The 57,671-nt window shown below is 55.6% G+C and carries 58 protein-coding genes and 2 tRNA genes (1 of these 60 cut by a window edge); 44 read left to right on the forward strand and 16 right to left on the reverse strand.

What is annotated here, in order from left to right:
- Nucleotides 1-99 precede the first annotated feature (99 nt).
- From QW772_06745 to QW772_06760, 4 genes are all read left to right on the forward strand, one after another.
- Entirely contained in the window at nucleotides 100-1,458 is a 1,359-nt protein-coding gene (locus QW772_06745) for a serine hydrolase (protein ID MEM0038604.1), read from the forward strand.
- A 104-nt stretch (nucleotides 1,459-1,562) separates the two neighbouring features.
- Nucleotides 1,563-3,458 carry an aldehyde ferredoxin oxidoreductase family protein gene (locus tag QW772_06750; GenBank protein MEM0038605.1) on the forward strand — a complete coding sequence of 632 codons (1,896 nt, stop codon included), beginning with the start codon at nucleotides 1,563-1,565 and terminating at the stop codon, nucleotides 3,456-3,458.
- 4 nt (nucleotides 3,459-3,462) lie between these two features.
- Nucleotides 3,463-3,753, forward strand: coding sequence for a hypothetical protein (locus tag QW772_06755; protein ID MEM0038606.1), 291 nt, complete (start codon nucleotides 3,463-3,465; stop codon nucleotides 3,751-3,753).
- 116 nt (nucleotides 3,754-3,869) lie between these two features.
- On the forward strand, nucleotides 3,870-4,517 hold the full coding sequence (locus tag QW772_06760) for an orotidine 5'-phosphate decarboxylase / HUMPS family protein (GenBank protein MEM0038607.1): 648 nt from the start codon (nucleotides 3,870-3,872) through the stop codon (nucleotides 4,515-4,517).
- A 312-nt stretch (nucleotides 4,518-4,829) separates the two neighbouring features.
- Here the strand turns inward: QW772_06760 and QW772_06765 are convergent, their stop codons facing one another.
- The gene (locus QW772_06765; protein MEM0038608.1) at nucleotides 4,830-5,672 is read right to left on the reverse strand and encodes a serine hydrolase; all 843 of its coding nucleotides are present in this window, start codon (nucleotides 5,670-5,672) and stop codon (nucleotides 4,830-4,832) included.
- Between the two features lie 48 nt (nucleotides 5,673-5,720).
- On the opposite strand from QW772_06765, the gene QW772_06770 reads away from it, so the two are divergent.
- Complete coding sequence (locus QW772_06770) at nucleotides 5,721-6,572, forward strand: DUF3100 domain-containing protein (protein MEM0038609.1); 852 nt, start codon at nucleotides 5,721-5,723, stop codon at nucleotides 6,570-6,572.
- A complete protein-coding gene (locus QW772_06775; GenBank protein MEM0038610.1) occupies nucleotides 6,569-7,042 on the forward strand; it encodes a hypothetical protein in 474 nt (157 codons plus the stop codon). Before QW772_06770 ends, QW772_06775 begins: the two co-directional genes overlap by 4 nt.
- Before the next feature lie 54 nt (nucleotides 7,043-7,096).
- Here the strand turns inward: QW772_06775 and QW772_06780 are convergent, their stop codons facing one another.
- Together QW772_06780 and QW772_06785 are read right to left on the reverse strand one after the other, a co-directional pair.
- Nucleotides 7,097-8,401: an amidohydrolase gene (locus tag QW772_06780; GenBank protein ID MEM0038611.1), complete on the reverse strand. Its 1,305-nt coding sequence runs from the start codon at nucleotides 8,399-8,401 to the stop codon at nucleotides 7,097-7,099.
- Between the two features lie 63 nt (nucleotides 8,402-8,464).
- Nucleotides 8,465-8,597 (reverse strand) — tRNA-Asp (locus QW772_06785).
- Nucleotides 8,598-8,720: 123 nt separating this feature from the next.
- On the opposite strand from QW772_06785, the gene QW772_06790 reads away from it, so the two are divergent.
- From QW772_06790 to QW772_06845, 12 genes are all read left to right on the forward strand, one after another.
- A complete protein-coding gene (locus tag QW772_06790; protein ID MEM0038612.1) occupies nucleotides 8,721-9,125 on the forward strand; it encodes a translation initiation factor IF-5A in 405 nt (134 codons plus the stop codon).
- Nucleotides 9,125-10,474, forward strand: coding sequence for a signal recognition particle protein Srp54 (locus QW772_06795; GenBank protein ID MEM0038613.1), 1,350 nt, complete (start codon nucleotides 9,125-9,127; stop codon nucleotides 10,472-10,474). The genes QW772_06790 and QW772_06795 overlap by 1 nt, the downstream gene beginning before the upstream one ends.
- Nucleotides 10,455-11,753, forward strand: a complete 1,299-nt coding sequence (locus QW772_06800) for a tRNA pseudouridine(54/55) synthase Pus10 (GenBank protein ID MEM0038614.1) — start codon at nucleotides 10,455-10,457, stop codon at nucleotides 11,751-11,753. Before QW772_06795 ends, QW772_06800 begins: the two co-directional genes overlap by 20 nt.
- Before the next feature lie 140 nt (nucleotides 11,754-11,893).
- Complete coding sequence (locus tag QW772_06805) at nucleotides 11,894-13,315, forward strand: hypothetical protein (GenBank protein ID MEM0038615.1); 1,422 nt, start codon at nucleotides 11,894-11,896, stop codon at nucleotides 13,313-13,315.
- Nucleotides 13,316-13,319: 4 nt separating this feature from the next.
- Entirely contained in the window at nucleotides 13,320-14,222 is a 903-nt protein-coding gene (gene prs, locus QW772_06810) for a ribose-phosphate diphosphokinase (protein ID MEM0038616.1), read from the forward strand.
- 49 nt (nucleotides 14,223-14,271) lie between these two features.
- Nucleotides 14,272-15,282, forward strand: a complete 1,011-nt coding sequence (locus tag QW772_06815; GenBank protein MEM0038617.1) for a hypothetical protein — start codon at nucleotides 14,272-14,274, stop codon at nucleotides 15,280-15,282.
- Nucleotides 15,279-16,142, forward strand: a complete 864-nt coding sequence (locus QW772_06820) for a ribonuclease Z (protein ID MEM0038618.1) — start codon at nucleotides 15,279-15,281, stop codon at nucleotides 16,140-16,142. The genes QW772_06815 and QW772_06820 overlap by 4 nt, the downstream gene beginning before the upstream one ends.
- 201 nt (nucleotides 16,143-16,343) lie before the next feature.
- Nucleotides 16,344-16,544 (forward strand): hypothetical protein, encoded by a 201-nt coding sequence (locus tag QW772_06825; protein MEM0038619.1) that lies wholly within the window; start codon nucleotides 16,344-16,346, stop codon nucleotides 16,542-16,544.
- 174 nt (nucleotides 16,545-16,718) lie between these two features.
- Complete coding sequence (locus tag QW772_06830; GenBank protein MEM0038620.1) at nucleotides 16,719-17,450, forward strand: DUF5058 family protein; 732 nt, start codon at nucleotides 16,719-16,721, stop codon at nucleotides 17,448-17,450.
- Between the two features lie 2 nt (nucleotides 17,451-17,452).
- Nucleotides 17,453-18,142 (forward strand): hypothetical protein, encoded by a 690-nt coding sequence (locus QW772_06835; protein ID MEM0038621.1) that lies wholly within the window; start codon nucleotides 17,453-17,455, stop codon nucleotides 18,140-18,142.
- Entirely contained in the window at nucleotides 18,142-19,584 is a 1,443-nt protein-coding gene (locus QW772_06840) for a M20 family metallopeptidase (protein ID MEM0038622.1), read from the forward strand. The genes QW772_06835 and QW772_06840 overlap by 1 nt, the downstream gene beginning before the upstream one ends.
- Before the next feature lie 116 nt (nucleotides 19,585-19,700).
- Complete coding sequence (locus QW772_06845) at nucleotides 19,701-20,444, forward strand: hypothetical protein (GenBank protein MEM0038623.1); 744 nt, start codon at nucleotides 19,701-19,703, stop codon at nucleotides 20,442-20,444.
- A 121-nt stretch (nucleotides 20,445-20,565) separates the two neighbouring features.
- On the opposite strand, the gene QW772_06850 is transcribed toward QW772_06845, so the two are convergent.
- Nucleotides 20,566-21,768, reverse strand: coding sequence for a membrane dipeptidase (locus tag QW772_06850; protein MEM0038624.1), 1,203 nt, complete (start codon nucleotides 21,766-21,768; stop codon nucleotides 20,566-20,568).
- Between the two features lie 243 nt (nucleotides 21,769-22,011).
- On the opposite strand from QW772_06850, the gene QW772_06855 reads away from it, so the two are divergent.
- From QW772_06855 to tgtA, 6 genes are all read left to right on the forward strand, one after another.
- On the forward strand, nucleotides 22,012-22,578 hold the full coding sequence (locus QW772_06855) for an adenylate kinase family protein (protein ID MEM0038625.1): 567 nt from the start codon (nucleotides 22,012-22,014) through the stop codon (nucleotides 22,576-22,578).
- Nucleotides 22,579-22,638: 60 nt separating this feature from the next.
- Complete coding sequence (locus QW772_06860) at nucleotides 22,639-23,061, forward strand: DNA-directed RNA polymerase subunit G (GenBank protein ID MEM0038626.1); 423 nt, start codon at nucleotides 22,639-22,641, stop codon at nucleotides 23,059-23,061.
- 55 nt (nucleotides 23,062-23,116) lie between these two features.
- Entirely contained in the window at nucleotides 23,117-23,653 is a 537-nt protein-coding gene (locus QW772_06865; GenBank protein MEM0038627.1) for an AAA family ATPase, read from the forward strand.
- Nucleotides 23,653-24,087, forward strand: coding sequence for an RNA-binding domain-containing protein (locus tag QW772_06870; protein MEM0038628.1), 435 nt, complete (start codon nucleotides 23,653-23,655; stop codon nucleotides 24,085-24,087). The genes QW772_06865 and QW772_06870 overlap by 1 nt, the downstream gene beginning before the upstream one ends.
- Before the next feature lie 99 nt (nucleotides 24,088-24,186).
- Nucleotides 24,187-24,657: an Lsm family RNA-binding protein gene (locus QW772_06875; protein ID MEM0038629.1), complete on the forward strand. Its 471-nt coding sequence runs from the start codon at nucleotides 24,187-24,189 to the stop codon at nucleotides 24,655-24,657.
- 47 nt (nucleotides 24,658-24,704) lie between these two features.
- On the forward strand, nucleotides 24,705-26,264 hold the full coding sequence (tgtA, locus tag QW772_06880) for a tRNA guanosine(15) transglycosylase TgtA (protein ID MEM0038630.1): 1,560 nt from the start codon (nucleotides 24,705-24,707) through the stop codon (nucleotides 26,262-26,264).
- An 18-nt stretch (nucleotides 26,265-26,282) separates the two neighbouring features.
- On the opposite strand, the gene QW772_06885 is transcribed toward tgtA, so the two are convergent.
- The 4 genes from QW772_06885 to thsB all read right to left on the reverse strand — a co-directional run bounded on the left by QW772_06885 (nucleotide 26,283) and on the right by thsB (nucleotide 30,498).
- A complete protein-coding gene (locus tag QW772_06885) occupies nucleotides 26,283-27,011 on the reverse strand; it encodes a PAC2 family protein (protein MEM0038631.1) in 729 nt (242 codons plus the stop codon).
- Nucleotides 27,008-27,505: a PUA domain-containing protein gene (locus QW772_06890; GenBank protein ID MEM0038632.1), complete on the reverse strand. Its 498-nt coding sequence runs from the start codon at nucleotides 27,503-27,505 to the stop codon at nucleotides 27,008-27,010. The genes QW772_06885 and QW772_06890 overlap by 4 nt, the downstream gene beginning before the upstream one ends.
- 2 nt (nucleotides 27,506-27,507) lie before the next feature.
- Nucleotides 27,508-28,698 carry a proteasome-activating nucleotidase gene (locus QW772_06895; protein MEM0038633.1) on the reverse strand — a complete coding sequence of 397 codons (1,191 nt, stop codon included), beginning with the start codon at nucleotides 28,696-28,698 and terminating at the stop codon, nucleotides 27,508-27,510.
- A 144-nt stretch (nucleotides 28,699-28,842) separates the two neighbouring features.
- Nucleotides 28,843-30,498, reverse strand: a complete 1,656-nt coding sequence (gene thsB, locus QW772_06900) for a thermosome subunit beta (protein MEM0038634.1) — start codon at nucleotides 30,496-30,498, stop codon at nucleotides 28,843-28,845.
- 113 nt (nucleotides 30,499-30,611) lie between these two features.
- On the opposite strand from thsB, the gene QW772_06905 reads away from it, so the two are divergent.
- From QW772_06905 to cgi121, 3 genes are read left to right on the forward strand one after another with little or no spacing between them, the layout of a single operon-like run.
- Nucleotides 30,612-30,857, forward strand: coding sequence for a 30S ribosomal protein S17e (locus tag QW772_06905; protein MEM0038635.1), 246 nt, complete (start codon nucleotides 30,612-30,614; stop codon nucleotides 30,855-30,857).
- Nucleotides 30,854-31,135, forward strand: coding sequence for a MoaD/ThiS family protein (locus QW772_06910; GenBank protein ID MEM0038636.1), 282 nt, complete (start codon nucleotides 30,854-30,856; stop codon nucleotides 31,133-31,135). Before QW772_06905 ends, QW772_06910 begins: the two co-directional genes overlap by 4 nt.
- 31 nt (nucleotides 31,136-31,166) lie before the next feature.
- A complete protein-coding gene (gene cgi121, locus QW772_06915; GenBank protein MEM0038637.1) occupies nucleotides 31,167-31,742 on the forward strand; it encodes a KEOPS complex subunit Cgi121 in 576 nt (191 codons plus the stop codon).
- Nucleotides 31,743-32,332: 590 nt separating this feature from the next.
- On the opposite strand, the gene QW772_06920 is transcribed toward cgi121, so the two are convergent.
- On the reverse strand, nucleotides 32,333-32,581 hold the full coding sequence (locus QW772_06920; GenBank protein ID MEM0038638.1) for an LSM domain-containing protein: 249 nt from the start codon (nucleotides 32,579-32,581) through the stop codon (nucleotides 32,333-32,335).
- A gap of 174 nt (nucleotides 32,582-32,755) precedes the next feature.
- Here QW772_06920 and QW772_06925 point away from each other — a divergent pair, with 174 nt between their 5' ends.
- The gene (locus QW772_06925) at nucleotides 32,756-33,013 is read left to right on the forward strand and encodes a DNA-binding protein (protein MEM0038639.1); all 258 of its coding nucleotides are present in this window, start codon (nucleotides 32,756-32,758) and stop codon (nucleotides 33,011-33,013) included.
- On the opposite strand, the gene QW772_06930 is transcribed toward QW772_06925, so the two are convergent.
- Nucleotides 33,010-34,833, reverse strand: a complete 1,824-nt coding sequence (locus QW772_06930) for a ribosome biogenesis/translation initiation ATPase RLI (GenBank protein MEM0038640.1) — start codon at nucleotides 34,831-34,833, stop codon at nucleotides 33,010-33,012. The genes QW772_06925 and QW772_06930 overlap by 4 nt on opposite strands.
- 293 nt (nucleotides 34,834-35,126) lie before the next feature.
- On the opposite strand from QW772_06930, the gene QW772_06935 reads away from it, so the two are divergent.
- Nucleotides 35,127-35,408, forward strand: coding sequence for a DNA-directed RNA polymerase subunit M (locus QW772_06935; GenBank protein ID MEM0038641.1), 282 nt, complete (start codon nucleotides 35,127-35,129; stop codon nucleotides 35,406-35,408).
- Between the two features lie 219 nt (nucleotides 35,409-35,627).
- Complete coding sequence (locus tag QW772_06940) at nucleotides 35,628-36,800, forward strand: hypothetical protein (protein MEM0038642.1); 1,173 nt, start codon at nucleotides 35,628-35,630, stop codon at nucleotides 36,798-36,800.
- A gap of 28 nt (nucleotides 36,801-36,828) precedes the next feature.
- Here QW772_06940 and QW772_06945 read toward each other — a convergent pair whose 3' ends face one another.
- Entirely contained in the window at nucleotides 36,829-37,704 is an 876-nt protein-coding gene (locus QW772_06945) for a cation diffusion facilitator family transporter (GenBank protein MEM0038643.1), read from the reverse strand.
- A gap of 58 nt (nucleotides 37,705-37,762) precedes the next feature.
- Here QW772_06945 and QW772_06950 point away from each other — a divergent pair.
- Nucleotides 37,763-37,839, forward strand: a tRNA-Ala gene (locus QW772_06950).
- Between the two features lie 246 nt (nucleotides 37,840-38,085).
- Here QW772_06950 and QW772_06955 read toward each other — a convergent pair.
- Entirely contained in the window at nucleotides 38,086-39,891 is a 1,806-nt protein-coding gene (locus tag QW772_06955; GenBank protein MEM0038644.1) for a DUF87 domain-containing protein, read from the reverse strand.
- Nucleotides 39,892-39,946: 55 nt separating this feature from the next.
- Here QW772_06955 and QW772_06960 point away from each other — a divergent pair, with 55 nt between their 5' ends.
- From QW772_06960 to QW772_06980, 5 genes are read left to right on the forward strand one after another with little or no spacing between them, the layout of a single operon-like run.
- Nucleotides 39,947-40,321, forward strand: a complete 375-nt coding sequence (locus tag QW772_06960) for a hypothetical protein (GenBank protein MEM0038645.1) — start codon at nucleotides 39,947-39,949, stop codon at nucleotides 40,319-40,321.
- On the forward strand, nucleotides 40,305-41,723 hold the full coding sequence (locus tag QW772_06965) for a hypothetical protein (GenBank protein ID MEM0038646.1): 1,419 nt from the start codon (nucleotides 40,305-40,307) through the stop codon (nucleotides 41,721-41,723). The genes QW772_06960 and QW772_06965 overlap by 17 nt, the downstream gene beginning before the upstream one ends.
- A 17-nt stretch (nucleotides 41,724-41,740) precedes the next feature.
- Complete coding sequence (locus QW772_06970; GenBank protein ID MEM0038647.1) at nucleotides 41,741-42,103, forward strand: hypothetical protein; 363 nt, start codon at nucleotides 41,741-41,743, stop codon at nucleotides 42,101-42,103.
- Nucleotides 42,090-44,120: a hypothetical protein gene (locus QW772_06975; GenBank protein ID MEM0038648.1), complete on the forward strand. Its 2,031-nt coding sequence runs from the start codon at nucleotides 42,090-42,092 to the stop codon at nucleotides 44,118-44,120. The genes QW772_06970 and QW772_06975 overlap by 14 nt, the downstream gene beginning before the upstream one ends.
- Before the next feature lie 2 nt (nucleotides 44,121-44,122).
- Complete coding sequence (locus QW772_06980) at nucleotides 44,123-45,952, forward strand: hypothetical protein (GenBank protein ID MEM0038649.1); 1,830 nt, start codon at nucleotides 44,123-44,125, stop codon at nucleotides 45,950-45,952.
- Here QW772_06980 and QW772_06985 read toward each other — a convergent pair.
- Both QW772_06985 and QW772_06990 read right to left on the reverse strand, forming a co-directional pair.
- On the reverse strand, nucleotides 45,949-46,170 hold the full coding sequence (locus tag QW772_06985) for a hypothetical protein (protein ID MEM0038650.1): 222 nt from the start codon (nucleotides 46,168-46,170) through the stop codon (nucleotides 45,949-45,951). The two genes, QW772_06980 and QW772_06985, sit on opposite strands and share 4 nt — an antisense overlap.
- A 50-nt stretch (nucleotides 46,171-46,220) precedes the next feature.
- Complete coding sequence (locus QW772_06990) at nucleotides 46,221-46,565, reverse strand: hypothetical protein (GenBank protein MEM0038651.1); 345 nt, start codon at nucleotides 46,563-46,565, stop codon at nucleotides 46,221-46,223.
- A gap of 52 nt (nucleotides 46,566-46,617) precedes the next feature.
- On the opposite strand from QW772_06990, the gene QW772_06995 reads away from it, so the two are divergent.
- The 4 genes from QW772_06995 (at nucleotide 46,618) to QW772_07010 (ending at nucleotide 50,446) form a co-directional block, all read left to right on the forward strand.
- A complete protein-coding gene (locus QW772_06995) occupies nucleotides 46,618-48,012 on the forward strand; it encodes a type II/IV secretion system ATPase subunit (protein ID MEM0038652.1) in 1,395 nt (464 codons plus the stop codon).
- The gene (locus QW772_07000) at nucleotides 47,996-49,459 is read left to right on the forward strand and encodes a hypothetical protein (GenBank protein MEM0038653.1); all 1,464 of its coding nucleotides are present in this window, start codon (nucleotides 47,996-47,998) and stop codon (nucleotides 49,457-49,459) included. Before QW772_06995 ends, QW772_07000 begins: the two co-directional genes overlap by 17 nt.
- 44 nt (nucleotides 49,460-49,503) lie before the next feature.
- On the forward strand, nucleotides 49,504-49,983 hold the full coding sequence (locus QW772_07005) for a hypothetical protein (GenBank protein ID MEM0038654.1): 480 nt from the start codon (nucleotides 49,504-49,506) through the stop codon (nucleotides 49,981-49,983).
- 91 nt (nucleotides 49,984-50,074) lie between these two features.
- Nucleotides 50,075-50,446, forward strand: coding sequence for a DUF6054 family protein (locus QW772_07010; GenBank protein MEM0038655.1), 372 nt, complete (start codon nucleotides 50,075-50,077; stop codon nucleotides 50,444-50,446).
- Between the two features lie 32 nt (nucleotides 50,447-50,478).
- Here the strand turns inward: QW772_07010 and QW772_07015 are convergent, their stop codons facing one another.
- Nucleotides 50,479-51,165 (reverse strand): phospholipase D-like domain-containing protein, encoded by a 687-nt coding sequence (locus QW772_07015; GenBank protein MEM0038656.1) that lies wholly within the window; start codon nucleotides 51,163-51,165, stop codon nucleotides 50,479-50,481.
- Nucleotides 51,166-51,270: 105 nt separating this feature from the next.
- On the opposite strand from QW772_07015, the gene QW772_07020 reads away from it, so the two are divergent.
- The 3 genes from QW772_07020 to QW772_07030 all read left to right on the forward strand — a co-directional run bounded on the left by QW772_07020 (nucleotide 51,271) and on the right by QW772_07030 (nucleotide 56,601).
- Complete coding sequence (locus QW772_07020; GenBank protein MEM0038657.1) at nucleotides 51,271-53,865, forward strand: ATP-binding protein; 2,595 nt, start codon at nucleotides 51,271-51,273, stop codon at nucleotides 53,863-53,865.
- Nucleotides 53,866-54,278: 413 nt separating this feature from the next.
- Entirely contained in the window at nucleotides 54,279-54,527 is a 249-nt protein-coding gene (locus QW772_07025; GenBank protein ID MEM0038658.1) for a hypothetical protein, read from the forward strand.
- A gap of 1 nt (nucleotide 54,528) precedes the next feature.
- On the forward strand, nucleotides 54,529-56,601 hold the full coding sequence (locus tag QW772_07030; GenBank protein ID MEM0038659.1) for a hypothetical protein: 2,073 nt from the start codon (nucleotides 54,529-54,531) through the stop codon (nucleotides 56,599-56,601).
- A 7-nt stretch (nucleotides 56,602-56,608) separates the two neighbouring features.
- Here the strand turns inward: QW772_07030 and QW772_07035 are convergent, their stop codons facing one another.
- Complete coding sequence (locus QW772_07035; protein MEM0038660.1) at nucleotides 56,609-57,124, reverse strand: hypothetical protein; 516 nt, start codon at nucleotides 57,122-57,124, stop codon at nucleotides 56,609-56,611.
- 117 nt (nucleotides 57,125-57,241) lie between these two features.
- Between QW772_07035 and QW772_07040 the strand changes: the two genes are divergently transcribed.
- On the forward strand, nucleotides 57,242-57,671 hold the 5' portion of the coding sequence (locus QW772_07040; GenBank protein ID MEM0038661.1) for a hypothetical protein. It continues 218 nt past the right edge of the window; the window shows 430 of its 648 coding nt (coding positions 1-430); its start codon is at nucleotides 57,242-57,244; its stop codon lies off the right edge, out of view.

Genomic DNA, 57,671 nt, shown 5'->3' on the forward strand with positions numbered 1-57,671 from the left:
TGCCACCACGCGCGGGAGCTCAGTTTCAACGACCTCCTCAGGGAGGTGAGCGACTTTTTAACTGTGTCGTAGTTAAGAGTATCTGTTGTGGTGAGCTACGTGGGTCTTGACTCACTTGAGGGCTTCATTCAAGACCGGATGATTAAGTATAGGTTCCCAGGAGTCTCAATAGCCCTACTCAAGGAGGGTGAGGTAGTCCATGCAAGGGGTTTAGGCTTCAGGGACCTCACCACCTCACTTCCTGCAACGCCCAGCACTAACTACCACGTAGGGTCGGTGACTAAAGCATTCACTTCAGCGGCGATCATGCAGCTAGTTGAGAGAGGCCTCGTAAGTCTTGAGGACCCCGTCAATAAATACGTCAGCGTAGTCAAGTCCGACGAGATAAGAGTACATCACCTACTCACACACACGTCCGGAATACCCGCATTAGGGTACGCTGAGGCGCTGATAGACAGCTACTACGGCTTAGGGAGTGAGTGGCTCCCCACCGCTAAGCCGGACGACGTCCTGACGTTCATGGCTGGTTATCAGGACTGGTTTAACCACAAGCCTGGTGAGAGGTGGTTCTACCTTAATGAGGGCTACGTCATACTGGGTAAGATAATTGAGAAGGTCAGCGGGCAGAGTTATGAGAGTTACGTGAAGCTCAACGTGTTGGAGAGGCTGGGAATGATGAAGAGCTACTTCACGCGTGACGAGTACGTGAGGGATGAAGACAAGGCCACGCCGTACATAGTTGATAAGGAGGGCAAGCATGCGAGGGTTGAGCCGTTGTTCGGCGTCTCGGCTGACGGCGGGCTCTTCAGCAACGTCCTAGATCTGCTGAAGTTCGTTTCAATGCTGATTGACAGGGGTTCCTACATGGGTGTTGAGATACTCAGCAAGGAGTCCGTCGAGCTCATGGAGAAACCCCACGTTAGGTTGCCGTATGACTCCTACGTGGCTGATTCATACGGTCTCGGTTTGACGATACGCAGTAACTTCCTAGGTCGTAGGCTGATCGGCCATGGCGGTTCCGTACTGGTGCACACGGCCTACATAGGCTACGTACCTGAGAGTAGGGTGGGGGTAGCGGTGCTGGCTAACATGAGCGGCTACCCGCTGTCACTCATAGGGGCGTACGCACTAACGTGCGTGATGGGCATGGATCCTGCGAAGGAGCTACCGTACGTGGCCGTGGAGAGGGTATACGATAAGCTGGTAGGGTCGTACAAGGGATACAAGGGCACGATAAGGTTACGCGTTAGGAGATTAGGGGGCATCCTGGCAATAGAGAACGAGGGCGCCCGTACCTCAGAGCTAACACCGCTAGTGCCTGATGGTGTCGCAGAAGATCACGCCCTATTCATGGTGTACACGCTCGCCGGCAGGGTTCCTGTGGAGTTCTTCATAGAAGATTCCGGAAGGGTTCGAATGACCTACGAGAGATACGAACTGATTAGAGCAGGTGATTAAACACACCACGGACCACTAGACCCCTCAATTGGGCACCGGCGGCATGACCTAAACTTTTTAGGCTAGGTCACCGTAATCTATTTGTACTTAAGCGGTGATTTCAAATGGTTAAGGGGATTTCAGGCAGGATTGCCTTAGTGGACCTGAGCAACGGGTCAGTGAAGTTCATGAACACCTCCGCAGAGCATGTGGAGCGCTTCGTCGGCGGCGCTGGCTACGGCACGTGGCTCCTCTTCAAGTCCTTCGCAGAGCACGTCACGGAGAGGTCGTTCCCTGAACCGCTATCACCTGAGAACCCTCTGATAATGATGACCGGACCTCTGACGGGCCTTACGGCGTTCAGCTTTAAGACGGCGGTGGTCTCCAGATCCCCCCTAACTAGAGGGTTGGGTAAAAGCATCTTCTCCGGCTCTTGGGGGGCCACCCTCAAGAAGGCAGGTCTAGACGGCGTGGTGGTGAAGGGGGCTGCTGAGAGGCCTGCCCACATAGTCATCGACGACGGCCACGTGGACGTTAAGGACGCCTCAAACCTCTGGGGTAGAGACGTCATGGAGACGGTCGCCGCTGTGAGGAGTGAGTTGGGGGAGGGATTCAGAACCATAACCATAGGGCCTGCTGGCGAGAGGCTCGTCAAGATAGCGTCTATAGTAAGCAGTGAGAGGAGGGTTGCCGGAAGAACCGGTATGGGGGCCGTCATGGGCAGCAAGAAGCTCAAGGCTATATCGGTTAGAGGCTCCGGAACGGTGGAGGTCCATAACCCGGAGGAGTTGGTGGAGTTAAATAAGAAGTGGCTCCTCAGAGGTGTGGAGACGGCTAGGGGGAAGGCACTCCGCGAATACGGGACCGTCGGCGGCGTGAGCACCTTCGTCGTGACGGGCAACCTACCCATGAGGCACTGGACTCTGGGCTTCTGGGATAAGGCTGACAACATAAGTGGGAAGACCTACATGGAGAAGCACAGGCTCGGGGCCGGCAGGAAGGCCTGCGGTGAGGGGGTCATGTGTAGCATCCTCTGCGAGAGGGCGATAACGTACGACGACCCGAGGTTCGGCAGCTACGCTGGGAAGGGACCTGAGTATGAGACTGCAGCAATGCTGGGCTCCAACCTTCTGGTGGAAGATCCGGTCGCGTTGGCCGAGATGAACAACCTCTGCGATAGGCTCGGGCTCGACACCATATCAACCGGTGAAGTCCTGGCATGGCTGACTGAAGCACGTGAAAAGGGGTTGGTGGGCGATGAGTTGGTGGAGGGCATGAGGATTGAGTGGGGCAATCACGAGACTTACCTCAAACTCATCAAAATGACGGCGTTTAGGGAGGGCATCGGCGACGCCCTGGCCGAGGGTGTGAGGGAGGCCTCAAGGAGGTTCGGCAGGGGGGCTGAGAGGATAGCCCTGCATGTGAAGGGCCTAGAGGTACCTGCCCACAACCCGAGACTCTACAAGTCGCTGGGACTCTCATACGCCACGTCAAACAGGGGGGCGTGCCACCTTCAAGGCTCACCGATGTTTGCTGAGAGGGGCATAGTGACGCCTGAGTATGGAATCACCGCACCCCCGAAAACGCCTGAGGAGAGGGTCAATACCGTGATCATCCATCAAAACATGGCAATGGTCATAGATTCCGCTACGATATGTAAGTTCGGCACGCACGGTGTGGCGGACTTCAACCTCATCGCCGACGTGTGGAATTCCGTGACTGGCATGAGGTGGGACAGGCATGACGTACTGAAGGCCGGGGAGAGGATATGGTACCTGGAGAGGATCTACAACTACCTGGTGGGATTCACCAACAGGGACGACAGCCTGCCGGACAGGTTCCTCATGGAGCCCGTCAACGAGGGCGGCGCTAAGGGACTCGTATGCGATGACTTCGACGTAATGTTAATGAAGTTCTATGAGGAGAGGAAGCTTAGAACAAAGCCCGAGTTAGCTGGGAAGCTGAGGGAGATAGGGTTAACCGATCTCCTGGAAGTTCTGGAGTACGTTAGGCTATGGTGATTTCTTGATACTCAAGGCAAGAATACCGCTGCATAGAGCGCTGGGGCTGAGCAGAGACCAATACACAGTCCACGGCCTAGACTGCGGAGCCACCCCAAGGGACTTCCTTAAAAGGATAGGGGAGCACGAACCGGCGTCGCCGCTTCTGAGGATACTTAGCGAGGAACCGATGGGCGTCATAATGATTATGGGGGGAAGGGTCCTAGATCAAGGCAGGGGGTTCAGGGAGCAGGTCGAGTGCGAGGAGTCGACCGAATACGAGATACTCATAACACCCCTTCTTGAGGGAGGCTAGTTAAATTCCCACTGACTGCACGACCTAGATCCTTGCGAGTGGTGTAGGCAGGCACGCAGTTAGCCAACGTGATATTTAGGTCTTAAGCCACTATCATATCGTGGTGGGGTACGGTGGTGGTGCTTCAGGTAGCCTTAGACCTGACTGAATTGGTGAGGGCTGCAAGCTTAGCTGCGGAAATAGCGTCAGTGACTAAGTGCGGTAACGTGTGGATCGAGGCGGGAACCCCGCTGATTAAGTCGTGGGGGAGGGTCGCCGTGAAAGCCTTGAAGGACTTGACGGGTTGCTTCGTAATTGCTGACACGAAGACGATGGACGTACCCAGCGTGGAGGGGTCGATGATGTATGAAGCAGGTGCCGACGCATTCACGGTGCTGGCAGTCGCCGACGATGAGACTATCAAGGAGGCCGGGGAGACCGCACGCAGCTATGGGAGAGCCGTAATAGGGGATTTAATAAGTCACCCCAAACCCCTGCAGAGGGCTATAGAGCTCTACGGTTTGGGCGTGGATGCAGTGACGTATCACATAGGTATAAGCGTGCAGAAGGCGCGAGGCCTGAGGGTGACGGACCTGCTTGACGAGGTAGATAGGATCAAGCGAGAGACCCCGCTAAGAGTAGCCGTAGCGGGGGGGATCAGGCCCGGCGACGTGAGGGAGTTAACCCGCAGGGGGGTGGACGTGATAGTGATCGGGAGTGCAGTAACGAACGCGGTGAAGCCTGTTGATGTAGTCACTAAGGTGCTGGACGACATGAGACCATGACCAACCGCCCAAGGGGCCCCCTCCTACAGGGCCTAAGTCACTCACGCCTTGCAGAGCTGCTTGAGTCTCGTGCCGCTGAGCTATTTGATTGGATGTGCTGACAGTAGGTTGAACCCCGCGGGACATAGTGGAGCTGCACTCATGTCAAAGTGTTGATGAGCCTGATTATGGGATCAAGTTGGTTGTGGTAGCTGAACGCGAGCATGCAGACTAGGGATGGAAGGGTTAGAGATCCCCGCGCAACTTAAAACTAGTTGTGCGAAAAACGGGTTACGTAGCTTCATCCTACTACACACGCGCGGAGGTTAGAGTTTAGGGATTGACCGCCTTAAAAACCATTCCCGAGATTCTAGCTATCGCTTCCGTCCCCTTACCACCGCTGAACGTCTGGCTAAGGGGATCCTTTAAATCCTTAACCATCGCCGATATTATGAATGGTTCTTTAGCGAAAACTATGCCGACATCGTGCCTTACCCCGGCTAGCTCGCCTGTCTTGTGAGCTACCGGTATCCCCTCCGGCAGGTAGCGCGGTATTCGATCGTTAACTTGCTGCTTCTTCATTATATCCAGGACTTTTTCACAGCTCCATTCATTTAGGATTGTTTTTGCGTAGAGTTTATGGAGGAGGTCAGCCATGTCGCGCGGTGAGGTGTAGTTATCCAATCCACGTTTCCTTGCTTCAAAATCCATCATCTTCCTTTGAAGGAGAGTCTTACGAAGTCCGAGTCCCTTCATGAAGGAATTGGCGTTCTTCATACCCACCTTCGTTATCACTACGTTAGCGGCGACGTTATCGCTGATTATTATCATGAGAGTCGAGATGTCAATAAACGGCAATTTGAGGCCTGCCGTCAGCTCCTTCAGGACCCCCATACCCCCCACCTCATCCTCCTCTCTTAAGACTATCTGCTCATCCAAGCTCAGGCGTCCCTCTAACGCCTGCCGAAAGGCTTCTAAAAGCACTGGAACCTTGATTATGCTTGCAGCCGGGAAGGTCTCATCCTCGTTGATGACTATTTCCTCCCCAGTCCTGATCACCTCCACAACCAACCCGAACGTGTCCCCGGATCGTCTCGCGATTTCCCTTACTCTGGGTTGTATCGCGAACATTATGAAGTTCGCCGCCATTATCGCCCACTCATTCATCAACTGCATCCTTGCTTTATTAAGGACTGGCTCAGAATATTAGTTGTGGTGTGGTATATGGCTTCCGGCCATATTACTACTGGAGAGAAGCTCATGCCATACATTAAGTTGCACATAGTCATCGCTGCGCTAGTGTTGGTCAGCGAGATCATAGGGGTTATGCGATTCAGCGTGTGGATTGTAACGATCTCGCTGTTCCCGATGCTCTACGCAGTAGTGCTGGGGATAATAGTTTCCCCTAACGTCTTAGGGAGGGCTGTTAAGCCTCTCAAGAAGCTCCTCTCGGAGAAGGAGACCGCGCTGGCATCGCCATTCATAGTGGCGTCGCTAGCCCCCCTAGCGGCTAAGTATGGAGTTATGACGGGGCCTAACGTGCCGAAGCTAATTGAGTACGGCGTTCCGTTGATAGTTCAGAATTTCGGAGTTCAGCCGGGCTGCATCCTGCTGGCACTACCCATAGGCTTGTTTCTACTTAGGATGGGCAGGGAGGTGATAGGCGCTGTCTTCGACATATGCAGGGAACCCGCGCTGGCCGTGGTTAACCAACTACGCGGGCCCGACTCCCCGGAGGCTTTAGGCACTTTGGGCGTGTACATAGCGGGGACTGTCTACGGGACTCTATGGTGGGCGATCGTGGGCTCCGTCCTCGGCTCAGCCCTAACCAGCGTCTTCAGCCCCTACGCCCTGGCCATGGCATGCGGGCCGGGGAGTGCGAGCATGACGACGGCCTGCGCAACGGCGATGAGTTTGGCCCTACCAGCCCATAAAGACGCCATCCTGACCTTCGCCATCGCAAGCAACCTCGTCTCCGGCGTGATAGCGGTGTGGTACGATACCTTGGTCGGGCTGCCTCTAGCGGATAAGCTGTACAGGGTCCTAACGAAGTATAGGAGGGGGAGCCAGAAATGACGAGTCTGGGCGGCCGCTTCACTTTCCAAGTCCTGGCGGCGTTCGTCGCCTCCCTTCTGACCCTCATAGGCAACACCATAGCCTGGCGCATCCCAGTATTGGACGCGTTGCCGGGCTTGTTCATACTGTACGCAGTGGCCGTAGCAGGCATTGTTGTGAAGCAAGCTCTGGATAAGGTAGGGGTGTTGAAGCAGATCCCCACGTTCGCGTGGATCATGCTCGTAGGGCTGGCCATATCGATCCCAGGGGTTCCTGGAGCTGATGCAGTGGTTAAGTACACCAATAACGTCGCCTTCCTAGCAACCTGCACCCCGATACTGGCGTACGCAGGTGTAGCGGCTTCCAGAGACCTGCCAAGACTGAAGCAAGTGAGTTGGAAGGTCGCCATACTGTCCCTGTTCGTGTGGATGGGGGCCTTCCTCGGCGCGGCGATAGTTGCTCAGATACTCATAACGCTGTTAGGGCTTTGAGAAAAGAAAGGATCTTCACTCTGCAAGCCTTTTTATTCCTATTGTTTAAGGAACTCATGTGAACGTTTTCCTCAGATACGCTAGGTACTCGTCCTTCGTCATCTTAGGCTTGAACGCGCTCACGATCTCCCTAGCTTTCTCCGCGTTACCCGCCAGTAAGTCGATGACGGTCATGGCCATTATCTTCGTTGCGATCACGTAGGCCATCTCGGCGTCCTTGATGTCGAAGTTCTTGGCGTGCGGGTCCCCGACGAACCCCCCGACGAAGGGGTGGATCGACGGAATCACGTGTGAGACATCGCCCATGTCCGTTGAAGCGGGCTGATGGCCGCCGTCGATCACGCTTCCACCGCCCAGTAGCTCGAGGGTGTTGGACTTGAATATCTCGGAGAGGTTCCTGTCCTGAACCAGCGGCAGGTAGCCCGGTATGTTCCTTATCTCGACCGACCCCCCGACGGCAGATGCTCCGGCCTTAAGCGCTCTGTCGACCTTCATGCTCGCATCCTCTATCGCCAAGTAGGTCTTCCCCCTCACGTACATCTCCATCCTAACGTCCGAGGGCACCACATTCACGGCGTCACCTCCCTTAGTTATGATTCCGTGAACTCGGACGAAGTCCTCATCCTTGAAGGTCTCCCTCTGCGCGTGGATGGCGAGTATGGCCAGCGCGGCGGCGTTGAGGGCGTTTACCCCCTCGTGAGGTGCGGCCGCCGCGTGGGCTGACCTCCCCATGAACCTTGCGTACTTGCTTATGAAGCCGTTCGTGGTCGCGTTAACCCACACCCTCCTCTCAGGCATGCCTGCCTGAGCGTGGATCATCATGGCAATGTCCACGTCATCTAAAGCCCCTATCCTCAGCAACTCCTGCTTGCCCCCAAGGAACTCTATCTTGCCCTCCTCCCTTAACCTTAACCTGTACCCTATCTCAACGAACTCCTCGGCCGGAACCGCCATTAAGACCACGTCACCGGAGAGCGCGTTGATGACTCCGGACTCCATTAAGGCCCTGCCGACCCCAAGCATCGTGGTGATCTGGACGTTATGACCGCATGCATGGGCTGCCCCCGTGCTCCCGTCCGCTAGGGGATGGTCAGGGCATGGAATAGCGTCCAGCTCGCCCATGACCGCGACCGCCGGCCTCCCGCCTTTCTTAAGCCTTGCCTTAACACCTGTTAAGGCGAGCCCGTCCTGGTAGTCTAGACCCAACCTCTCAAACTCCCTTTTAACGATGCTGGAGGTCCTGAACTCCTTAAACCCCAGCTCCGGAACCCTGCGTAGTTCCTCACCAAGTTTAACCAAGTCCTCAGACATCCCGTCTATGGTCCTGCATACCCTTTCCTTAAGCTCCTTTACATTCATTTCAAACCCTCCATACTCCTTAACGAGCCTCGCATTATTAAATACTAGGCAATGCTCCTGGATTGGCGCCGCGGCCGGGATTTGAACCCGGGTCACGGGCTCTCCGCAAGTCCCTCCAGAATCCCAGGAATGGGATGCTTACACGGGAGGGACTTACGACAGGCCCGCATACTAGGCCGGACTATACTACCGCGGCACCAAACATTTTTGAGGTGTGGGGCTTATAAGCTTTTCCCAGGCGAGCGCTTCCCCACCCCCGCACGCCTGCTTGAGTTAAATATATTAGGATGTTTAAATGATTAGTTGAGGTGCTGTAGTGATGAGTACTACGTATGCTGAGTTAGGGGAGCTGCGTGAGGGTAGCTTCATAGTCATTGAGGGCGAGCCGTGCAGGATCGTTGAGATGAGTAAAGCTAAGACAGGCAAGCACGGGAGCGCTAAAGCGCACGTAGTCGCTGTGAGCATTCTGTCCGGCGTTAAGAAGACTTTAGTTGCTCCCGTGGATCAGAGGGTGGAGGTGCCGATAATAGATAAGAGGGCCGGGCAGGTCATAGCTGTGCTGGGCTCGAGCGTCCAGGTAATGGACCTCGAGACCTACGAGACCCTTGAGATGGAGATGCCTCAGGAGGAGGATGTGAGGGCCAGGATAGCTGCGGGGGCTGAGGTGGAGTACTGGAACGTCCTCGGTAAGAGGAAGATCATGAGAGTCTTAAAGGGAGCTTAATGAGCTACCTAGGCAGGCTGAAGGACCTAATCTCGGACTTCGTCAGAGGTAAAGGCCCCTACGAAGAGAGCGTCAGCGAATTCATTAAGGAGCTGCAGAAAGAGCTGATTAAGGCCGACGTAAATCTAAGGCTGGTCATGGAGCTCACCAAAAGCATTAGGGAGCAAGCACTCAAGACGGAGCCCCCTCCAGGAATCCTGAGGCGTGAGTGGTTCGTCAAGATAGTGTACGACAACCTGGTGAGGTTCTTCGGAGGGGAGGTAGTTGAGGTACTCCCTAAGAAGATTCCGTGGGTGTTAATGCTCGTCGGGATTCAGGGGAGCGGGAAGACCACATCAGCAGGTAAACTCGCCCAGTACTACAGGAAGCTTGGTTATAAGACATGCCTAATAACGACTGACACATACAGGCCGGCGGCGTACGATCAGCTAAAGCAGATAGCTGACAGGCTTAACATCCCGTTCTACGGGGAGAAGGACGGCATCAACCCCGTCGAGATAGGGGTGCGGGGCTTGAGCAGGATGCTTAAGGAGGGCTGCAGCCTCATCGTGGTGGACACAGCTGGGAGACACGGGTACGGCGAGGAGGAGCACCTCCTCACAGAGATGGAGGAGATAGCCAAGGCCCTGAAGCCCGACGAGATAATGCTGGTGATCGACGCGTACATGGGTCAGAAGGCCTACGACATAGCTAAGAGATTCCATGAGAGGACGCCCGTAGGCTCCATATTCATAACTAAGCTCGACGGGACTGCTAAGGGGGGCGGCGCGCTCTCGGCCGTGGCGGCGACCGGGGCTAGGATAAAGTTCATAGGCGATGGTGAGAAGCTAGAGGACGTAGAACCCTTCAACCCCAGGAAGTTCGTGGCCCGCCTCCTGGGTTTGGGGGATCTGGAGACCTTATTGGATAAGTTCAAGGCCCTCGAGGAGAGTGAGGAAGTCCAGAGGAGGCTTGAGAAGGCGATCCTCACAGGAAGGCTGACCCTGAGGGACGTGTACACCCAGATCAAATCCCTCAGGAGGTTAGGCCCCCTCAGGAAGGTTCTTCAGATGATCCCGGGCTTCATGACCACCGTCCCCCTGGACGACGAGAAACTGCAGCTCTCCGAGAAGAACCTTGATAAGTGGCTCCACATACTTGATTCAATGACCTACGAGGAGCTGGATCACCCGGAGATAATAGACAGGAGTAGGGTGGTCAGAATAGCGAGGGGGGCCGGGGTGACCACCAACGACGTTAAGGAACTCCTCAGATACTATGAGGCGATGCTGAGGATGATTAAGACGCTGAGGAGCAGGAAGGACGCGCTTAAGAGGCTCGGGATGAAGGATGTCCCGCTCGAGCATTGAGTTGTTGGATAAGGCCGTTAAGGCCCTCATGAATTACCCGCTCTGCGACAGGTGTTTAGGCAGGCTCTTCGCCAAGTACGGACTCGGGCTGAGCAATGCTGAGAGGGGCAGGGCCCTCAAGACTTTAATAGCCATGAGCCTCCACGACCTCTTAAGCAGTGGTGCGGTCGACTCAAGCACCGCCGTGAGGCTGGCTGAGAACGGGGGGAGCCCGATAGCGGAGGTTGTTCAACGCTACGTGGGCGCAGTCGATAGGAGGAAGTGCTTCATATGCGGGGACGAGCTTGACGCAGCTATAGGCGAGCTTGTGGTCAAGGGCTACGAGGCCCTCTCAGGCAGGGAATTCGGGTCGCTGCTGGTGGGAGTTGCTAGGGGGTCCCCACACGAGGTGAGGGAGGGGGAAGTAGTCTCCGCACTCGGTATAGAGTCGTGGGAATCCGTCAGGAGGGAGGTCAAGAGGGAGGTCGGTAAGAGGCTCCAACTACTCACGGGGGCTGAACCCAGATTCAGAAATCCCGACGTCACCTTGATGATCGATCTAGGAACTATGGAGGTCAGGGCGACGTCCACTCAGGTCTTCCTCAAGGGAAGATACTATAAGGTAGGCAGATACATATCGCAGAGGTGGTGGTATTCTAAGGGCGGCGGCTTCAGGTATAAGCTGTCCGTGGAAGGGGTTGCTGAGAGAGCGTCCCAGATCCTAGCCGGTAGCGGCGTCCTAATACATGCAGCCGGACGTGAGGACGCTGACGCCCGGATGCTTGGCAACGGAAGGCCCCTAGTGATAGAGGTTCGGAACCCCCTTAAGAGAGCCATTGCCGTTGACCTCCTCAACAGCGCGCTAAGCGATGAGTGGGTTAAGATAGTGATTGATTCCGCATCCTCGCCTGAGGAGATGCAACGGCTGAAGAGGTCTAGGAGTCCTAAAACGTACAGGGTCGTTGCCTACGTCCCGGCAGGCGTTACCGAGGATGAGTTAAGAAACGTTGAAGCAGCGCTCAGCGGGGTTGAGGTCCGCCAACGAACCCCTAAGAGGATACTTAAGAGGAAGAAGGACGTCCTGAGGAGGCGTAAGGTACTTCAAACCTCCGGCAAGCTACTCTCGGAGCATCTGATCGAGTTAGTGGTTGTCTGCGAGAGCGGCCTCTACGTCAAGGAGTTAGTCAGCGGGGACGATGGGAGAACACATCCCTCAGTATCCTCAACCCTCCTTAAGGAAGCCACCACGCTATTTCTTGACGTCCTGGAGTACGGGGAGGGGCCCGCCAGGCAAACGTAGGTTTAAGGCAGGGCTCGCGGGCCGCTCACCCCGGCCCTGGAGTGCGATGCCCGCCTGCCTCGCGATCCCATCCTCACAATTATATAGCATTCCCAAACTAAAACAATGGGGGCGAGCAGTTCCTGGGGGTTTGATGCGGGGTGGGTTTTCTGCTCCTGCTACTGGTGCTTGCATCGCTCTTCGTCCTTCTAACTACCCACGCATCCAGCAGGTTGAAGCCCTCAGCCCCGTTAATCCTGCTCGCTTACCTAGTCACCTGCATCTCATTCCTGATGCACGCACCGTTCACGGAGACTCCGTTGGGGTTAATGGGTCTCAAGTATAGCGATGTTGTGCACGGGGTGTTTCACATTAGGTTCTCACCCGACCTCGTCGGGGATGCGCGGAGGCTTAGCGAGCTGTGGTTCAACGTGGACGCATTCAACGATCTAGTCAAGAGGGCTAACCTCTGCCCAATCCCGTATGTTGACTACATGTTCGAATATCCACCCCTAGTGGGGTTCTTGTGGTACGTAACCACCTGCACTTCCTTCACGATAGCCAACGGATTCGCAACGACCACGAGCGATTTCTTCAGCCTAGCGTCAAGCATTAACTACGTGATGCAGGCATCAATACTAGCGGGCTCTGCAGTGCTAACCCTCCATACCCTCAGGAAACTAGCATCGTACGGCGGCAGATCCGCAGGAAGGGCTCTCCTCTTCCTAGTGCTCCCTTCAACCATTCTCTACATGACCTACAACTGGGATCTGATCGCGTCATGCCTCGCCGCCGCAGCGCTCTACGCTTTCCTCAGAGGGAAGCGCACCACGTCAGGCATGCTGCTTGGGCTGTCCGTCTCAAGCAAACTGTTGACCGGAGGCCTGCTGATACCGCTTACATCCCACCTCCTCAGGGAGGCTAGAGGAGGGAGCTCTGGCGTAAAGCAGCTGCACGCCTTTCTAGCCGCGTTCGCGGTGGGGGGCCTCACCCCCTTCATGGCGGTGTACTTCCTCTCAAGGGAGGGTTTAATGGGTTTCATAACCCACCACGCGAGTTGGTACTGCGAGAACTGCGTTTACGCCTCAGTAGTTCCCGACATATTTAGCCCGGTACATCGATGCATGTACGCCGTGCTGGGTCCAACGTTGCTGGCTCTCGTAGCGTTCCTGAGCTACAGAAGGCCTCGGGACATGTTTAAACAAGCCTTCACCTCCGTCGGAGGGGTTGTGGTGCTAAACTACGTATTCACGCCGCAGATGATTCTAATGGTGACGCCGTTCGCGCTCATGGCCCTCGACGGGTTGCTCCTCCACGCATACGTGGCGGCGGACGTGGTTAACTCACTGCTCATAGTGGCGTTCTTCGAGGACGCTACATTGAGGTCCATAATTTCCGGCTTCACGCCTATTAACACGGACTTCAATCCGTGGACCATCGACTCACCCACCCAGTGGCTGGCGATGGTGAGGAATGCGCTGCTGCTGGCGTCAATTGTGCTCACCCTGATTAGAGCAGCCCGCCCCGAACCCCGGCTGAGTGGGGGTTATTTAACGTCGGGGAGCGATGAAGTACTTGGGTGAGTAGATGCACGTGATCTCACTGCCCCCTGACCCGGGGCTGGGGGAGAAGCTCGCCACCCTCATGAAGTGCAGTCACGCCAGAGCTACCTATAAGACGTTCCCAGACGGGGAACTGTACTTGAGGCTCCCTAGCACTGCGGGCGAGCCCCTCATATTGGTTTCAACGACCTACCCTGACCAGAACCGTTCGCTAATGGAGCTCTTCTTCGCTCTCGAGTATCTGGGTTCGAAAGGGTTTAGAGAGCTCTACGCCGTAGTCCCATACATGGCGTACGGTAGGCAGGATAAGGAGTTCCTTGAGGGTGAGGTGGTTAGCGGCAGGGCGGTCTTAAGGATGCTGAGGGATCTCGGGTTGAGGAGGCTCTTCGTAGTGGATATGCACAGCGCCGTGCTGATGAGTGAGTTCAAGGATTTAGTGGTCAACACCCTGCCCGCCAGAACCCTAGCAGACTACGTGGGGAGGGCTGTTAGAGTTCCGCGCGTAGTCATAGCACCTGACGTAGGTGCGTCCGGAAGAGCTGAAGCCATAGCCAAGCTCCTCGGATGCGAGTACGCCGTAGTCAGCAAATTTAGGGACAGGATTACAGGGGAGGTGACTCACAGAGTGCCTGAGGAGTTAAGCCTCGAGGGATTCAACGCTGTTATAGTGGACGATATAGTGAGCACGGGCGGCACCGTAGCCAGCATAGCTAAGCACCTACTCAGTAGGGGTGTTGAGGAGGTCCACGTCATAGCATCCCACGGCCTATTCGTAGGCGATTCACTAGCTAAGCTGAGCTCCTCAGGCGTGAGGAGGGTCGCAGTCCTTAACACGGTCAGCCATCACGTGGAGAGCGATCTAGTGGAGTATCTGGACGTGACGGGGGAGCTGCTCGAGCCCATCAGGAACGTGTTACCCACCCGGTAGAGTCTGAAACTTATAAGTATTTATTCAGCGAACACTCTAGAGAAGTAAGATGCTTCACTACGTTTACCTTTCTGGCGGGCACAGGGAGTTGCCCGCGGCCGAGTTAAGGGCTGTTATGGAGTCGGAGGGCGTTCAGCACAGCATACTGGCCGAGCTTGACCAGGTCCTGATCCTTGAGAGCGACAGCTCGCTCTATGAAGTCCTCGGGAGGACGGTCTTAACTAAGTATGCGGGGGTGCTGCTCGGGGTTTCAGAGGTTGTGGAGGGCGTTGAGGGGATCAGGAGGGTTCTAAAGGATTCGAACGCGTGCAACTACGGCGGATACGATCACGTCAACTTCAGAAGGGTCAAGAGGTACGGCGCCGGAATAGATTACGGGGACGTCGTTGAGGTCGTCAACGAGCTATCGCACACCCTCTGCAAGGGAGGGGCCAGGAGGCTGGACATCATAGTATCTGAGGGTTGCGTTGTGGTGGGTTTGAGGATGTATGAGAGGGACTTAACTCCTTACAGGGCGCGGGAGCCTGACGTGAGGCCCTTCTACTCGCCAGGCACTATGGTCCCCTACATGGCGAGGGTCTTCATAAACCTGAGCAGAGCCAGCGTTAGGGGTGGGCACGTGGTTCTAGACCCTTTCTGCGGTGCGGGTGGGTTCCTGCTCGAGGCTTGCTCGATCGGCCTTAAGTATTTGGGCGTGGAGGCCAACCGCAGACTGAGTGAGGGGGCGTCCGTTAACCTAGCTCACTATGGCTGCCTCCCCAACGTAGTGAGTGGGGACGCCTGCAACATGCCTGTCGACAGGGTCGACGCCATAGCCACAGACCCGCCTTACGGGAGGATGAGCAAGCCAGCCGATAGGGAGCTCCTTGATCTTATGGAGTGCTTCATGGGGGAAAGCCACGCCGTGTTGAGGGATGGCGGTTACCTGGCCTTCGCCCAGAGGATAGACATACCCCTAGAGGACGTGATAGAGGGGGCGGGTTTTAAGGTCGTTGAGAGGATCCCTAACTGGGTGCACGGATCGCTTACGAGAGACATTTTCGTGGTGAGGAAGGAGTGAATCCCACAATAGTGACTTTCCTGGGCTCTAGAGGGCCCTACCCAGGCAGTAACGAGTTGCCATCAGTTCTGATTAGCCACGGGGGCAGGAACCTCCTCCTGGACGCTGGCGAGGGGGTCCAGCACAGGCTCCTCCACGTAGGCAAGAGCGTGGCCTCCGTCAACCCAGTGCTAGTGACGCACATGCACGGGGACCACGTCCTCGGTCTGATCCCCCTCCTCCAGTCGAGGTCCCTAGCCGGTGTAGCCACGCCCCTCCTCATCATAGGGCCTGCAGGGTTAGGGAGCTACCTAACCGACTCCTTCAACCACCTCCGCTTCGAGCCTGGGTACGAGCTAACGGTGCTGGAGGTCGCTGAGGGTGTAAGTTGCAGGGCGGATGAAGTGCCGGCTGAATCCATCGAGGAGGCCTCAAGCCATGAGGGGAGGGTGAGGACCGTTGGGGTTCCATGCGGCGTCGCAATCAAGGAGGGCCCCTTCAGAATTACCCCCTTCTGGGTTAGGCACTCCATACCAACCCTAGCCTTCCGCCTGGACGTGGGTGAGTCCCTCAGCCTCTGCTACGTCTCAGACACCCTCCCCTCAGAGGATGTTGAGAGGTTCTGCAGGGGGGTGAAGGTCCTGATACATGACTCCACCTTCAGCAACGAGTTAAGCGATAAAGCCGGTGAGTACATGCACTCAACCGCCCTTCAAGCGTCTGAGGTCGCTCTGAGATGCGGCGCGGAGACGCTGATACTGTATCATGCGTCGCCAAGGTATAAAAACCTAAGAGGAATGGAGGAGGAGGCTAGGAAGGTGTTCAGGAACGCGTATGCGGCAGAGAAGTTCATGAAGCTCTATCTGATGCCGAATCGATAAACACTAGACATCGGCATAGGTGATGAAAAATGCCTTCAGAGTGGGGGTGGGCACGGCCTCCGGGGGGCTTCAGCTGTAATACCTTAGGGTAGCCGCATGCCCTCGGAAAGCCCTGTATTACCTCAAACGAAGCCGGTGGCAAGTAATACCCACGTGTATTTAATTCCGGCAACGTTATTTGACTGATAGTCGGAGAGTTCGATGGGGACGTTCATGCCTATCATGTATAGGTGTAGCTCCTGCGGCGAGACCCTCTTCATATTTAAGTCTGTAGGTCAGGACAGCTTCGGAGTGCCTACGCCTGACGAGCTCTTCAGCAAAGTAGGCAGTAGGTGCCCCAACTGCGGAAAGCTATTAATCAAGCCAACACTTAACAAAGTTAAGGTTCTTGGAAGGGCGTGAAGCAAGTCTCCCGCGGCAACTCTATTCTATATTTATATGATCTAAACGGCCTTGTTAAATATATTTAGATTTTTACGATTCTTTAGAATAAAATATGCACATATAATACCTGGTTTTCACGCATTTTAAAAATGTAAAAATTTATAAACCTTTGGCTTGTTATTAGTTTTGTTGGTGTCATTTATCATGTCGGTGGAGGACTACCTAAGTATAGCAAATAACTCTATTATGTGGCTTGCCGTAATACCGATGGTGGTGTTAGTCTTCATACAGGCCTTCCTCTTTGCAAGGAGGGCGCTGAAAACAGGTAGGGAGTTAGGGCTCAGCGACAAGCAGCTGAAGGCTGCATTCAGATCAGGGGCTATTTCCTCTGTAGGTCCCTCCTTCGCGATACTTGTCGGCATGATAGTGCTGCTGGCGGCGATGGGGGCCCCGTACGCGTGGCTACGGCTTTCCATAATAGGCTCCATATCGTACGAACTGATGGCGGCTGAGTTTGCAGCTCAGGCGATGGGGGCAAGCCTATCCAAAGGCATGAACGCGATGGCGTTCGCGAACGCTATATTTGTGGCCGGAATAGGGTGTACGGGATGGCTAATAATCACAGGGTTATTCACCCCGCAGCTTGAGAAATTAAGGCTAAAGCTGGCTGGGGGCAGGGCTGAGCTATTGCCCATAATCACCGTAACCGCGTCAGTTGGGGCTTTCAGCAAGCTGGTAGGGGACTATGCCATTAGGTTGGACGAGACCACGGCAGCAACTATCTTCGGGGGGATCACTATGGGAACCGTCCTGACCATAGCCGAAAAGAAAAATCTTCAGTGGCTTAGAGAGTGGTCGCTCGCCATCTCAATGTTCGCTGGGATGCTAGTAGCTATGTTGCTAAGGGCGGCGAGGGGTGGTTAGGTGTGAGTTCAAAGGAGACGTACAACAAGGAATTCCTGCCGTACGTGATCAAGTGGGGTTCTATGACGAACCTCATAGCGTACCCACTGCAATTCCTGCCGGGAATAGCTCTGGCGGTGCTGTATGGGTTATTCCCACCGGTAACCGCGATAATTGCTGGGGCTGTAGCACAGATAAGTGTTTCAGGCGCCTTCTGGATCGTTGAGCCAATATCGTATTTCCCCATCCTCGGAGTGCCTGGAACATACATGGCATTCCTATCGGGGAACATAGCTAATTTGAGGCTTCCATGCGCGTCCGTCGCTCAAAAAGCGGCTGGAGTGGAGCCTGGGACCGAAGAGGGCTCGATCGCGGCGACGCTGGGGGTGGCGGCCTCAGTCATGGTCAACACGGCGATGCTGACGATGGGTATATTCATAGGTGCTGCGATCTTCTACGCATTACCCACAATAGTTAGAGTGTCACTACAGACTTACCTACTTCCAGCTATATTCGGAGCAGTCTTCACGCAGTTTGCGATAAGGGGTCCGAAGTACGGCATGGTCGCGTTGACGCTGGCTCTCCCGCTTTGCTATCTAGGGGCGAGAGGCATCCTCCCAGCATATGTAGTGATCTTGTCATGCGTATTTGGAACGATATTCATAGGACGCTACATAATATATGAGAGGGAGAGGAGGAAGGTGAAGTCGTAATGGATTCTGAGAAGGTCAAGGAGGAGGTTTGGCGATACATAGAGGAGAACGCGGAGGGGTTCGTGGAGATCGCCAGGAAGATATGGGAAAACCCTGAGCTAGGGCTTCAGGAGCGCTTTGCGTCGGACCTGCAAACACGAGTCCTCGAGGAAAACGGGTTTAGAATAAAGAGGGATATAGGTGGAATGCCCACAGCCTTCATCGCAGAGTACGGATCAGGGAGACCTATAATAGGAGTGCTTGGGGAGTATGACGCGCTGCCAGGCCTCTCCCAAAAAGCCAAGGCGCAGAGAGAGCCCGTTAGGGAGGGTGCCCCAGGCCACGGCTGCGGCCACAACCTTTTAGGAACGGCTGGGGTTGCGGCGGCAATAGCCGTTAAGAAACTTATGGAGGAGGGTAAAATCTCCGGGACGCTGCGGTATTACGGCTGCCCTGCTGAGGAAACATTGGTGGGGAAAGTGTATATGGCGAGAGAGGGGGTCTATAATGATCTAGATGCAGTCATAACGTGGCATCCAATGCTGTTAAACGCTGCATGGACCTCAAGCAGCTTAGCTATGATATCGGTTCGATTCGAGTTCAAGGGCATCCCGGCCCACGCCGCTGCAAGCCCGGAAATGGGCCGCAGCGCCCTGGACGCTGCGGAGCTCATGAACGTGGGTGCCAATTACCTGAGGGAGCACGTCCCTGAGAAGGTGCGTATTCACTACTCAATCCTCTACGGTGGCAAGGAACCCAACATAGTCCCAGACAAGGCTGTAGTTTGGTATTACATCAGAGCCCCCGACCCGGTCCTCGTTGAGGAGGTCTTTGAACGGATGAAGAAAATAGCTCAAGGCGCTGCCTTAATGACCGAGACTGAAGTCAGGTGGAGGGTCTTAACTGGATGCTACAACTACCTTCCCAACCTAACTATAACCAGGGTAGTGGTGGATAATATGATTAAGGTCGGCCCGCCGAGGTTCGACGAAGGTGACTACAAGCTTGCGGAGGAACTACAAAAAACCATGCCCCCCTCAGGCGTGCTCAAAGTCCTTAAGTCAATGAACGTCCCGGAGAAGCTAGTAAAGGAAATCAAGGATAAACCGCTCCACGATTCAATAGCTACAGAATTCTACGATCTTGGACTGGTTATGCCGGGCTCAACGGATGTCGGGGATGTAAGTTGGGTAGCGCCCACAGCCCAATTCACGGCCGCATGCTGGCCCCTCGGGACCCCTAGTCACTCGTGGCAGGCAACAGCGGCAAGCGGCTCATACATCGGATTTAAAGGAATGATATTCGCTGCAAAAGTCCTAGCTGGAACGGCGATAGACCTCCTCACAAACCCGGACGTCCTAGAGAGGGCGAGAAAAGAATTTGAAGAAGCTACAGGCGGGAGAAAATACAAGCCTTTGATACCGGAGGACGCGAAGCCCCCGTTCGAGCAATTCGAGCATTAGTTTAACCCTTTTTTAATAACTCGCGAACACCACACACTAATCTCGAGATAGACCTCACCAACTGCCGTTGTAGGTTAAACTATATATGTGAGGCCCCTTAAGAATAAGGGGGTTCAATGAAGGAAGGCAGCAATGTGTTGTGGCACTCGACTAGGAAATCCGCGTTAAGAGCTCCTTTCACCCTACTGAACACCGGCTGGATGTTTGACACCATTGAGTATACACGCGATGATTGGCTGGTCTACATAACGCTATATGTTATTGGACTAGCCGTCTCTATTTGCGTGGATGTTGCGTTCCTCATGCCGCTCATCAACGTCCCCGCGATATCAATACTTTTCACTGTTGTGGGTTACGCTAAGTTCTTTTCGACCTTCCACAGCCTTATACGTGGGAGATACGAGTACCTCGTCACCTCCATAGGTGTGGTGTACTCATTTAGATGGCTGTGGAAAACTATCAAGTCCTTAGACTTCAAGTCCATTTCACTCATAGCGTTTATTAGGAAGTCGGGGAAGGGCACAGCGAATGTGTGTTTTTACGGCGAAGATGGGGATAGAGTGGAGTTTTACGGGTTCACGGACTACGAAGGCCTTATGAGGGCGCTCGTGGAGGTGCCTGGGCAGGACGATGGAGAGCAACACGTGAATTCCGGCGTTCTTTCCAAGGCATGGGGCAGTGTGAAAATACATCACGCAGAATACATGAATCCGAGGGGCGATAAAGTAGAAGTTACGTACATCATTAACGTCGACGGGCTTCCAAAGCTTCTGGAAAAAACGAAGACCCGCTTTAAGGGCGGTGAAGCGAAATTCAAATGCGCGGGTTACGAGTTCAAATTCACTCCAGCGAGCCGGTGAATCGCCTCAGCGGGGCATGCCGCTTACACCCCATTTAGATCTATCCATGGCCGCTTGCGATATTATGTTAAGGTCTCATCGTTAATCGTGCAGCTTCATACCTACTCCTTAAGGAAATCATCTAACCTCCCCAGACCCTTCGAGTAACCCGCAGTATGTTCTCGCCGACGACCTTCCTTATATCTTGGTCTGAATATCCATGCTTAATGAGCCATCTTATCACGTTAGTGAACTCTGACGGGTTTTCAAGGCCGTCTACGAAATCCACCACCGGGTGCTCAGGCTCTTCCTCGGGCTTAAATATTGATAGTAGGCTGGAGAACACTCTGTGTAGTGAGACGTGGTCACCGAATATCGTGTCAAGGCCGAACGCCACGTGGTCTATGCCGACGAGCTTTTCAACGTGCTGGAAGTGCTCCATCACACTCTCGATGCTGTGCCTTGGGTTATTGCGGGTTATCGTTGTATGTGGGGCGGCCTCCACTCCGAAGACCCCGCCCTTATCAGCTAAGGCTATTATCACTTCATCAGGCTTCATCCTCCTGGTGGGCCACAGAGCTCTGGCACCGGCGTGCGTCACAACCACCGGATCCTCACTCGCCTCTATTACCTCGAGGCTCGTCCTGTCACCAACGTGGGATACGTCTATCAGTATGCCAAGCTTATTCATCCTCTCGACAAGGGCGTGCCCCAAGTCCGTCAGACCCCTATCCACCTTATCAGCTAGACCAGAGCCGAACTCGTTGCCTTTGCTGTAGGTTATTCCCATGCACCTGACTCCGAACCCGTAGAGCATGTCCACTTTAGCTAAGTCTTCGCCGATATGTGGTGGTGCCTCTAAGTGCAGCACCATCGCTATTCTCCCCTCCCCATGAGCCCTCCTAAAGTCTTCAGCATTAGTCGCTATGAACACTAAATCCTGGTGATCGATGTCCGCCCTATAAATCCCTATCTGGTGTACAACATTATCCCAATCCCAGGGGTCCGGGGATCTCGCGGGGCCGATGCCGTTCATCAGTCCTTCAAAGAACCCGTCCAGGCCGGAGCGGGCTAAACCCTCATAGCCTATCCAGAACCTCCCACCCCTAATGTACTCTAAGAACTCGCTTGGATTCTCCGGAAATACAGCGCTATGCTCGTGGAAGGATATCACCACATTCTTCTCGAGTATTTCCTGAAATCTCCCCTCCTCCGCCCTATCGAGCTCTATCATCCTGGATTTAACCCTCCCCACCTGGGGTACGAGCTTAAACGGCCTGTAATCCCTATACGGCTTGAGGAAGGACCATGACTCATAATTAGTGTGCTTCTTGCTCTTACCCACTTCAACACACCACACTACAATGTTACGGGGTATATTTAATGCTCCCACGGCAGGCATCGTGGTATGGCGTCCCTCCCCTGAAGCACGTGGTTTGGGGGTGCGATGCTTAAATCCCCTGGTTAGGTAGTTACGTGGATGATGAGGGTTGAAAGCGATGAATTCGTGATTGGAGGCTGGGGGCTGAAAGGACTTAATTTGCGGGAGCTCGATTTTCTGAGGGGTTAGGGGCTGGGCGGAGCTATCGTGATTTCGGGCACTCCAGGCGTTGGAAAGACCTACGTGGCGACCAGACTCGCCAGTAGGTTAGGCCTCAAGTACCTGAACCTCTCCGAGCTGGTTGTCAGTGAGGCGCTGTATACTGATAAGGATGAGGCTAGGGACACGTACGTGGTTGATGAGGAGAGACTAATCGAGAGGGTGAGGACTATGCTTGGAAGCCTCGAATCAGACGTGGTGGTGGACAGTCATTACGGGGAGATAATACCTGACGAGTTGGTGAGGATCATCTTCGTGCTCAGACTGAATCCAGCACTCCTGTATAGGAAGCTCGTCGAGAGGGGGTGGGTTAAGTCGAAGGTGTTGGAGAACGTCGAGGCCGAGTTGCTGGGCGTGTGCGCGCGCAATGCGTTGGAGGAGCACCCGGAGAGTAAAGTCTGCGAGATCGATGTAAGCGACAGAAACCTGGATGAGGTGGTCGACGAGGTCGTGGGGATTCTCAACGGCTCGAGAGCGTGCCACCCGGCCATCGACTGGCTCTCGCAGGAACTCCCTGACGACCTTCTAGCCGAGCTACTTAAGCGTGAGTCCTGACCGATCCCCCGCGTGAGCGCGCTTTTAAAGTTATTCCGGACACTATTATCGGTGCCTTAAGTGGAGTTGGGCGACGGCGTACTGCGTGACGAGTGCCTTGTGCAGAGCATCCGTAAGTCCTTAATACCTAACGTACTCATCCTGAACCTGCAGTGTCAAGGCAGCAACGTCGAGCTAGACCTGCTGAGGGAATTGCTGGTGGTCTCCGAGGGGGGTAAGGCAAAATACCTTCTCAGCAGGGAGAAGCCGGAGTATGATGAGAGGAGGGATTTCGTGGCTTGGGGTTACGTGATCGGTAAGAAGGTGGTCGACGCTGGTAGCCCCCCGCATCAGGGGAAGAGGCAGAAGCTAATCGTGTCGCTCTGGGGTTACATGGTCATGATCGAGTCTGGGGAGAACATAAACAACTGCTTCAACGTGATGGATAAAGTCTACTTCAAGCTCTCACCAGCCGGCAGCGAACCCCAACAGGCTACGGGCTGAGCCCACCCCCTCATTCCCCTTATTAAAGCGTAAGACCTATGTATTGGGAGTCGTGATGATCATCTGCATTACCGGCATGCCGGGCGCCGGGAAGTCGGAGGTCGCCAGGAGACTCGCCACACGCCTCAACGCTGAGTTACTGAATATGGGTGACTTCGTGAGGCGGGAGGCGCTTAGGAGGGGGCTCGGCCTAAGCATGGAGGGCTTGCTGAGGCTGGCTAATGAGTTAAGGCGTGAGATGGGTCCGGACGCGGTGGCTAAGCTGGTTCTCACGCAGGTCGCTGGCGACGGGCTGTACGTGGTGGACGGCGTTAGGAATGTTGAGGAGGTGGAGGCCTTCAGAAGTAGGACGGAGACTATTCTGGTGGCTGTCCACGCATCGCCTAAGGAGAGGTTCAGGAGGCTATCAAGCAGAGGCAGGAGTGACGACCCGAGGACCTACGAGGAGTTCAGGGAGAGGGACTTCAGGGAGCTCGAGCTGGGCGTGGGGAACGTCATAGCCATGGCGGACGTGATGGTCGTGAATCAAGGACGTGACGTGGACTCAGTCGTCGATGATGCCTTAAAATCCATTAGGGAGGTCCTAAGCTGATGTTCCTGTTGACAGTGACCTGCGAGCTGAGACCCACTGAAGATAGGGATAAGGTCGTCAAGGCCATCACCAACCTATTCACCTTGGAGAGGGTCGAGGTGGTTGAGGACTACCCCTACAGCAGGGTGGTCGGCGAGAGCAGGAGGGTCGAGTCCTTGACTAAGCTGCATCACCTCCTCAGGCAGGAGAGGATACTCGATACCGTGAGGGGCGTTCTGCTCGGCGGTAAGGCGGGTAACACGGTTGAGTTTAAGCTGCACAAGCAGAGCGCCTACGTAGGGCGGGCCACGATAGTGACGCTCGACAGTGAATCCCCGCTAGGGCCTATAGTCGTCAGGGTGACCAGCGACAAGATAGATGAGGTGATAGAATGGTTGACTCCGAAGACTGTTGACGGACGCCCAGTGCGTGAGAGGCAAATCCCTAAGGTGTGAGGGCAGGACTGCGGAGGGAACGCAATCAGGTGTTTAGAGATCCCCCATCCCAATGAATTTTTAAGGTTTATTCAGCTATATCAAGTTTAGGTAGTTGAAATGGGTGCGGTCGCGCAGTCCGCGTTAAGGAATTTGATAAGCGAGTTAAACAATTTAGTAGGGAATGAGATACTCGTTAAGCTCGCTGATGGAACCGTCTACATCGGCAGGCTGGTGGGGCTGGATTTGAGTGAGAGGCTCTCACTCCATTTAATCCTCGAGAACGCTAGAAGCCAGGATGGCAGGACCTTCTATAAGGTTTTCATCAACGGCTCGAGGATCTCTGAAATCATATTCGAATCCAGACCCATGTTCGACCCGGAGGAGTTCGGGAGGTACGTAGCTTCTAAGCTTAACATACCCGGCTCGTTCATCAAGGTGATTAAGGAGGCCCACGCAGTCTACGTGTACGATAAGTTCAAGATAACGGAGAACGGGGTTGAGGGGGCTGGGGCTTTAGCGACGAAGCTCTACAGTGCCCTGCAGGAGTACCTGGACATGAAGAAGCGGGGCGCGCAGGTCCAAACATGAAGGGGGGAGCCCTCCCCAAGCATCAGGAGAAGTGGTAGGAGCTGTGTATGAGTTTTGAAATCAGAGATAAGGATCTGGCCGGCAGGATAGGTAGGCTGAGGACCAGGTCAGGCGTGGTTGAGACGCCTGCATTCTTCCCCGTAGTTAATCCCGTGAAGCAGAGGAGGGACGTGCCTACAAGCAAGATAATGGACATAGGCTTCAGCCAAGTCATAACGAATGCGTACATAATAAAGCAGGTTTACGGCGATAAAGCCAAGGAACTCACCGTTAAGGGGGTGATAGAGTTCAGCGGGGTTGTAATGACCGACTCAGGTGCCTACCAAATACTGAGGTACGGTAGGGAGAGGATAAGGATAGACCCTGAGGAGATAGCGACATACCAGCAGGAGATACGTTCGGACATAGCGGTGATAGCGGACATACCCACGAGGGATGACGTGGGCTACGAGGAAGCTAAAGAGAGTGTTGAGGAGACCTTAAGGAGGGCTCGAACCACCATAGAGAGGGTGGGGGGTGGTGATGTTGTTTGGGTCCTCCCGATACAGGGTGGAGTGCATTTAGACCTGGTTGCCAGATCGGCTGAGGAGGCTAGGACCATAGACGGTTACAGCATGTACGCGATCGGCTCGCCGGTGACGGTGCTGGAGAAGTACGGCTTTGAGAAGGTCGTGGATATGGTGGCTACGGCCAAGGCGATACTGCCTCTAGACAAGCCGGTCCACCTCTTCGGAGGAGGTCACCCCCTCATAATACCGCTCATGGTAGCTTTAGGTGTGGACAGCTTTGACTCAGCCTCATACATCCTCTACGCCAGAGACGGGAGGTACATGACGGAGGACAGCACTTACAGACTCGCGGACCTTGAGTACCTGCCGTGCGAGTGCGAGGTCTGTAGCAAGCGCACACCCAAGGACCTAATGGAACTGGAGGAGGGCGAGAGGACTAGATTGCTCTCCATACACAACCTACACGTGATAAACAGGGAGATTAAGCGGGTTAAGACCGCAGTTAAGGAGGGCAGACTATGGGAGCTGATTGAGGAACGGGCCAGGGCCCACCCATCCCTCAGGGAGGCCCTCAACACGTTGCTGAAGTATGTGGACTGGATGGAGAGGCTGGACCCCAGGTTTAAAGGGGATGCGCACGCTATATTCCTCTACGACGTAACCTCATACCGCAGGCCGGAGTTAGTGCGTCATAGAAGGCTTATCAGGGAGACACGCATCGAGGGCAAGAAGAGGGTGGTCTTGATCCCAGGAAGCCCTGAGGAGAAGCCTTTCAGAAGCTCTAGGATATACGCGAGATCGCTCACCGCGGGACTCATTGATGAGGACTCCTACACGCTGGCGTACATACCCTACTTCAACTTAGTCCCTATCGAGTTGGATCAGGCATTCCCTTACTCCCAATTCGAGATGCCCTCAACCCCCGAGGAGTCGGTTATCAAACTCATGGCCGAAGAGATCCGCGAGACCCTCATCAACAGACTCGCGGGCGTGCGTGAGGTCGTGATCGTAACCTGCTCTCAATACGCTTGGAGTAGGCGGGAACTGTTTGAAGGGCTCAAAACCCTGGGTAACGTTAAGCTGGTGGAGGTTTGTTAAAACACCCACACACGCGACTCACATGTACAGCTTAGGCCCTCTATCCTCCCTCTTACCTACCTCCTCCATCAGCGTCTCAGCATAGGCTACCAGCTTCGAGTACTCAATTAAATCGTCTACGCTGACGTCAATGCCTAGGATCTCGTTGAGCTTCCTAATGAATACGGCGGCTGCGGAGGGGTCATACTTACCTGGCTCGGTGTACGGCAACAGCAGCAGGGTCGGTATCTTCCTCAGCGTGAATATGGCGTATAGCGTGGCCAGAGGACCGACGATGTAGTTGCCCCTGCTCAGCACGGGCTCCTTGAACGACCACTCGTGCTCGGCGTTGGAGACCCACCTGAAGCTCTCCCCACCCTCTCTGAGCTTAACGTTAAGTCCTCCCGCCATAATCGCCTTACTGCCGTTGACTTTCTTGAACCAGTCAGCCAACGTTAACGCGTAAGGAACTCTTTCAGGGGTTGACGGCAACGCGTTATTAACCACTATCAGGAGACCCTTATCTTCGGCCAGGAATATCTCGTAGGGGGTCATGACCCCGTAGTCCTCCACAGCAACGAAGTCTGGCATATACTTGGTTACGATATCCCCTATCTTGACGGACGCGGTCTTGCCAGCCAAATACCTGGTGGCTATAGTCCCTACGTAGCCGAAGCCGGGGAACCCGGTTATGAGGACCCACCTCCTTCCACTCTCCCTGAGTAGTTGCTCGTACTCCTCGTAGATTACTATCTCGACTGGCCTCATCTGTTAACACACTCCCTAATTTTTAGGGCCGGGCCGGTTAATAACTGAAGTATCTCGTCCGGGGAGAGGAGTAATCTGCCCACACAGAGTAGCTCGTCACTCTCACCGACCACTAACGCCTCGTCACCTGCCCTGAGCCCCTCGTCAACCGCTATAACGTGCTTAGAGAACACTGAAGTCCTAGCTTCAAGCAGGTCCTGCACCATCTCCTCAACCACTATTAAACGTAGTTTAGGCGGTGGCACGAGAGAGTGTAGTCTCCTGGCAAGACTTAAACGGAGGTTTGCGGTGTGTGTTTGGGCAATGATGGTCGCCAAGACCTCCCGGCTCGTCGGATCTATCAGCGCCCTAATCCTCCCAGTATTCCTTGAGATCCCTACAAGCAAGCCATCAGGAAGTAGCTTATCTGCTACGTCCACCCTCAACTGGTAGTTGAGGATGGCTCTCAGGCTCTCCAACTCCCCCGGGGTTGCTTCCCTCACGATGAAGCTCAAGCCTATACCACCGAGGGGGTCTTACGCTCGTGAGCCTTGCCAACGTCCTCAGCGTATGGTCTGAAGCGGTCTTTAAGGACCTTCCTCACGGCCTCCATGAAGTCCCCCATAGTTATGTAGTTCCTGTTGTTCCTTAAGGCCATGAAGCCTGCCTCAGTGCATATTGCCTTGATGTCAGCTCCTGAAGCGCCTTCAGTCAGCCTAGCAAGCGCCTCAAGGTCCACCTCCTTGACCTTCATCCTGCCGGCGTGTATCTTGAATATCTCGATCCTACCTCCAACGTCAGGTAAGGGAACCTCTATCAGCCTGTCGAACCTGCCGGGCCTCAACAGCGCGGGGTCCAGTATGTCTATCCTGTTGGTTGTGGCTAAGACTTTAACGTTGTCCAGCGGGTCGAAACCGTCCAGCTCCGCAAGCAGTTGCGTTAGCGTCCTGTGGATCTCCCTTTCACCACTGGTCCCTATGTCAAGCCTCTTAGCACCTATTGCGTCGAGCTCGTCTATGAGAACTATAGCCGGCGCCTTCTTCCTTGCAAAGCCGAAGACCTCCCTCACTATCCTGGCTCCCTCACCAACGAACTTCTGAGCCAGCTCGGAAGCGACCAGACTTACGAACGTCGCATTCGACTCCCCGGCGACCGCCTTAGCCAGGAGGGTCTTGCCGCACCCCGGGGGTCCGTAGAGCAGTATACCTTTAGGAGGCTCTATGCCCATCTCCCTAAACAGTTCGGGCTTCTTAAGCGGTAGCTCAACAACCTCCCTCAACTCCCTTATCTGCTCCTTGAGTCCGCCAACATCACTGTACCTGACGCTCGGTCTTTCAATAACCTCCATAGCCCTGACGTACGGGTCCTCCAGCGATGGGAGGAGGCCGACCACTGCAGAGCCCCTCTGGTTGAGCATAACCCTGGAGCCGGGACGCGCGTTACGCACGTCGACACCCCCCATCACGTCGACGACGAGGTTCGGGCCTGTTGAGCTCTTAACTACCGCCTTCCCGTCCGGAAGTACCTCCAGGAGCACCCCCTCAATGAGGGGGGTGGACAGCAGCTTCTCAATCTCCTTCTTATAGTAGTTAACCTCATTCCTAAGAAACTCCACCTCAGTCTCTAACTCCTGAATACGCATCTCAAGATACTTGACGTAGTCCTCCGTCACGCCCCTCCTACGAGAGCTGAATTCAATGCCGGACAATCAGCACTTCACCACACTAAGAAACTAGTGTCTAGAAATCCTAAAAAGGGTGTTGTCCACGAGATCCGAACTCACGGACTTCCTGGGGGTTTAGTGGTCTAAAAATGGGGGGTTGTCTGCCTTAAGGTAGGGCCTGCACTACCTCTACTTCTCCTCCTCCTTCTCCTCCTTCTTCTCCTCCTTCTTCTTCTCCTCCTTAGCCTTGCTGGCCGCTACCACATCGTCTATCCTGAGTATTAGCGTCGCCGCCTCAGTCCCTGCCTTAAGGGCGTTGGTCTTAACGGCCAGCGGCTCCACAACGCCCATGGCCTCCATATCCTCCACCTTACCCTTGAAGACGTTGACTCCGTACCTCACGCCCTCCGGCTTGTTGTGAGCGCTCCTGAGCTCCGAGAGCATGTCTATCGGGTCTAGCCCGGCATTCTCCACCAGCGCTGACACAACGCCCTCCAAGGCCTTCGCAAAGGACAGGACCGCCAGCTGCTCCTTACCGCCGACCTTAGTGGCGTAGTCCTTAAGCTGCTTAGCCATCTCCACCTCGAAGCTCCCGCCGCCGAACACTATCTTAGGCAGTCTGAGCACGTCGGCCACCACGCTTAACGCGTCCCTGAAGGACCTCTCAGCCTCGTCCACCACCCTCTCCAGACCGCCTCTGATGATTATGCTCACCGCCTTCGGGTCTTTGGTACCTTCAACGAAGACCATCTTATCCTCCCCTACCTTCCTCTCCTCCACTAGGGCTGCGTAGCCGAGGTCGTTCGGGGTCAGGTCGTCGATATTGCTGACTATCCTGCCTCCGGTCGCTCTCTCCAGCTTCTCCATGTCTGATCTCTTCACCCTCCTCACTGCTAGTATGCCTTTCTTGGCTAGGAAGTGCTGCGCCACGTCGTCAATGCCCTTCTGACACACCACGACATTAGCGCCGGCGGCAGCGATCTTCTCAACCATGTCCTTAAGCATGCTCTCCTTCTGCTCTATAAACTTCCTCATCATCTCAGGGTCCGTTATCCTTATCTCAGCATCTATCTCCGTCTTCTCGATCTCCAGCGGGGCGTCGAGGAGGGCTATCCTAGCGTTCTCAACCCTCTTAGGCATGCCCGGATGAACGACCTCCTTATCGAGTATAACACCGTACACAAGCTTAGTGTCGGCCAGCGAGCCGCCGTGCTTCTTAATTATCTGTATGTTGTCGATGTCCACGTACATCCTTCCATCCCTCTCCTCAGCAACCTGCTTCACAGCCTTGACAGCTATCTCGGCGAATAGGTCCCTGACGCCATGCACGGCCTTGCTGGTGAGCGCTGTCGACGCTATCTTCTTTAGGGTCTCTAAGTCGTCGACGCTCACGCTCCTCGCCACCCTCTCAGCATACTTAACCGCTTCCTCCAGCGCCTTCTTGAAGCCGTTGATTATTATTGTCGGGTGTACCTCCTTGTTAATCAGCTCTTCAGCGGCCTTCAGCAATTCCCCAGCGAATATGACCGCGGTTTTAGTGCCGTCGCCAACCTCGTCGTCCTGCCCCTTAGCTATCTGAACAAGCATCTTGGCGGCCGGGTGCTGGACGTCCATCTTATCCAGTATAGTCGCCCCATCGTTAGTTATTGTGACGTCGCCCAGAGTGTCTACGAGCATCTTATCCATGCCTCTAGGTCCGTACGTCGTCCTCAGGATCTCGGCTATGGTGACCGCAGCCACCATGTTCGACCTCAGGGCCTCAGCCCCCGTGGTTCTCTGAGTACCCTCCCTCAAAATCAGGACGGGGATTCCAGCCGTGGGGGCCACACCCCTTTGAGCTGCCATACAGTCTCACCGATAACTCATTATCAACCACTTCTATTTAAGCTTTTCGCTCCCCTTAAGCCGGGGGAACAGCTTTTAAGGGCGCCGCCCTAATTATGTAGAGGGATGGAGTGATGGGTAGGGTGAGGACCTCGCTGGTCAAGAGGACTGCGAAGAGAATGATGGAGCTGTTCCCAGGCGAAGTTACCCCGAGCTTTGAGGAGAACAAGAAGCTAGTCAGCAGACACGTTTACCTCAGATCCAAGAGACTCAGGAATCAGATAGCCGGCTACCTGACGCACTTAGTGAGGGTGAGGGAGAGGATGCTTAAATCACCTCCTCCCGAATCCCAGGAGAGCGAGGCGCTCGGCGAGGCATGAGGGTTGAGGTAGAGCTTCTGGGCGTTTTGAGGGGCAGGTTAGGCAGGGACTCACTAAGCTTGGAGGTCTCCAGCCCATCCACAGGACTCAGAGACCTTCTGAGGCATTTACGCGCTAGCCACCCCGACCTTAGGGAGGCGGTTGATGAGGAGGGCGGGTTGACGACCTCCTACATAGCGTTCATCAACGGCGTGGACTACAGGCTTTTAGGAGGGCTTGAGTACGCTCTCAGAGACGGGGATAGAGTCTCGCTGGTGCCCATAAGCCACGGCGGTTGACCCACGAACAACTCGAGGGGCTGATTATAAGGTGACGCGCGACCAGCTAGAGGCATGCCTCAACGTCGTTGGCCGGACCTCAAGCAAGGGCGGCATGCTGGGCATCAAGTACTGCGTGACCGAGGATGACAGGGCGTTGGAATGTGTGGGCGGCTCCACGAACCCCCTCTGCGTCACTCAGGTCGTGCCGTTGAAGTTAGTGCTGTCTGAGCTGCAGTTAAGGACCGCCGCACTACTGACTGTAGAGGCGTTCGTGAGTGGAACAAACATAAGCAGCAAGCCGGAGATAGAGTACCTCCTGTACTTAGGGGGGAGCAGGCAGATAAGGCAAACGCTTGAGAGGGTGAGGAGATATATGGGTAAGCCGTACCTAGTAATCACATTCTGCTCAGAACCCGGCGAGACGCAGGCAAGGAAGCTCCCAGAGGATCTAGACTGCAGGACGGTGGACCTGGGGGGCGTCATGAACCCGAGTCTGAGGGACGCTGCGGAGTTCTACGGCTCACCGAGAAAAACGCTTGAGGGAATACTTAAGGACGCCCTGACCAAGATGAACTACCTTAAGCTACAGACCAGGAAATCCCCCGCAGAGCACCGCACAACGTAGCATGCGGTAAACTCTAAAGTATTTTAAACCCTCACTAGGATTAACATTAGGTGCCCCTCATGTTTGAGGAGGAGTGGTGGGAGGAAGAAGAGGAAGAGTGGTGGGAGGAAGAAGAGTGGGAGGAAGGCGAGGAAGAAGAGTGGGAATAACCACCGCCAGTTTTTCAGCTACTTAGGCAGCACTGAATTTTAAAAGACCAACCCACGGGAATGAAATTATCGCAGGTTAGGAACGCCTGACCTCCTAACCGCCGTGAAGGGCGGGGATTCCCCTTTAGGGCGGTGAACCGCCTCACCCTCAGTGCTTCATCGCTGGTGGGCGTGCGGCCCACCCCACTCGCCCGACGGTAGACTGCGGACGGGGCCCCCAACCTACCACGCCTGCGTGAGGCACCTCAGAAAAATTAACGAAGGAACTGCCACGCAAACCCCCGGCTCCAGGGAATCCACGGTGAGTTAATCCGCGGGGGTGAGGGGTCCCCACAAGCAGGAGACGTCGCTCCAGACACTAAGTTAGCGTGAATAAGGATCCTGACCCAGAGTTTGATGGGGTGCCGTATCCCGCAGCTTAGAGTCCAGAGTTAGGGGTCTTTATCTCTCGTAGTCGATGACTACATAGAGCACCTGACTCCCCCTTACTAGGATTGTCCCGTACTTAGCTATAGGCTTCATGTCGTCCTCGGACACCTCCTCCGCGTTTATCATAACTAGGTTCATGGTGTTGTCAGCGAAGACCAGCTGACCCACGTATGTGTTCCCCTCCTTAACCTTAACCAGCACGTCCTTGTTAATTGAGGATCTCAGAGTCTTCAGGGGGCTCTCAAGCCTGGGCACTTCCATACCTCAACACCGTCGATCGCACTACCTAAACTAAAACTGAGGTTATAAATATAAGCCTTCACCGCAACGGACCCCTCACCACAATCGGGGGTCCTGCACTTGGGGGTGGGGCGTGTCGGTTTTATTTGCCCTAACACCCTAATTATTTAATGGAGTTGGGCGATGAACTCAAGTATGATTAGGAAGTTGAGCGTCGGTAATAGACCCATGGAGACCTACGTCTTCCTGTTTAATAATTACGTGAACCAGGGCGCTAGGAAGGTGGTGCTGTACGGTAGGGGCGAGAACATATCGAGGGCTATCGACCTCTACAACCTCATCAGCCGCAGGCTGGAGGGTCTCGTGAGATTGTGTAGGGTTAATATAGGCACCGAGGTTCTTGAGGGGAGACACGCGTCATATATAGAATTAGAGCTGGAGGTGCTTCGCTAATCCTCAGCAGGTTGTGGGACGGGCTTCACGTAGTAGTACTCGCCGGAAGCCTTCTGCTGCCTGTCGAGATATGAACCCGGTTTGTTTATCCTTGGTCTGTAGGTCCTGGGATCCCTTCTGAACGTGATTTGAACATCCTTAAGGAATTTGTTCATGCCTGCCTTGAGGTCTGTGGGCGACGCGGCATGCCCCTCCCTCCCCGGAACCCCGCCAAACACTATGACCCTGTCTGAAACGTAGTCAGCCACCAGAAGGTCGTGGTCAACCAGGAAGACTGTTGTTTTACGCACCTCAGCGACCTTCCTCACCGCCTTAGCCACCGTCAGCCTCTCCTCAACGTCTATGAAGGCCGAGGGCTCGTCTATCAGGTAGATGTCCGCCTCCTTAGCCAGGGCGACCGCGACTGCGAACTTCTGCAACTCACCGCCGCTTAATCCTCTTATCTCCTTATCACCTAACTTATGGAGGCCTAACCTCCTGATCACGTCCACCTCGAACCACTCCGTCGATGCGAGACCCTCCTTCCTCAGATCCTTGAGAGCCTCCTCCACAGTGCTCCACGGATAGTTCTCAGCCTTTATGTATTGAGGCTTGTAGGATGTGGTGAGGCCCTCCGTCGCCACATAGCCCTCGTCCGGCTTAACCTCGCCCGCCAACAGCCTGATGAACGTGGTCTTACCTATAGCGTTCGGCCCTAAGATCCCAAGGACCTCCCCCGCGTATGAGGTCCCTTCCTCGACGAACAGCCTGAAGTTGTCGAGTTGCTTGCTCATCGCAGGCCAGTAGAGGTGGGGTCTCCTGAACTCCGGCGACCCTGAGGGCTCCGCCCTGAGCTGGAAGGTTATGGCATCACTGCGTATCCTCATGTTCTCAGCCGGGAGGAACCCCTCTAGGAAGTGGTTTATCCCCGAACCCACTGAGTAGAGCTTAGAGCAGAGGCCGTAGACCCCCGGCTCGCCGTACATGATCACCACGTTATCCGAGACGTAGTCCAGAACCGCCAGGTCGTGCTCCACAACCATGACGTACCCAGACCTCGGAGTCAACTCCCTTATCACGTTGGCCGCCGCCAGCCTCTCCCTGACGTCCAGGTAGCTCGACGGCTCGTCGAAGAAGTAGGCCCCCGCGCTCCGCAGCAGCGCCGCAGCTATGGTGAACCTCTGCAGCTCACCGCCACTCAGATTGCCTACCTTGTTATCCCATGCGCTGTCCAGGGACAGCAGCTTACGCACGTCGTTCAGCACGCCCCTCTCATCAAGCCTCGTCAACACCTCGCCGACGTACCCCTTTACGTACTTCCTCACTAGATCCACGTGCTGGATCTTGTGGACCACTCTGAGACTCCCCTCAGTGACGACCCTCAGGTACTGGTATAGTTCAGTGCCCCGGAACTTCTCAAGCACCGCATCCCACGATGGGGGGGCGTCGAAAACCCCTAGGTTAGGGGTTAACTCCCCCGAGAGGATCCTCAGCACCGTGGACTTGCCGGAGCCGTTCTTGCCAAGCACCCCCACAACCATTCCTGACTGAGGGGTTGGGAGGCCGTAGAGTTTGAAGGCGTTCGGACCGTACCTGTGGATCAAGCGCTTCTCCAACTCATCAGGGAGGTTGATGACGTTCAGTGCGTAGAAAGGACACTTCTTAACACATATCCCGCAGCCAACGCAGGCGACCTCATATATGAACGCCTTACCGCCCGCAGCCTCAGAGACCTCAACAGCCTTACCGCCACTCCTGTTAACGGGGCAGAACCTAACGCACTCTAGGTAGCACCTGTGAGGCTTACAAAGCTCACGATCGACCACAGCGACCCTGACCACACCCACACACCAAAAACAAACAGGCGATGAGCACTTATTAGCATGAATGCCCTCAATAAACGGGAATGATGAGTGGTGACGGCAAGGACGGATGACTTCTAACTCCAATGCTGACCGCCCTAACCTTAGGTCGTCCCAGGCTCCAGCGATCGCCCACCACGACCCATACTTCAAAGCGTGTTGAGGCACTCACGATCACGCGCAAAAAACCCTCACACCTACGGAGGGGCTTAGAAAGAATGCAAAGGTTTTTAAACCGTTGTAGTGGGTTATACTTTATAGGGTCTTAGAGAATGAAGTTCTGCCCTAAGTGCGGGACTATGCTGATGCCCGTGAAGGAGGGCGATAAAACATATTTAGTATGCCCTCGATGCGGCTACAGGGAAGTGCTTAAGGAAAGAGCTAAGTACAAGCTGGAGAGCAAGACAAGCAATGAGAGGAGGGTGAAGACCACGTCCGTAGTGAGCTCGGAAGGCGAGAAGCTGAGGAAGTCTGAGGAGCTGGAGCAGGAGAAGGAAAACTACTACGAGATATTCCTAGACCTGATGAGTGAGGAAGAGGAGGGTGGCGGGTAAGGCCGCACACCCCGGCCGCATGCGTTCACGTGACCTTAGACCCCTTCACACCCAGGATACCCACACCTGAAGGAGGCCTCGAGGGTGTGAGTGCCCCGGCTTGAAACACTCCGCAGGGTGTGGATGGGGATCACGTCCTGGGCGTTCAATCCCGCAGGCCCCGCGATCGCGGGGCCTTAAGAAGCCCTTTATAAAGTCTTACAGCGTCTACTTTATTAGGTGGTGGGTCTATTGACTATAAGCAGGAGCTTTGAGGCCATACTACCCCTATCGCCTGACACCCTGATGACGGTCATGGGGGACCTGAGATTCCAATTGAGTTTGTGGTCCTTCAACGAGGTCTACGTCAAGTCAATAAATAAGATCCAGAATAACGAGGGCGAGATAGACCTGGCGATCGGTGACACTGTGAACAGGTTGAACGTCAAGCTGGTGAGTAAAAGGGTTGATGAGGCCCAGGTCGTCGAGTTAGAGGGTAGGGGTGATGTGTACCTCCTTCTCCGCCTCAACATGAGCGCTCGCGGCCCCTTAACCCTCGTCAAGGGGGAGTTAACGGTCAAGGCCTCATACTTTAAGGAAAGGAGGATTGAGGGAGCCCTTGATAAATTCGTTAAGGACTTACGCATGAAGATAATGCATGAACTCCCGATCGTCGTGGGGCCCCTCAGAGACAAGGCTGAGGCAGCCCCCCCAACCCCAGTCCCTCCCACCGAAGGGAAGACACCATCTCATTTCGTGAAGCTCTCCGAGGCCCTGGGCGTGGACCCCGAGGACGTACCTAAGTACATGACTGTGAAGGTCGGTGATAGGGTGAGGCGCGGCGACGTCATCGCCAGATACCTGGGGATGTCAGGCTTGGTGAAGAGGGAGGTTGTAGCCCCGGTGGACGGCGTAGTGGAGTCCATAAACGATAAGACGGGGACCGTGGTGATCAAGGAGCAGGTGACTGCAGGGCTTCTTAAGCCTGCGGAGGTCCCTGTAGCACCCGCACCTAAGCCAACCCCCCCTGAGAGGGTTAAGGTGAAGGAGCTGGAGGTGCACGGCGATCCGAGGGGTCTGGAAGACGACGTTAGGCTCAGCTTAATATTGCTTAAGTCGCAGCTGGTGGCAAGCGCGAAGAGGGAGGTGGGCGGTAAGGACGTAGTGCCGACCCTTAAGGAACTCTGCAAGGACTTCAAAGACGTCGTAATCTTCGGTGCGTGGACCGATAACGAGGGCAACAGGATTAAGGTCCTGCTACACGGGGACGAGGTGATGGGATTCAGGGTGGAGAGACCTGACGGGGGCATCATGAACGGTGCCGACGCGCTCAAGTTCGCGGCAGGACTGACCCCGAGGGTCTGGAGGATCTACATATACTCAGTCCCGCCTGAGTTGGTGGGTCTGCGTTAGTTAACGCAGTCGCGAGGGCGACCTCCACCTACCTCACAGGCTCCACGTGGACTGTCGCGTCCCACCCGAGTTCGTCCTTGATGGCTCTCTCCACACTGTCCGCAAGTCTGTGGGCCTCTTCGAGGCTCACATCCTTGGGTAGCCTGATGTGTAGTGAGATCTCCACGTGATCCCCGTACCTGTGTATGTGCACGTGGTGTAGGTCCTCGATGAGCGGTGAGGTGCTTACTACTACCTTCCTCAAAACCTCCATCTCACTGCCTGCCGGGCTCGAGCCGAGCAGCTCCCTGGACGTTATTAGGATTATCTCCGCGGACGTGTACATTATGAGGGCCGAGACCGCCAGACCTAGAACGCCATCTAACCACCAGTAGTCGCCACCGACAATAACCCCTACGGCGAGCAAGCCCGCGGCGACGGCGTCGCTTCTGTGATGCCACGCGTCCCCGATGATCGACTGCGACTTATGTGCTCTGCCGAGTTTCAAAGCCCACCTAGCCAGCAATTCCTTAATAAGGGCTGACGCCATCAAGACCGCCACTAGAGTCCAGCTGAAGATCAGCGACTCCTTAGCCACCAGCTTCCCATAGCTACTCACCATGAACTCGAAACCGACCACGCCGAGAAGGGTGCCTATGACGACAGCGCCTACCTGCTCAGCCCTCCCATGCCCGAACGGATGCTCGCTATCAGGGGGTCTGTAAGCAGCCCAGAAACCGATCACCACAACCACGGAGGTCACGGCGTCCGACAGTGTGTGGACGGCGTCCGCGACGACGGCGATTGAGTTATGCGCCAACCCCACGTAATATTTACCGGCGAAGAGCAGCAGGTTAACCAAGATCGAGACAAAACCCTCCCTGAAGCCCGCAGACCTGCGCTCCACCGAGCCAACACCAGCCACATTATAATGAGGACACTACAATCCTTATAAGTCCTCACACCCCTAATCATTTATTGGTGGGCCGGTAGCTCAGCCTGGAAGAGCGCTCGGCTTGCAACCGAGAGGCCCCGGGTTCAAATCCCGGCCGGTCCACCAGCCCTCTTAGACTCTCCATCAAGTTCTACACGACCACGGAGGCTACGCATTGAAGCATGCGTGGAGTCCACGCACGAATAACCGTTATCCCCCGCCCGCACTGCTTGGGACCTTCCTCCCGCCGGGTAGCTTGGCGTACTCGTAGACGTATAGCTTCCCCTCAGCATGCTTAACAGGAAAGCCCAACACACCCTCTTCAGAACTGCTTTCTGGGGGACTTATCCCCACCCACGGCTTAATAGTTGATTAAGTTATTGATGTGGTGAAGGATTTTAGTTCCTCCTCAGTCGGCAGGACTTGGAGCGTTAGCCTCTTCCTCCCTGCTTTGAGGATCCCTGCACCGGTTGGTGCGTTCACGAGGAAGTCCGCCTCAGCATCGCTCAGCTTGTAGATCTCCCTCACCGCGTCCCTCCCCTCCAGCTCCTGCCTGAGTATGAGTGACGTAGCGCTCTGCTCCAGGACAGTCCTGCCCTGAGGCGTCCTCGCCAAATCCTCAGCCCTCTGACTAACGTACATGAAGACGACGCCGCACTTCCTCCCCCTCCTGGCAATGTTCTCAAAGAGTGCAACAATGCTCGGTGTCTCCATGAAGAGCCACGCCTCATCAACGAAGAACACGGACTTCTGTGACCTAGTCAACAACCTGTTGTAGGCATACGCAGCTATGAGTGCTGAGATAAGTATCTTCAGACGCTTAGACCTAACGTTCTTGAGGCCGAAGACTGTGGAGCTGGAGATGTTGGGGGGCTCCCCCCTGTAGACGTGAACGTCCGGCTCCGCCAGAGCTCCCTGCAGGTACCTACTCAGTTGCGGGTCCTGCATAGATGTAACTAGCTCCTCAACATCATCGACTCTGTCCGCCTTAGTTGATAGCTCCCTCCTCAACAGTCCCTGCAACTGCTCCGGCACAACGTAGACCTCCGACAGGACGTCCGCCACCTGTGAGACGTCCAAGTAACCTAACTGCACCATCTTTATCGGATCCAAGCCCAACTCCCCCCTCTCCCCTATCTCGACGGGTGCAGCGCCGAGGAGTCTGGAGACCTTGGTGTACTCCGACTCAGGGTCTATGCCTACGTACGGAACGTCCCTACAGAGCTCCCTAAGCCTCTTCAGGAAGACCTTTGCGGTCATCGACTTCCCGCTACCCGTCACCCCGAGAATCACGAAGTTCAGGTTGGGCTTCGTCCACGGGTTAAGCACGACAGGGCTCCCCGTGCCTGAGACCCCGAGGAACACGCCGCCACCATCAACGAGCTCCTCGTCAATCATGAAGAACAGGGGCTTGAGCGAGTAGGTGTCCGTGTAAGCCTTCTCCAGACAGAATACATAGCTACACACGCTGAAGTCATACAGCCTTCTCTGCATCGGCGGTGCCTCTGCCTCCACCCCAAAACCCTTTAGCAGCGTCTTGACCTGCCCCTCAACGCCGTTGAGCTCCCTCAAGTCCCTGGCCAACAGCGTGAGCATCAGGTATACCTCCAGGAGGTCCGCACCGGATAGGACGCTTCTAGCTAGTTCTTCGAGCATAGCCACCTGCTCCTGAAGCTCCACGGATCCGCTAGATCCAGATACCTTCCTCTTCCTAGCCCTCTCAACCGTTGAGAGGGCCTTAGACCTCCCAACAACCCTATAGATGAGGACTATCTCCCCAACGTCGTTGAAGAGACTGTAGAGGAAGCCCTCTGGGAGACGGCTCGGGAACCTGTAGGCTACAAGGACCCTCGCATACATGTTGCTGTCAAGTAGGAGCGTGTAGGGGTCGACGAGCCTGCTCACGTTGGGTCTAGGCACAGCATCAACTGGTTTGGCGTTGAAGTACGGCACTGACTCTGCTGTAGTGCGGAGATAGAAGTCAACCATGATCACGTCCGCTTCATAGCCGTAGTAGGTGAACCTCTGACGCTCCCTCCTCATGAGGAGGACGCCGCTCTTAGTGGACGCCACCAGGGACGTGAAGTCGTTCAGGAGGAGGTCCCTATCCTCAGCCGAGGAGATCGTGAATGAACTTCCCTCAAGCTTAAACCACCTCACAGGAGCCTTAGCCTTCAACACCGGTACACCCCACCGTCAGTGAGCGACTTATATAAGTTGGCTGTTTGGTGAGGTGAGCAAGCTGAACTACCGGAGGAGAGGGCTCTCAAACGTGGCTGCCGGGATAGTTCTGGCGGTGGTGACTGCATGCGCCCTGACCATTATCGTGCAGTGGGCCAGAACGCAGGTCTCCAGGATGCCCTCAAGGGTTGCTGAGGGTGTAGCGGTCGCGCCACACCGCATAGGCAGCGACCTCATCATAGTGAACTACGGCTTCAGAACCTACACGGCGAGGCTCATCAATGAAGATGGCGGCATATGCAGCAGCCCGCATGCAGTCCAGCTATTGCCGAGGAGCGCTGCGATCGTAACAACATCATGCAATGTTGAGTGGGTTGAGATTAGCGGCAACATCCTGAGGGTGGTGAGCGTTGGGAAGAAAGCATAGGAAGGGTCAGGCAGAGGTCATCGCAGCACTGAGCATAGCGATGCTGACGGCGCTATCCGTGTATGTTGCGGCGTACGTCATCCAGCTGCAGAGAAGGCAGGTGGCGGAGGCCCAGGAGTACAGTCAACTCATCGTCGAGCGAATGAATGAGTTCGTTGCTTTCAGGCTCGCGGACGAAAGCGTTGAGGCCTCCTCCAACACGGACTCCTGGCTTGCGTACAGGGCGGTGGTGGACGGGGACGGTAGCGTGCTGTGGAAGAACTTCACGGCCGTGAGCGTCTCAGGTGACTGGCTACCCGTCCTCAAGGCCACCTGGACTGAGGGCGGGGACGTGATTGCGGGTAAGGTCAGGACATGCGATGCGAGGCTAGTGGTAGTGACCGGCATGGGGAGGCTGTTCTCGTGGTGTCCTCAGGCACTGCAGGCACTGCTCAACCCCATCGACCCCACACAGGGGAGCGGGTTGGGGATATACGTAACGGGTGGCACGTACTATGCGTTCAAACGCATAGGAAACTACAACTACAGCGTGAGGTACGTTTACAGGGGCGGGGCCTTCACAAACGAGAGCGTGGTGACGTACGTGTGGGACGCAAACATGTCCTACAACATATTTAAAGCTGACTATGACGGCTACGTAGTCGTCAAGCCCGTGAAGACCGCCCTCAGCACCCTACAGACCGCTCACTTCTTCAGCGTGCCTGACCCATCGATCCCATACGCAACGCCATCATGGTCGTCTGTTATGAGGGCGGACCTAGCAAAGAAGGCGGAGATCAACCGCACCATCGTTTACGATGGGTCTAGGGTTAGCGTGACCGCCTGCTGGCGGCTGGACCCAGTAGTCGCCGCGGCATCCCGAAGCACCGCCTCAAGCACTGGGGGAGGCTCCACCTACTCCGTCTACTTTACCATATACAACATGCCGTCCGAGTGGTCTCTGCCCAACATTATCGCCGCCCTCACCGGGTCCTACATCTGGGTTCAAACACCGTCCTGGCTTGAATACGTTAAGGCCGGCTACGCCTACTATTCACACACCTGTCAGGATCAGTACTGCGGGGCCGTGAGCATCACTGCCTACTCAATCTCATCAATCACATGCGGGGGGAGCAACCCATGCTATTCGGGGGGCAGGGTCTACGCATACTGGAGGACAGGCACTACCCCCTACACATTCAGTTACACCGCCTACCTCTCCTCAGTAATGCAGGTGGGGACCGAGTACAGATTCTCCATAAACCCAACGCTTAACCCCACATACTACAGGGTCACGCAGACCGTGAGAACAGCCTCACCGACCACCATCAACTCCCTGCCAGCAAATGCAATAGCTACGGACAGCGGGGCCACGATATACGTCGTCAACGTCATACCGCAGATGCTGCAGGCGATTGGGTGAGCTAGGGGTGGGTTGGGGTGGGCTTTGAGTCCAGGTACCACCGGTTCTCATGCACTAGGTCTATGTCTTTCACGAGCGAGAGGCTCTACGGCCCGCTCCAGGTGAAGCACGCAGCCTACCTCGCACTGTCGGTCCTCGCTGGGTGGAGGGGCCTCACCTTGGGGAGCGGGGTCCTCCTGGCCTCCGCAGCCATCACCGCATTCCTAGGGCTGGTGTCGGCAGTCGTCGGCGTTAAGACTATGAGCTTCGAGGGTAAGGTGGTGACGACCCTCATATCCATGTTCGACACACTACCCTCCCGAAGGGGTAAGCGGGTGAAGCGCAAACCTAAGCCGCAGTCCAGGCCTGGCAAGCTTAGGGGTAGGCGTGGGGTGGCTTGAGGTGAGGCTAACCCTACCCTACACCGTCAAGCAATCAGTGGACTTCCCGTACAGGGTCAAGAGCGTCTCGCGCTACGACCTGGAGTCCATAGTCTTGGACGTTGCGCTCCAGCCCAGAATAACTGTGGTCGGCCGCATCTCAGGCAAGATTATCGGGAGGGCTGAGGGGGTAGTGGTTGGTAGTAAGGTCGTTGAGAACGCTGTAGGCTTCCCCCATAAGGAGTACGGGCTGGCAGTCAAGAAGAGCGTCAAGGGTTTTGAGGTTCACCTAGCTGAAGATTCCGTGACCTGTGAGGACGTTAGGACTGCCGGCCTTGACGGGGCTTTCCTTGTTGCGTGTTACAGAGATAAGCACGCAAACATATACCTAGCGTCCTTCACAGACATTGTCAGGCACGAGGACGTCTACAGGGCTAGGCCCGTTAAGGCATCGGTGGGCTTCCAGAGCGGTTCAGTGGTTTTCGAGGACGGTAGAAGTGTGGTCCTGTATCAGGATGGGTTTGCTGAGGTGGGCATGCCGATAGAGGCTATAGCCTTCCTCGAGGACACATTCTACGGCTCATCGGCTGGTTGGGTAGTGTCTGTAGACGTTCACTCGATGGACATCAAGCCCGCCGTCAAATCAGGCTCGATTAAGTTCTCAGGTTTCTTGGAGGGCCTGCCGGCATTCCATGACGGTAGCTCCCTCTACGTTTTGGACGGGGGCTCCCTAGTTAGGAGAGGCAGCGCCGCAGGTGAGGTGTCGGCGTGGAAGGACACGGCGGTTGCCGACTCGGGGGAGAGGCTCATCATCACGGACCCCTACGGGAGGGTCCTGGCGGACATCCCGAAGGACGTAATGGTTAAGTGTGAGGCCACTAAGCACGGAGTCATGTGCTTTAGGGAGAACATGTTGGGCATAGTGGATCACGGCAGAAGCTTCGTGGAGGTCGACCCAATCGATTCTGAGGACCACGCGGTTGCGGTCTCAGCAGACACTACACTATACGTTGTATACAAGGATGGCAGGTATAGGGTGAGCAACCGAAGAGCCGTAATCACTGATAAGAACTCAAGCGTCCTCAGGGAACACGTGTTTGATCTGGTGGTGAATCATCTCCTAGGCGATGAGTATGTAGTGGTTAGGTCGCCTGCGAGGAGAGTGGAGGTGAACGTCGGTGATGCTAAGCTCGTTACGTCCTCAGCAATGCATAGGTGCGGGGGCTACGGGGTCCTGGAGCTCAGGGGTGTGGGGGTTGTGAAGCCCACCAGAGTGGCTCTAGAGGTTGCGGGCAAGCCCCTGACTAGCGAGGTCTGCCTCGATAGGGCGGAGCCCGAGGAGGTGTTGGTGGAGGCTGTGGACACGCTCACGGGGGATAGGGTTGAAGCCGCCCGAGTGAGGCCTGCGGTGGAGCATGTGGGGGGACCTCAGGCGTCCTTCACAGTCAAGCACTACTCAAGCAAGTCGGTGGTGAGGGTCTTCAGCGATGGCATGATAGTTGATGCGAGGCTCTGCTGTAGTAGGGTCTGCAGGGACGTCCAGGCGGGCGGCAACACGATCTCCGTGGAGGTGAGGGACTGCAGGCTTCCTGCGTGGGTGGAGGTGACCGTTGAGAAGCGGGGTTTCATCTTTCACGAGAGGCTGAACGTAGAGATCCCCAACCTAGTGGATGCCGTGTTGGGCGCTGCAAGCACTACGGAGTACCGGGTGGGCGGGTTCCACACCACCATACCCATCCCCGACTACCCGGACATCCCGCCGATACATGGGGTGGAGATGCACGTCCTCCCGGGGAAGCTTGCCGTCACGCTCAACTCCAGAGTCATCGGGAGGGGTGTGGCTGTGGCGGAGGGCAGGCTGAAGCCCCTCGTAATCAAGAACGGGCTGAACACCTTCGAGGTGCCGTTCAGCGAGAAGGTCTTCCTGGTGATCGATGCTGGGAGGAGGTGGCTCTACACCATGGAGCTAACGACTGAGGCCCTGATTAAGGTGGCTGACAGACACGCTCGGTTGCTGAAGCACGTTTTGAGGGCCTAACCGTGGATGCCCTGAAGGCCTTGGCCTACATAGTTGCCCTCATCGTGATCCTTGCCGTCAGCCACAGGATCGCACCCAACTCCACACCACCTCGGCAGGGAATACCTCACTCAATCCAGTATGAAGGACTTCGTTACATGCCATCCAGACCCACGTGCCCGACGACAAACACGACAGATACCGCTGTCTACCTGGTGGATTTCCTCAAAGTGGTTGGCGGGGTAGACTATGAGTATGTAGCTAATCCCAACCTATCCAACATCAACGTGACCGGCTACCTCATTGAGTACGCCAAACTAGGCCTGTCGTTGTCCTCGATCATGGATAACGGCACTACCTACCGCCTAACCATGCTACCGATTGATGAGGGGGACCGCCTCGGCCTACTAAACAAATCCATATACATGTGCTTCCCACCTAAGGCTAGGCACCCCCTCTTCACCATTAGGAACCTAACTGATTCGAGCGTGGTCGTCGATAACTCCACGTACACAGTCATCAATGCAGCTACACCTCCCCCATACGCGGAGCTCTCTAATCTAGCTATTTCCAGAACGGTTCTGGAGGCAGTTCTTGTTGAGGGCTATGGTGAGGCGCTTACTGCATCGCTGTCCCACCTCGGTAGCTACACCTACGGCCCCTACTGCTGGGAGTGGATGTGGGGCGACCACACATACGAGTACTGCTACAGCCACGCATACAATCGCTACAGAGCGTCATGGAGCTACATCATCGGCTACGCAGTGAACGGCTCGGTAGCGTATAGCAGGACGGTGGGGAGCGCGGCGGAGCTCGAGGGCGGCGGATCAGGCGCAAGGGTCATCTCCAGCGACTTCGAGGGGCACTACATGGGCTTCGGACCCCTGACAAAGGTGGAGGTCACCGCTCACAACTACGTTGACCGCAGTGGGGGATGCAGCACCGGGGGTAACCGTACAGAGTGCCACTACCACTACGAGCACGGCGTAAGCTCTATCGCTGTGAATGTATACACGAGAGGCCTCAGAATAGACACTAAAGTGAACGCCTCAATAGGCCTTGAGGCTGTGCCGGTGACAGGTGTGGAACCTGTCAACATCTCAACCCAGAAATACGCCACCCTAGAGCCGAGGGGCAGCGTTAGCCTGCCCGTGAGCTTCAGCGACTCAGTCGACGTGTGCAACTACATTGAGGTCGAAGGCGATGTGTTGGTGAGGTGTCTCGGCAGAGCCGCTAGGAACTCGTTCGCCGGGTACGTGGATCTGGCGTACAGGGTGAGGGAGTTTGAATGGCCGTGGGGATCGGTGGTGGATGCACCCTATGAAATCACTGTAGAGAAGAAACTCTATCCACCTCCATATGCTCCAGACACAGACTTGAACAAGCTGTTCTACGGCTACCTCCAAGAGGCTGTGCTGAAGTACGTGGCCGGCGTTGTGGACGGCTATGCCTCTCAAACAGGCTACAGAAGCTTCGAGGCATGGGCCCTAGCCACACAGATACCGATACAGATGGAGAAGTGTGGAAACCGCACGTCCTACATGCCGCTACTGGAGGCTCTGCAGAATGGATGCGGATCGAACGAAGAGCGTGCGGAGATTCTGTCCGGGATGCTGAAGCATCTAGGTATAGAGCACGAGGTCAAGGACGTTACAGTGAAGGCGTCAAGAGGTATGGGGATTGCGGAGGTTCCGGGTATAGCTGTCTACGGGCACATGGGCAGTTACCCGGGGTTCTACAACCTCACCGGACTAGGGTGCGCTTCAGAGGCTGAGGAAGGCTACATGATCGCGTACGACACAGCGCAGAACAACATCTTCTCAGATCTAAGGAAGATCATTATCAACAGCTAACTTAAGGTGTTCTGCATGAGCAGTTTAAGCAGCATCTCCGCCGCCTCATCACTCCCGTAGAGCTCGACCACACACTCACGGAGCCTCTCAGGATTCTCCAGAAGGAGAGAAGCGGAGTCCCTCCCGAACCTGCTCAGACAGTAGAGGTCCAGGATCTCGTGGAGTCCGGGTGCGGCGACAGATAGGAAGTCCCTTATCATCCTCCTAGCGTTCCTCATGTTTGGTCCCTCGAAAAGAAAGTGTTTGGGTTTGGGAGGGTCGCGGGGTTTCAGCCGCCGACTAGCGCCGGTATGATTACCGTGAGCGCGGCCAGGACCATCGCACCTACTATGGCTCCACCGAGGAACTTCTTCCCCCTCTCCGAATCCCCCATAGCTATGTTGAGCCCCCCGTAGATCCCCGCACCGAACACGGCTACCCACGCGCCCCAGTAGAGCCAGTTAATCAGCCTCTGAATCATTGCGCCGATGCCTGGCGGTGCCTCAGGCTGTATGCTCACGGGAGGTGTGGTCTGAGTCTCACCGTACGACACTGCTTGCGTCAGGAGCAGGGTCGCCACCAGCCCCGCCACGGAGGCTCCACGTAGCCAATCCCTCGCAACCACGTTCAGCATCCCCACCCTGTAGTGGGGATTTAAAAGCCGGACCCTCTTATGGGAATGCTAAGTGAGCCTTAGAGTCCTCCTAGAGTCCTTAAGGGATCGGCTGAGGGGGTCGGGGAAGACTGAAGGGCGTGTGAGGCTTGAGCTCGGGGCCCCTAGCGGGAGGGAACTCCTCAGCTACGTGGTGGGGGCCTGCAGGGTCTCCCTAATCACTGCGGGTGAGGAGATAGTGTACGTCGCGGTCCCGCGCATTTCTCAAGACCTCTTCAGGTCCGTGGGGCGGGGGCTCGACGTCGTGACCGCCCTGATGGGGAGGGGCAACGACCTAGGTGATGTGCTCGTTGAGGTCCTCGGCATAGGTAGGGAGAGGGTTGCGGAAGCCATCTACGTTCTGAAGAGCGTTGTGGGATACAGGCAGCTCCAGGTCTTGCTGGACGACCCCTACATCCTCGACATCTCGGTGGTGGGGCCAGGCCCTGTGTGGGTCAGGCATTCCTGGGTGGAGCAGAACTCCCACGAGCAGGACTTCATCAGGACGAACATAGTGGTGAACACCCTAGACGACGTTGTAGAGCTACAGCAGGTCATAGCCACTAAGTGCGGGACCTACATATCGACCTCCAACCCGATCGTGGACACGCAGCTCCCACCAAGGGACGGCGCCCACAGAGTTCACCTAGTAGCACACACGATATCCACCAGCAGGAGACCGGAGATCGTTATAAGGAAGAAACTGAGCACGCCGCCACCCGTGAGCAGGCTCGTTGAGGAGGGGGTTCTCCCGGATGCGGTGGCGAAGCTGTTTAGGGCCTTGATACGTTCGAGGGGTTCCATGATTATAGCTGGTCCGCCTGGCTCAGGCAAAACAACGTTGCTCCGATCCATCCTCCACAGCTTCGTCCCCCCGGGCTGGAAGGTAGCCATCATCGAGGACACGGGTGAGGTAGACCCGCCGCCAGGGTCTTCATGGGTACGGTACACGACTTTCGAGCTTGGAGCGGTTAAGGTGGACCTCTTCGACCTGGCGAAAGCGGCTCTGAGGGCTTCAGCCACCAAACTCGTCGTGGTTGGCGAGACTAGGGGTGAGGAAGCGAAGGTCTTGGTCCAAGCCATGCTCACGGGGTTGGGGGGCCTCACAACGTTCCACGGCGCCTCCCCGGAGGAGGTCATGACTAGATTCACGGGCCCGCCCATCAACCTATCGCCCCTGCAGGTAGGTATGTTCAACTTCATCGCAGTCGTCGGCTACGGGGAGAGGCCTAGGAGGCAACTGAAGAGGGTCGTGGAGCTCCTCCACCTCGATGGAGACAAGGTAGGGTTCAACGTTGTCTGGGACAGGGGGAGGGACGGGATGGGCGTAGACTTCAGTACGCTCGTGCCGAGGCTTGGGAGGTGGGGTGAGCTGAGGGCGAGATCCGAGGCACCTGTAGAGGCGATCCTAAGTGAAAGGATCGAGTAGCATTGTGGAGAAGTACAGGAGGATGGTCGCCCTCATAACGGGCGACATTAAGAGGTACAGAAGGGCTTCGAAGGAAGTCAAAACAGCTGCCTACTTAACGCCCCTAGCCGTGACGCTGCCGCTCGTGCTCCACTACCTAGAGTTCCTGCAGGACCCCGCACTCCTGGCGATCGTTGGTTTATCACTAGGTCTGGCGGCGTGGGTTAGAGTGATAGATACGGCAACGTCCCTGCAGGGCTTCAGGAGGAAGCTGGATGAGGAGCTGCCGTTCTTCACGTTAACAGCTACGGCTGTGTCCAGGACCGGTCTAGAACCTGTTGAGTTACTTAGGTTCCTAACGAGCTCTGAGGTCTTCAGTGCGTTTAGGGAGCTCGGGAGGAGGTTCTGGGGGCTCTCGGAGGCATTCGGATCCTCGGAGGGCCTGGCTATGCTTGCAAGGCTTGCTAGCGGGAGGGTTAGGCCCTTCCTAACGGAATATACGTTGGCCCTAGCTTCGGGCACGGCCCTACAGCACCTGAGGGACAGGGCTATGGACTTCGTGAAGACCGTTGCGGTTGAGGTGGAGAGGACTTTAGGCAGCAGGATGGTCGCGGCGATGGTGATCTCGATGTTCTTCTCCGTCATGCCTGTGGTCCTAATATCAATGACCGCCCTCTTCACCACATCCCTCGAGGACGGGGCGCCGGGGGCCCCGGCATTCATTCAGGTGCTGGCGCCGGCGATCGTCGGCGCGTCTGCGCTACTGGCCGTCGTTCTGCCGGGTTACCCGCTGGCGGTGCAGGTCGTAATGGAGGGGAAGGTCCTCACGGCCTGCAGGGCTGCGTTCGCATCGGGGACAGGGCTCTTAGCACTGCCGCCGATAATGCTCTCCCTAGGACTTATGGACCTCAGCGGCTTCAGGGAGTTGACGATTTACTGCTCGCTGGTTGCGGCCGCCTTAGGCGCGGTGCCCTTCACCCACACACTCAAGGCGTTGATGACTAGGATCGACGACGTCGTTGAGTCGATGGCTCAGCACGTTAGAGTCTATAGGTCGATGCACCTCTACAGGAACGAGAGGCTGGAGGGGCTGGGGAGGAGGTCCGTGAGGCCTTGGCTGGCGGGCTACCTCAGGGAGTCGACGGAGTTCTTCAGGCTGTTGGGGGACGTGGATCCCTCAGTATTCGATCTCTTCGTCATGTTTGTGATGGAGGTGCGGAGGACAATGGGGAGGGCGATGGCGCATGTGGCGTTCATGGCGGCCGTCGTTCTGTTAGCCCCCGTGCTCTCGACAGCCACCATGGGCCTCGGGGCAGGGCTGGGCGTTGCTGCGGAAACCCTTCTGACTGGCTACGCATCAGTTCTGGGGTTCGGCTACATCGCAGGGAAGATAGCTCTAGGTCGGAACGTATCGACACTATTACCCGGCCTCGCAGCACTGCTCTACGCACTGACCCTTACCGCTTGACCCTGAACCAGTTTTTAAACCCCGCCATAGAGTGAGGTGGTAAAGTGATCCGTAAGGACAGGAAGTGGTTGAGGAGGGGTCTGAGCGAAGCAGTGGTCATCATGATCGTGATCATGATTGCCGTGACGCTGGGGTTCGGCCTCAAGGCGTGGTACGACACGCAGATGAGGAAGCTGCCCGCAACAGACATCGCCACCGCCGAGTGGAGCGCAACGTACGGCACGAACAGGTGGATCCTCTCCGTGAACGTCGACAACAACCTGGAGAGAAGCATTGTCGTGCAGTCCATCAGAGTTACCCTAGCGAACGGCACCGTCTACACGTTGCCAGGAGCTGCCGGGGTGACGGCAACGCCGACGCCCGGCTCATCAGCGACTGTAACCCTGAAGGGAAGCCTGAGCTTCGTAGTCGTCATCCCCGTATCCTCCCCCACGCCATCGATAGCCACCGTAGAGGTTCAGGTGCAGGACTCAACGACCGGGGCCGCTCAGTGGGTGAAGGCGGTCGGGGGTTCTGCAGTATAACAAGCATCAAGGGCTCTCTAAATCAATCGTATTTTATTTTTCATGCAGCGTTGTCTCCACGGGGGCCTCGATGCCTCTGGCACATGGTGTGATGGCACGGATACGTGCCCCGTTCGATAAGGTCGTCAGCGCTCTCAGACCTAACGCAGCGTATTCGAACGTGTACGTTGAAGTACTTAAGACTAACCCGAGAGTGGCTGTAGCCGTTGGTGAGAATTTCTTCTTCATGGCCGGGAACTACCTAGCCATAACTATGCTCCTCATAGAGGAGGGGGCTACGGTGCTGGCCAAGGCAGTAGCGACTGGCGGCCGGCGAGGGCCCTTAGACCTCTTCGACCTCGGCTCTTCAAAGGACTACACGCTGGAATCCCTCGAAGACCTGTGCAGAGCAGTGAATGCAGAGTGCCAAGTACTTAAAGAAGTGGAGTACTTGGACGCAACCAAGTCAGAGCGACTTTACTGACCGAGAAGCCTCACCGGATTTCCAGCCCGTCACTAGATCGTTCTCCCCTCACCCCACAATATGCTGAAGTAGTTCTTGACCTGTCGCGCAATGGTGTCCGACTCTATGAGTGCTGTCACTTCGTGATTGTAGCTCAGAGCGCTCTCCGTCCAATTATGGCTCCCCACAAATACGTACTGATCATCAACCACGACCACCTTTGCGTGGGTGGTCACGGAGCTGCTCTTATCAAGCCTCACGGGCACCCCGTTACTCTTCAGGTAATCCATCGTTTCCCTGTAGCTGGTGTAGGTCACGTCATCGACGAGCACCCTCACATCAAGGCCTCTCCTGCAGGCGTCAACAACTCTGGATAACAGTATGTTCACTGGGTCACCGGGCTCGTTGGGGTCGTACTTCATAGCATACATTATAACGTAGATACTCTTGTTGGCCTTACTCAAGACGTTTAGCAGGGTGTGGTAGTAATCCTTATCCGTGAGCAGGTCCACGTTTGCGACCGCCGTCACCGTGATTGGTTTCGTGACCGTGTAGGTTGCCGTGTAAGTTATTGTGGGAGGGACTACAGGGGCCGCTGTAACGGCCTTCGTGGTGGTAATGGTTGTAGGTAGCGTTGCTGTAACTGTGCGGTAAACAGGAGGTCTTGAAATGCTAATAGCGTAACCCACTAACGCACCAGCAATTAACATGAGGAAAGCTACGGCAAGGATCTTATTCATAATTTAACACACCCCCGCATATAGTTTTGAGGCTAAACCTCTAAAAACGTTCTGAGCTCTGTAAGCACCGGCTTATAACTCCCTGCGTGTTATGGGCGTACCTAGATGCTCTACGAGGTAGTGCCTAGAGTCCCCCAGCCCCCCTTCAGTCCGGGGGTCCTGGGCCCGGGCTCCACGTTGTGCGTCGTGAACGTGGGGAGGGGTTTAAGGGTCTTCATCGAGACACCCACATCTTCAGACACTTTGAAGAACTTCTTCGGCGTCTCCAAGGCATCGCATGACAGCGTACTGCAATTGTTTAACAACGAAGTGTACGTGTCTGAGGCAAGGCTCAAGAACTCCTTCGACTTCTGGTTCACAGACGTGGTTATCACCGATTTAGCCGGCCTGGTCAACTCCCTCGAAGGTGTTGGGGGCGTGTGCGTCGGTGTTTCCCGTGACCCCGGCTTAAGGATGGTTTTCGCCAATGAAGTCTCCAAGCTGATGAGCAAATCCGTTAAATACGATAATCAATCGTATGGGGAGAGGGCTAAGCTTCTCCGAAGACGCGTAAACAAGGTAGTCCTCGGTAAAATCCTAGTCCTCGCACCAGACAGGAAGGCTGGAAAGTATGTTGAGAAATTGGTGGAGGGCTCATGTAGTGCGAGGTTGAGTTGGGATGGGAGGAAGGTCAAGAGCGCCGCAGACCTCGGAAAGCTCCTGCAGCCGCCGAGGATGGGCTTCTTTGAGAGGTTGTTGGGTGGAAGAAACAGGATCGTCTTCACGGAGGGCACACTGCATGAGATGGTTAAGCTCCCGAACCCGAGCCTCCATAAGATAGGCTTCGTTAGAGGCTCGCCCCTGCCGTCCGTGATCTCCGAGCGTGTCGGGGGGAGGGCGTTCAGGATAGGGGTTCTTGAAGACGGGAGGGAGTTTAAGCTAAGCATGGAGGATATGTTTAGACACGCATACGTGATCGGGCAGACAGGCAGCGGCAAGACGTCGTTCATGAAGTTACTTGTCCATAGATTGAGAGAGCTCAAGGACGCTTCAATAGTGGTGGTGGACCCGCATGGGGATATGGCGAGGGAGTTAGCGGAGGAAATCCCGGAAGCACTCTACCTACACTCGATCAGAAGCCCCTTCGGCCTCAACCCGCTAGACCTCCCGAAGACCGAGGATAGAGACCACGCCGTAACGATAGCCATCGACATCCTCTTGGAGATGTTCAAGGAGATACTTAAGTTAATGGAGACGGCCGTAAACGTGAAGTATTTGCTGCAGGTTATACTTAGGGCGCTATACTCTAAATCGGATTCCCCAACAATGGCTGATCTCTACAACACTATCCTGGCATTATACAAAGGCGAACTTGATTTAGACATCAATGACCCTGAGTGGCAGGCACAGCTAGAGGCGTTGCAGAACATGCAGGACCAGACGTTCATCTCGGCTCTAAGCAGGCTTGAGGCATATGCGCATGATAAGCTACTGCTGAAGCTGACCTCTAGGACGACCGTGGACATGGATAGGCTGAAGTCGCCTGGGTCAATCACCATATTTTCAACGCCTAAAGCAGATTTGGGGGAAAACCTTGCAAGGCTAATCGCGTCCACGGTAGTTATGAAGCTGTGGTTCGAGGCGCTCGCCAGGGCTAGGCTGGGTGAGCGGAGAACCCCCGTATTCTTAGTTATCGATGAATTCCAATTCGTAGCCGATCTGCCGATCATTGATACTATCCTATCGGAGGCTCGTAAATATGGACTACACCTGATTATGGCACACCAGCACACAGGTCAGATCCCTCAAAACTTGATGCAGTCCATTCTAACCAACTGCGCCGTTAAAGTAAGCTTCATGGTGGGTGGAAGCGATATTAAGCACCTCTCCATGATGGACGCTTCCTTCGCTGATGCGTTAGCCGAGGCCTTGACCGGGCTGACAGTAGGCAGAGCCGTGGTTAAAGTGACGGCTAGACCAGGGGAGCAACAACCGCCGCCCGTGATCGTGCAGATGGACTACATACCTCACCAGGCCGTTAGGGAGAACATCTACACCGGAGCCTTCGACCCCGGTGTGGTGCGGGGGAGTGACTTGAAGGGCGTGTTGAACCCAGTCCTGAAGTACGTGGATCCCGTGAAGCCTTTAGAGGTGCTCACCCTCTACGAGGTCTATAAGGCCGGGAGGATTGCATTAACCGACCTAGCCGTGAGGCTCGGCGCCCCTAGGAAGGGCCTTGAGGACGCCGTAGCCCAGCTCTCGTCCCTTGGATACATCAACGTGGAGAGGGAGGGTAACAGGAAGGTGTTGACATACGTTAAGGGCTTATTCAGAGGGCTTAGGAACGCAACGCCGTCGGAGGATGGCTTCAGGATCGCTAGAAAAGCTGCGCTGACGTACTTCGGCAAAGGCTTCGTGGTCGTGCCTGCGAAGCAAGACTCCAACCTGAGTGCCAGGCCGGACATGGTTGCCGTACCAGTAGACAGGTCTACTTGGAGGCCGCTCTACAGCGGGACCGTAGCCGTTGAGGTGGAGTCATGCAATGAGATCAAGACGCATCCGGAGCACGTTGTCCACAACTGGGTCAAGGAATCAGCTAGAGATTTCCTCGAGGTACATACGTGGACTAGCGAGGAATGCTTCAGCAGGCTGCAGAAGCTCTACGAACAGCACCCTGAGGTCCACGGCAATGTGAAGATACTCTCGGCAAGGCTGACGTAGTTGGTGTGAGGATTGAGAAAGATGAGACCCTCAGAATGAGGCACGTGGGGGTGGGTGCCCCACGTGTTTAAGGAGATGCTTATGATAAGATAAAACAAAGCGTAAGCCTTCGTGAGGATCATAAAGGCATAGAGTCCTACGAGGAGGATTAGGAGCAAGATAAATGCGACAGCCCTAACAGCCCCCGACCTATCCAACCTGAGCCGAGCCCTAAGGCCACGCAAAAACCCAGAATGGTCCCTACCAATTAACACTATACCTTCCTGGATTACAATTTCTCCTCATAGAATACACCGCCTAACACACCTCATTAAGTAAGTTTATTACGGTCCCAGAAAACTAGTGCAAGTGCGGTCAATCAATCATTAATCACGTTGCATCTTTTTAAGTTTTGTTTCTTTCTGGGCTGCGTCATGCGTGTTGAGTTGGTTCCAGGTGAGTACGTTAGGTGGTTCTGGGATTTGGCTTGGGATCTTATGGTTAGGTATGTATCGTTCCTTGGGGGTTTGGGCTACGTTATGGTGGTGCTTGCTGCAGCTACTGTACTAGTGTTAGTGTATAGGACGCTTCCGGGTCTTAGGAGGGTTGTGGTCGCTGTCTTGGCGGCTGCGTGGATTGCTGCAGCCGTCTCATTAATTCTGCTGTTGATTGGAGGTGGTTAGCATGGTGACTGTCTGGGACCTAATCTCGTGGGGCCTGTGGGTAGGGCTCTACGGCGGCGTAGCGTGCATCATCGTAGCCGTAGCATCTAAGACCCTCGGGAGGGAGTACGCCGGGACCCTCTTCCTCTCAGGCCTTGCGGCCCTGGCCGTGGCGGGCTTCGGCTGGACCCTCGTAATCGCTGCAGCACCCGCATCCTCAGGCACGTGGGGCTGGATATACCTAGCCATGGCGGGGGGTCTACTAGCTATTTCAGGCATCTACTTCGCTATCGGGAGGGTGGAGGAAGGTGGGAAGCACCTCCTCTACGCATTCCTCGTGGTCGGGCTGATGGCCTTTACCGCAGCCCTAGCTGGAGGGGGTGCGGTCAGCGCCGGAGCACTAACAGTTAGGGTGAGCGCAGACAGGACCACCGTGAATGCGGGGGAGTCCGTAAGCCTGACCATATCCGCAACAGACGCCACGCTGCCAATAACTATCACCGTGGACTGGGGGGACGGCAACAGGGTTAGCGAGGCCATTTACGCTAAGGAGAAGACCTACTCACATACCTACAGCGTGGGTAGTGAGGCCGCTAAAGCCTACACCATAACCGTTAACGCATCAGATGCTAAGGGCAGGGCGGGATTCAACACGCTAAGCGTGATCGTCCAAAATACTAATTGGTGCCCCTACCCATGGTACCTCAGCTTCATGTGTCCACTCGTGCAGGGGGTTAGGGTAGTCCTCCCAGGCCTAGACCTAGTAAAGCTCGTGACATCCCCTGAGTTCCCCACAAGCGATGGCGACCCCGTCTACGAGGTCTACAAGGTGGTGCTAGCCACGTCATTAGCAGCGTTAGGCCTCTACCTAGCGCTGGGGTTAGCCTTCGGGGTGTTCGAGGGGAGGGTCATTGAGGTCTTCAAGGACTCCGTGCTAGCACTGATACTGGCGTTACTGATCCCGTGGGTATACAACGCAAGCGTGGGGATGATGGACTATGTAGCCCTCACCATGACCCCGTGGGTAGATCCCCTCCTGCCGGCGATGACCATAATAGCAGTCGGGGTTGCGACAGGCTACTTCGTCCCAGCCCTAGCCAACGTGGCATCCACGCTGCTCATAGTCCTCATACTCCTCTCAGCAGTAGTAATCATGAGGTACGTACTAATACTAGCAATAATAGCTGCATTCCCACTCATAGCTATAGCCTCGGTAAACCCACTCTTCAGAGGGATCATGAGGTATGCCTTAACACTCCTAGCAGGACTAGTAATCGCAGGACCCCTAACAGCGGTATTCCTAAAGATCCTAACAACAGTGGCGCCAGGCGGAGGGGTAACCATGTCCTTCATATACCCGATAGTGGGAGGGATACTACCCAACGTGCTCGGGGTCTTCGGAGCAGGGGTCCTGCCGTCCCTAGGGGGAGTCGTCGTGGAGAGGGTTAAGGGAGTGGTTGGGAGAGCCGCAAGCACAGTCCCAACCACCTTAGCGAGGGCGGGGCAGGCCGTGAGGGTGCCGGCACCAGCGCTCACAGCATCAGCAACCCAGGTGAGGACAGCGCCGATAATCACCCTCACAACAGTTAAGGCATCGCTGCGGGAGGCGAGGCTCGCTGCGGGGGTCTCGGAGGGCGTGGCAGTAGCTACCCCGGGACTCACGGCATTCATGGAGTCAGCGGAGGCCGAGAGGAGGGCGGTGGAGTCAGCCGCTGAGGGGCTCGGGCTTGATGCCGGTCTAGCCAAGGCCCTCCCACCCCAGCACGCAGAAGCCCTGCGGGAGGCCGTGGAGCTAGGGGCTCAGAAGGCAGTGCAGCGGGCGATGCGTGAGTCCTACACCCAAGCACTGCAGGAAGCCGAGCCCGCAAGCCCTAAGGCGAAAGCCCTTGAGACATTCACGAAGACGCTCGCGTCACAATCATGGAGGCAGCTGAGAGCGAACGCCAGAGCATTCGCAAGAGAGTTCGGGCACTCGATTGCGCAGGAACTAGGGGCGAGGGTGGTGAGGGACGATGTCCATGCGGGCGGGATTCGTGTGAGAGGCGACGCCTACGAGGAAGAGCGTGCGAGATCTCGACGTGCCGTGCATGTGTGAGCGGCCGCTATGCGTGCTTCATCTCAACCAAGTCACATACCTGCGTCAGGAACCCTATCACCTCAACAACCTTCCTCACGAACGCCAGCCTGTACCTCTCCCTCTGAAAGCTCGGGTTCTCCTTAGCCTCAATCACGCACTCCAAGGCAACTAAATCCCAGAAACTCTCCCCCGCATTCAGGTAGATGTTCTCAACTACCTCCCCGGCGAGGAAGTACGTGAACTTAAAGAGCTGCCCGCCACGCCTCCTCACGATGAGGTAGTCAGGAGCGCTCTCAACCACCTCATACTTCGGGAACAGCTTAGGGTGGTCCTTCCCCACGTAGTCCAGCCACACGCTCGTCCACGTCTTCGTGGACTCACGGTACTCGTGAAGCCCTGGGAAGACGTAGATGCGGTCCCTAGGGTACGCCACATCACGATCCACCACAATCACGTTCCCCTCCCTTTTAGATAGGACCGCATCCACAGGCACGACGTGGAGGTCGCCCTGTTCATCAACCACCTGAATCATTCTGGACATGCTTCACCCCACCCATATAACTTAAGTTTATAAATCAGATTTTCAGCCCTCCCAGTACAGGAGTGGGGGTGCTGTGCTCGCCCCGCGTTATAAATACTTGCTTCGAGGATATTTTTCATGGTGCACTGGTCGTTGTTGCTCCCAGCGTCCTGCCTTGATGATTCATTCCTTGATAGGGATGTAGTTCTTCTGAGGCAGGCTATACGCAGGTTCGTCGTGGAGGCGGAGGTCACACGCAGCATTGACGGCTACCTCATACTCCTCGGGGGGCTCGTCCTCGAGATTGAGGAGCGTGGGGCTCAGTGGGCGCCCGATTACGACCCACGGGAGGTCCTCAGGAAGGTGCTCTCATGCGCTGAGGTCGCTAAGGCATTAAGCCCGCTCGCAGGCTACGCAGAGGACGTTGAGGACCTCGTGAATTCAGGTCCTCGACACAAGTCGCTGAGGCCGTACTTAGGCATCATCACTGAATTCCTTAATGGCATGCCTCCATCCAGGAAGAAGCTCGAGGTCGTCAGACCCCCGATAAGCGAGCTGGAGAGGACTC

The organism is Zestosphaera sp. (genome assembly GCA_038727705.1).
Taxonomy (GTDB): Archaea; Thermoproteota; Thermoprotei_A; order Sulfolobales; family NBVN01; genus Zestomicrobium.

Excerpts from the sequence above, each read along its gene's own strand:
- tgtA (MEM0038630.1), top strand. The coding sequence starts at position 24,705 with ATGAGTTTTGAAATCAGAGATAAGGATCTGGCCGGCAGGATAGGTAGG.
- QW772_06875 (MEM0038629.1), top strand. The coding sequence starts at position 24,187 with ATGGGTGCGGTCGCGCAGTCCGCGTTAAGGAATTTGATAAGCGAGTTA.
- QW772_06840 (MEM0038622.1), top strand. The coding sequence starts at position 18,142 with ATGGATTCTGAGAAGGTCAAGGAGGAGGTTTGGCGATACATAGAGGAG.
- QW772_06770 (MEM0038609.1), top strand. The coding sequence starts at position 5,721 with ATGGCTTCCGGCCATATTACTACTGGAGAGAAGCTCATGCCATACATT.
- QW772_06990 (MEM0038651.1), bottom strand. The coding sequence starts at position 46,565 with ATGCTGAACGTGGTTGCGAGGGATTGGCTACGTGGAGCCTCCGTGGCG.
- QW772_06790 (MEM0038612.1), top strand. The coding sequence starts at position 8,721 with ATGAGTACTACGTATGCTGAGTTAGGGGAGCTGCGTGAGGGTAGCTTC.
- QW772_06780 (MEM0038611.1), bottom strand. The coding sequence starts at position 8,401 with ATGAATGTAAAGGAGCTTAAGGAAAGGGTATGCAGGACCATAGACGGG.
- QW772_06905 (MEM0038635.1), top strand. The coding sequence starts at position 30,612 with ATGGGTAGGGTGAGGACCTCGCTGGTCAAGAGGACTGCGAAGAGAATG.
- QW772_06870 (MEM0038628.1), top strand. The coding sequence starts at position 23,653 with ATGTTCCTGTTGACAGTGACCTGCGAGCTGAGACCCACTGAAGATAGG.
- QW772_06925 (MEM0038639.1), top strand. The coding sequence starts at position 32,756 with ATGATTAGGAAGTTGAGCGTCGGTAATAGACCCATGGAGACCTACGTC.
- QW772_06885 (MEM0038631.1), bottom strand. The coding sequence starts at position 27,011 with ATGAGGCCAGTCGAGATAGTAATCTACGAGGAGTACGAGCAACTACTC.
- QW772_06920 (MEM0038638.1), bottom strand. The coding sequence starts at position 32,581 with ATGGAAGTGCCCAGGCTTGAGAGCCCCCTGAAGACTCTGAGATCCTCA.
- QW772_06910 (MEM0038636.1), top strand. The coding sequence starts at position 30,854 with ATGAGGGTTGAGGTAGAGCTTCTGGGCGTTTTGAGGGGCAGGTTAGGC.
- prs (MEM0038616.1), top strand. The coding sequence starts at position 13,320 with ATGCACGTGATCTCACTGCCCCCTGACCCGGGGCTGGGGGAGAAGCTC.
- QW772_06815 (MEM0038617.1), top strand. The coding sequence starts at position 14,272 with ATGCTTCACTACGTTTACCTTTCTGGCGGGCACAGGGAGTTGCCCGCG.
- QW772_07035 (MEM0038660.1), bottom strand. The coding sequence starts at position 57,124 with ATGTCCAGAATGATTCAGGTGGTTGATGAACAGGGCGACCTCCACGTC.
- QW772_06985 (MEM0038650.1), bottom strand. The coding sequence starts at position 46,170 with ATGAGGAACGCTAGGAGGATGATAAGGGACTTCCTATCTGTCGCCGCA.
- QW772_06845 (MEM0038623.1), top strand. The coding sequence starts at position 19,701 with ATGAAGGAAGGCAGCAATGTGTTGTGGCACTCGACTAGGAAATCCGCG.
- QW772_07010 (MEM0038655.1), top strand. The coding sequence starts at position 50,075 with ATGGCACGGATACGTGCCCCGTTCGATAAGGTCGTCAGCGCTCTCAGA.
- QW772_07015 (MEM0038656.1), bottom strand. The coding sequence starts at position 51,165 with ATGAATAAGATCCTTGCCGTAGCTTTCCTCATGTTAATTGCTGGTGCG.
- QW772_07030 (MEM0038659.1), top strand. The coding sequence starts at position 54,529 with ATGGTGACTGTCTGGGACCTAATCTCGTGGGGCCTGTGGGTAGGGCTC.
- QW772_06865 (MEM0038627.1), top strand. The coding sequence starts at position 23,117 with ATGATCATCTGCATTACCGGCATGCCGGGCGCCGGGAAGTCGGAGGTC.
- QW772_06935 (MEM0038641.1), top strand. The coding sequence starts at position 35,127 with ATGAAGTTCTGCCCTAAGTGCGGGACTATGCTGATGCCCGTGAAGGAG.
- QW772_06800 (MEM0038614.1), top strand. The coding sequence starts at position 10,455 with ATGTCCCGCTCGAGCATTGAGTTGTTGGATAAGGCCGTTAAGGCCCTC.
- thsB (MEM0038634.1), bottom strand. The coding sequence starts at position 30,498 with ATGGCAGCTCAAAGGGGTGTGGCCCCCACGGCTGGAATCCCCGTCCTG.
- QW772_06765 (MEM0038608.1), bottom strand. The coding sequence starts at position 5,672 with ATGCAGTTGATGAATGAGTGGGCGATAATGGCGGCGAACTTCATAATG.
- QW772_06750 (MEM0038605.1), top strand. The coding sequence starts at position 1,563 with ATGGTTAAGGGGATTTCAGGCAGGATTGCCTTAGTGGACCTGAGCAAC.
- QW772_06825 (MEM0038619.1), top strand. The coding sequence starts at position 16,344 with ATGGGGACGTTCATGCCTATCATGTATAGGTGTAGCTCCTGCGGCGAG.
- QW772_07020 (MEM0038657.1), top strand. The coding sequence starts at position 51,271 with ATGCTCTACGAGGTAGTGCCTAGAGTCCCCCAGCCCCCCTTCAGTCCG.
- QW772_06795 (MEM0038613.1), top strand. The coding sequence starts at position 9,125 with ATGAGCTACCTAGGCAGGCTGAAGGACCTAATCTCGGACTTCGTCAGA.
- QW772_06775 (MEM0038610.1), top strand. The coding sequence starts at position 6,569 with ATGACGAGTCTGGGCGGCCGCTTCACTTTCCAAGTCCTGGCGGCGTTC.
- QW772_07025 (MEM0038658.1), top strand. The coding sequence starts at position 54,279 with ATGCGTGTTGAGTTGGTTCCAGGTGAGTACGTTAGGTGGTTCTGGGAT.